Annotated in this window: 60 protein-coding genes (1 of these 60 running past the window's edge); 45 read left to right on the forward strand and 15 right to left on the reverse strand. The window is 37.2% G+C overall.

The window, feature by feature from the left end:
- The 11 genes from EXE10_RS01530 to EXE10_RS01575 form a co-directional block, all read left to right on the forward strand.
- On the forward strand, window positions 1-1,019 hold a 1,019-nt coding region (locus EXE10_RS01530), incomplete at its 5' end, for a phage minor head protein (protein WP_130112120.1).
- Window positions 1,020-1,364 (forward strand): hypothetical protein, encoded by a 345-nt coding sequence (locus EXE10_RS01535; protein ID WP_130112121.1) that lies wholly within the window; start codon window positions 1,020-1,022, stop codon window positions 1,362-1,364.
- Window positions 1,365-1,429: 65 nt separating this feature from the next.
- Window positions 1,430-2,389: a hypothetical protein gene (locus EXE10_RS01540; protein ID WP_130112122.1), complete on the forward strand. Its 960-nt coding sequence runs from the start codon at window positions 1,430-1,432 to the stop codon at window positions 2,387-2,389.
- On the forward strand, window positions 2,389-2,772 hold the full coding sequence (locus EXE10_RS01545) for a hypothetical protein (RefSeq protein ID WP_228256761.1): 384 nt from the start codon (window positions 2,389-2,391) through the stop codon (window positions 2,770-2,772). The genes EXE10_RS01540 and EXE10_RS01545 overlap by 1 nt, the downstream gene beginning before the upstream one ends.
- A 3-nt stretch (window positions 2,773-2,775) precedes the next feature.
- A complete protein-coding gene (locus EXE10_RS01550) occupies window positions 2,776-3,849 on the forward strand; it encodes a major capsid protein (RefSeq protein WP_130112124.1) in 1,074 nt (357 codons plus the stop codon).
- A 10-nt stretch (window positions 3,850-3,859) separates the two neighbouring features.
- The gene (locus tag EXE10_RS01555) at window positions 3,860-4,249 is read left to right on the forward strand and encodes a hypothetical protein (protein WP_130112125.1); all 390 of its coding nucleotides are present in this window, start codon (window positions 3,860-3,862) and stop codon (window positions 4,247-4,249) included.
- A 7-nt stretch (window positions 4,250-4,256) separates the two neighbouring features.
- Entirely contained in the window at window positions 4,257-4,694 is a 438-nt protein-coding gene (locus EXE10_RS01560) for a gp436 family protein (RefSeq protein WP_130112126.1), read from the forward strand.
- A 7-nt stretch (window positions 4,695-4,701) separates the two neighbouring features.
- Window positions 4,702-5,172, forward strand: a complete 471-nt coding sequence (locus tag EXE10_RS01565; protein WP_130112127.1) for a phage virion morphogenesis protein — start codon at window positions 4,702-4,704, stop codon at window positions 5,170-5,172.
- Window positions 5,165-5,587 carry a hypothetical protein gene (locus tag EXE10_RS01570; RefSeq protein WP_130112128.1) on the forward strand — a complete coding sequence of 141 codons (423 nt, stop codon included), beginning with the start codon at window positions 5,165-5,167 and terminating at the stop codon, window positions 5,585-5,587. Before EXE10_RS01565 ends, EXE10_RS01570 begins: the two co-directional genes overlap by 8 nt.
- Before the next feature lie 9 nt (window positions 5,588-5,596).
- Window positions 5,597-5,767 carry a hypothetical protein gene (locus EXE10_RS21400; RefSeq protein WP_165382975.1) on the forward strand — a complete coding sequence of 57 codons (171 nt, stop codon included), beginning with the start codon at window positions 5,597-5,599 and terminating at the stop codon, window positions 5,765-5,767.
- Window positions 5,760-6,503 carry a hypothetical protein gene (locus tag EXE10_RS01575; protein WP_130112129.1) on the forward strand — a complete coding sequence of 248 codons (744 nt, stop codon included), beginning with the start codon at window positions 5,760-5,762 and terminating at the stop codon, window positions 6,501-6,503. Before EXE10_RS21400 ends, EXE10_RS01575 begins: the two co-directional genes overlap by 8 nt.
- Before the next feature lie 48 nt (window positions 6,504-6,551).
- On the opposite strand, the gene EXE10_RS01580 is transcribed toward EXE10_RS01575, so the two are convergent.
- On the reverse strand, window positions 6,552-6,749 hold the full coding sequence (locus EXE10_RS01580) for a hypothetical protein (RefSeq protein WP_130112130.1): 198 nt from the start codon (window positions 6,747-6,749) through the stop codon (window positions 6,552-6,554).
- Window positions 6,750-6,781: 32 nt separating this feature from the next.
- On the opposite strand from EXE10_RS01580, the gene EXE10_RS01585 reads away from it, so the two are divergent.
- Window positions 6,782-7,342, forward strand: a complete 561-nt coding sequence (locus EXE10_RS01585; protein ID WP_130112131.1) for a hypothetical protein — start codon at window positions 6,782-6,784, stop codon at window positions 7,340-7,342.
- A gap of 59 nt (window positions 7,343-7,401) precedes the next feature.
- Window positions 7,402-7,689, forward strand: coding sequence for a hypothetical protein (locus EXE10_RS01590; protein WP_130112132.1), 288 nt, complete (start codon window positions 7,402-7,404; stop codon window positions 7,687-7,689).
- 427 nt (window positions 7,690-8,116) lie between these two features.
- Here the strand turns inward: EXE10_RS01590 and EXE10_RS01600 are convergent, their stop codons facing one another.
- Window positions 8,117-8,332, reverse strand: a complete 216-nt coding sequence (locus tag EXE10_RS01600; RefSeq protein ID WP_068974372.1) for a hypothetical protein — start codon at window positions 8,330-8,332, stop codon at window positions 8,117-8,119.
- A gap of 215 nt (window positions 8,333-8,547) precedes the next feature.
- Here EXE10_RS01600 and EXE10_RS01605 point away from each other — a divergent pair, with 215 nt between their 5' ends.
- The 15 genes from EXE10_RS01605 to EXE10_RS01665 all read left to right on the forward strand — a co-directional run bounded on the left by EXE10_RS01605 (window position 8,548) and on the right by EXE10_RS01665 (window position 23,455).
- Window positions 8,548-8,754 (forward strand): hypothetical protein, encoded by a 207-nt coding sequence (locus EXE10_RS01605; protein ID WP_068974371.1) that lies wholly within the window; start codon window positions 8,548-8,550, stop codon window positions 8,752-8,754.
- Window positions 8,755-8,986: 232 nt separating this feature from the next.
- A complete protein-coding gene (locus EXE10_RS21405) occupies window positions 8,987-9,145 on the forward strand; it encodes a hypothetical protein (protein WP_165382976.1) in 159 nt (52 codons plus the stop codon).
- A 67-nt stretch (window positions 9,146-9,212) separates the two neighbouring features.
- Window positions 9,213-13,298 (forward strand): tape measure protein, encoded by a 4,086-nt coding sequence (locus tag EXE10_RS01610; protein ID WP_068974370.1) that lies wholly within the window; start codon window positions 9,213-9,215, stop codon window positions 13,296-13,298.
- Window positions 13,298-13,711, forward strand: a complete 414-nt coding sequence (locus EXE10_RS01615) for a hypothetical protein (protein WP_130112133.1) — start codon at window positions 13,298-13,300, stop codon at window positions 13,709-13,711. Before EXE10_RS01610 ends, EXE10_RS01615 begins: the two co-directional genes overlap by 1 nt.
- Entirely contained in the window at window positions 13,701-15,662 is a 1,962-nt protein-coding gene (locus EXE10_RS01620) for a hypothetical protein (protein WP_130112134.1), read from the forward strand. Before EXE10_RS01615 ends, EXE10_RS01620 begins: the two co-directional genes overlap by 11 nt.
- Before the next feature lie 9 nt (window positions 15,663-15,671).
- Complete coding sequence (locus EXE10_RS01625) at window positions 15,672-17,291, forward strand: hypothetical protein (protein WP_130112135.1); 1,620 nt, start codon at window positions 15,672-15,674, stop codon at window positions 17,289-17,291.
- Between the two features lie 50 nt (window positions 17,292-17,341).
- Window positions 17,342-18,595, forward strand: coding sequence for a hypothetical protein (locus EXE10_RS01630; RefSeq protein WP_130112136.1), 1,254 nt, complete (start codon window positions 17,342-17,344; stop codon window positions 18,593-18,595).
- Complete coding sequence (locus EXE10_RS01635; protein ID WP_087554501.1) at window positions 18,595-18,861, forward strand: hypothetical protein; 267 nt, start codon at window positions 18,595-18,597, stop codon at window positions 18,859-18,861. The genes EXE10_RS01630 and EXE10_RS01635 overlap by 1 nt, the downstream gene beginning before the upstream one ends.
- The gene (locus EXE10_RS01640) at window positions 18,858-19,250 is read left to right on the forward strand and encodes a hypothetical protein (protein ID WP_130112137.1); all 393 of its coding nucleotides are present in this window, start codon (window positions 18,858-18,860) and stop codon (window positions 19,248-19,250) included. The genes EXE10_RS01635 and EXE10_RS01640 overlap by 4 nt, the downstream gene beginning before the upstream one ends.
- 15 nt (window positions 19,251-19,265) lie before the next feature.
- The gene (locus EXE10_RS01645) at window positions 19,266-21,149 is read left to right on the forward strand and encodes a hypothetical protein (protein ID WP_130112138.1); all 1,884 of its coding nucleotides are present in this window, start codon (window positions 19,266-19,268) and stop codon (window positions 21,147-21,149) included.
- A complete protein-coding gene (locus tag EXE10_RS01650; protein ID WP_130112139.1) occupies window positions 21,142-21,372 on the forward strand; it encodes a hypothetical protein in 231 nt (76 codons plus the stop codon). The genes EXE10_RS01645 and EXE10_RS01650 overlap by 8 nt, the downstream gene beginning before the upstream one ends.
- Window positions 21,373-21,494: 122 nt before the next feature.
- Window positions 21,495-21,668, forward strand: coding sequence for a hypothetical protein (locus EXE10_RS21410; RefSeq protein WP_162994925.1), 174 nt, complete (start codon window positions 21,495-21,497; stop codon window positions 21,666-21,668).
- 49 nt (window positions 21,669-21,717) lie between these two features.
- Entirely contained in the window at window positions 21,718-21,999 is a 282-nt protein-coding gene (locus EXE10_RS01655) for a phage holin family protein (RefSeq protein ID WP_068974361.1), read from the forward strand.
- Between the two features lie 191 nt (window positions 22,000-22,190).
- On the forward strand, window positions 22,191-22,697 hold the full coding sequence (locus EXE10_RS01660) for a lysozyme (RefSeq protein WP_117276797.1): 507 nt from the start codon (window positions 22,191-22,193) through the stop codon (window positions 22,695-22,697).
- A 260-nt stretch (window positions 22,698-22,957) separates the two neighbouring features.
- The gene (locus EXE10_RS01665; RefSeq protein ID WP_416346093.1) at window positions 22,958-23,455 is read left to right on the forward strand and encodes a lipocalin family protein; all 498 of its coding nucleotides are present in this window, start codon (window positions 22,958-22,960) and stop codon (window positions 23,453-23,455) included.
- 131 nt (window positions 23,456-23,586) lie between these two features.
- Here EXE10_RS01665 and EXE10_RS01670 read toward each other — a convergent pair whose 3' ends face one another.
- Both EXE10_RS01670 and EXE10_RS01675 read right to left on the reverse strand, forming a co-directional pair.
- On the reverse strand, window positions 23,587-23,820 hold the full coding sequence (locus EXE10_RS01670; RefSeq protein WP_087514236.1) for a DUF2171 domain-containing protein: 234 nt from the start codon (window positions 23,818-23,820) through the stop codon (window positions 23,587-23,589).
- Window positions 23,821-23,993: 173 nt separating this feature from the next.
- Window positions 23,994-24,218, reverse strand: coding sequence for an excalibur calcium-binding domain-containing protein (locus tag EXE10_RS01675; protein ID WP_087554495.1), 225 nt, complete (start codon window positions 24,216-24,218; stop codon window positions 23,994-23,996).
- Between the two features lie 391 nt (window positions 24,219-24,609).
- Here EXE10_RS01675 and EXE10_RS01680 point away from each other — a divergent pair, with 391 nt between their 5' ends.
- The 3 genes from EXE10_RS01680 (at window position 24,610) to EXE10_RS01690 (ending at window position 28,336) form a co-directional block, all read left to right on the forward strand.
- Entirely contained in the window at window positions 24,610-25,971 is a 1,362-nt protein-coding gene (locus EXE10_RS01680) for a DUF4041 domain-containing protein (protein ID WP_130112141.1), read from the forward strand.
- Window positions 25,972-25,981: 10 nt separating this feature from the next.
- Window positions 25,982-26,428, forward strand: coding sequence for a DUF4236 domain-containing protein (locus EXE10_RS22115; RefSeq protein WP_130112142.1), 447 nt, complete (start codon window positions 25,982-25,984; stop codon window positions 26,426-26,428).
- Window positions 26,429-26,491: 63 nt separating this feature from the next.
- Window positions 26,492-28,336, forward strand: coding sequence for a P-loop NTPase fold protein (locus tag EXE10_RS01690; RefSeq protein WP_165382977.1), 1,845 nt, complete (start codon window positions 26,492-26,494; stop codon window positions 28,334-28,336).
- A gap of 34 nt (window positions 28,337-28,370) precedes the next feature.
- Here the strand turns inward: EXE10_RS01690 and EXE10_RS01695 are convergent, their stop codons facing one another.
- Entirely contained in the window at window positions 28,371-28,727 is a 357-nt protein-coding gene (locus EXE10_RS01695; protein WP_130112144.1) for an Arc family DNA-binding protein, read from the reverse strand.
- 200 nt (window positions 28,728-28,927) lie between these two features.
- Here EXE10_RS01695 and EXE10_RS01700 point away from each other — a divergent pair, with 200 nt between their 5' ends.
- Window positions 28,928-29,722, forward strand: coding sequence for a Bro-N domain-containing protein (locus EXE10_RS01700; RefSeq protein ID WP_130112145.1), 795 nt, complete (start codon window positions 28,928-28,930; stop codon window positions 29,720-29,722).
- 405 nt (window positions 29,723-30,127) lie between these two features.
- On the opposite strand, the gene EXE10_RS01705 is transcribed toward EXE10_RS01700, so the two are convergent.
- Complete coding sequence (locus EXE10_RS01705; RefSeq protein WP_087551848.1) at window positions 30,128-30,409, reverse strand: hypothetical protein; 282 nt, start codon at window positions 30,407-30,409, stop codon at window positions 30,128-30,130.
- A gap of 317 nt (window positions 30,410-30,726) precedes the next feature.
- Between EXE10_RS01705 and EXE10_RS01710 the strand changes: the two genes are divergently transcribed.
- From EXE10_RS01710 to EXE10_RS01725, 4 genes are all read left to right on the forward strand, one after another.
- Window positions 30,727-30,942 (forward strand): hypothetical protein, encoded by a 216-nt coding sequence (locus EXE10_RS01710; RefSeq protein WP_068974310.1) that lies wholly within the window; start codon window positions 30,727-30,729, stop codon window positions 30,940-30,942.
- A gap of 205 nt (window positions 30,943-31,147) precedes the next feature.
- Complete coding sequence (locus EXE10_RS01715) at window positions 31,148-31,372, forward strand: hypothetical protein (RefSeq protein WP_068974309.1); 225 nt, start codon at window positions 31,148-31,150, stop codon at window positions 31,370-31,372.
- Window positions 31,373-32,272: 900 nt separating this feature from the next.
- The gene (locus EXE10_RS01720; protein ID WP_087551850.1) at window positions 32,273-32,617 is read left to right on the forward strand and encodes a DMT family transporter; all 345 of its coding nucleotides are present in this window, start codon (window positions 32,273-32,275) and stop codon (window positions 32,615-32,617) included.
- A gap of 1 nt (window position 32,618) precedes the next feature.
- Window positions 32,619-33,188 carry a TetR/AcrR family transcriptional regulator gene (locus EXE10_RS01725; RefSeq protein ID WP_228255456.1) on the forward strand — a complete coding sequence of 190 codons (570 nt, stop codon included), beginning with the start codon at window positions 32,619-32,621 and terminating at the stop codon, window positions 33,186-33,188.
- A 112-nt stretch (window positions 33,189-33,300) separates the two neighbouring features.
- Here EXE10_RS01725 and putA read toward each other — a convergent pair whose 3' ends face one another.
- A complete protein-coding gene (gene putA, locus EXE10_RS01730; protein WP_416346092.1) occupies window positions 33,301-37,086 on the reverse strand; it encodes a trifunctional transcriptional regulator/proline dehydrogenase/L-glutamate gamma-semialdehyde dehydrogenase in 3,786 nt (1,261 codons plus the stop codon).
- Window positions 37,087-37,204: 118 nt separating this feature from the next.
- On the opposite strand from putA, the gene EXE10_RS01735 reads away from it, so the two are divergent.
- On the forward strand, window positions 37,205-37,702 hold the full coding sequence (locus EXE10_RS01735; protein ID WP_068974307.1) for an Lrp/AsnC ligand binding domain-containing protein: 498 nt from the start codon (window positions 37,205-37,207) through the stop codon (window positions 37,700-37,702).
- 103 nt (window positions 37,703-37,805) lie between these two features.
- Here EXE10_RS01735 and putP read toward each other — a convergent pair whose 3' ends face one another.
- Window positions 37,806-39,311 carry a sodium/proline symporter PutP gene (gene putP / locus EXE10_RS01740; protein WP_130112147.1) on the reverse strand — a complete coding sequence of 502 codons (1,506 nt, stop codon included), beginning with the start codon at window positions 39,309-39,311 and terminating at the stop codon, window positions 37,806-37,808.
- A 382-nt stretch (window positions 39,312-39,693) separates the two neighbouring features.
- On the opposite strand from putP, the gene aspA reads away from it, so the two are divergent.
- Together aspA and EXE10_RS01750 are read left to right on the forward strand one after the other, a co-directional pair.
- Entirely contained in the window at window positions 39,694-41,145 is a 1,452-nt protein-coding gene (aspA, locus tag EXE10_RS01745; RefSeq protein WP_130112148.1) for an aspartate ammonia-lyase, read from the forward strand.
- 152 nt (window positions 41,146-41,297) lie between these two features.
- Window positions 41,298-42,305: a DUF4349 domain-containing protein gene (locus EXE10_RS01750; RefSeq protein WP_130112149.1), complete on the forward strand. Its 1,008-nt coding sequence runs from the start codon at window positions 41,298-41,300 to the stop codon at window positions 42,303-42,305.
- Between the two features lie 84 nt (window positions 42,306-42,389).
- Here the strand turns inward: EXE10_RS01750 and EXE10_RS01755 are convergent, their stop codons facing one another.
- A complete protein-coding gene (locus EXE10_RS01755; RefSeq protein WP_130112150.1) occupies window positions 42,390-43,091 on the reverse strand; it encodes an SIR2 family NAD-dependent protein deacylase in 702 nt (233 codons plus the stop codon).
- Between the two features lie 183 nt (window positions 43,092-43,274).
- On the opposite strand from EXE10_RS01755, the gene EXE10_RS01760 reads away from it, so the two are divergent.
- Together EXE10_RS01760 and EXE10_RS01765 are read left to right on the forward strand one after the other, a co-directional pair.
- Window positions 43,275-45,275, forward strand: coding sequence for a DUF1266 domain-containing protein (locus tag EXE10_RS01760; RefSeq protein WP_130112151.1), 2,001 nt, complete (start codon window positions 43,275-43,277; stop codon window positions 45,273-45,275).
- Window positions 45,272-47,299 (forward strand): DUF4034 domain-containing protein, encoded by a 2,028-nt coding sequence (locus EXE10_RS01765; RefSeq protein WP_130112152.1) that lies wholly within the window; start codon window positions 45,272-45,274, stop codon window positions 47,297-47,299. The genes EXE10_RS01760 and EXE10_RS01765 overlap by 4 nt, the downstream gene beginning before the upstream one ends.
- Window positions 47,300-47,346: 47 nt before the next feature.
- On the opposite strand, the gene EXE10_RS01770 is transcribed toward EXE10_RS01765, so the two are convergent.
- The 5 genes from EXE10_RS01770 to EXE10_RS01790 form a co-directional block, all read right to left on the reverse strand.
- Window positions 47,347-47,829, reverse strand: a complete 483-nt coding sequence (locus EXE10_RS01770) for a DUF3828 domain-containing protein (RefSeq protein ID WP_130112153.1) — start codon at window positions 47,827-47,829, stop codon at window positions 47,347-47,349.
- 240 nt (window positions 47,830-48,069) lie between these two features.
- The gene (locus EXE10_RS01775) at window positions 48,070-48,405 is read right to left on the reverse strand and encodes a hypothetical protein (protein ID WP_130112154.1); all 336 of its coding nucleotides are present in this window, start codon (window positions 48,403-48,405) and stop codon (window positions 48,070-48,072) included.
- 142 nt (window positions 48,406-48,547) lie between these two features.
- Window positions 48,548-49,846: an MFS transporter gene (locus EXE10_RS01780; RefSeq protein ID WP_130112155.1), complete on the reverse strand. Its 1,299-nt coding sequence runs from the start codon at window positions 49,844-49,846 to the stop codon at window positions 48,548-48,550.
- 342 nt (window positions 49,847-50,188) lie between these two features.
- Complete coding sequence (locus EXE10_RS01785) at window positions 50,189-51,100, reverse strand: alpha/beta fold hydrolase (protein WP_068974299.1); 912 nt, start codon at window positions 51,098-51,100, stop codon at window positions 50,189-50,191.
- A 15-nt stretch (window positions 51,101-51,115) separates the two neighbouring features.
- Entirely contained in the window at window positions 51,116-51,658 is a 543-nt protein-coding gene (locus EXE10_RS01790) for a PadR family transcriptional regulator (RefSeq protein WP_068974298.1), read from the reverse strand.
- Between the two features lie 161 nt (window positions 51,659-51,819).
- On the opposite strand from EXE10_RS01790, the gene EXE10_RS01795 reads away from it, so the two are divergent.
- The 3 genes from EXE10_RS01795 (at window position 51,820) to EXE10_RS01805 (ending at window position 55,701) form a co-directional block, all read left to right on the forward strand.
- Complete coding sequence (locus tag EXE10_RS01795; RefSeq protein WP_130112156.1) at window positions 51,820-53,844, forward strand: NADPH-dependent 2,4-dienoyl-CoA reductase; 2,025 nt, start codon at window positions 51,820-51,822, stop codon at window positions 53,842-53,844.
- Between the two features lie 165 nt (window positions 53,845-54,009).
- On the forward strand, window positions 54,010-54,417 hold the full coding sequence (locus EXE10_RS01800) for a nuclear transport factor 2 family protein (RefSeq protein WP_130112157.1): 408 nt from the start codon (window positions 54,010-54,012) through the stop codon (window positions 54,415-54,417).
- Window positions 54,418-54,609: 192 nt separating this feature from the next.
- Window positions 54,610-55,701, forward strand: a complete 1,092-nt coding sequence (locus EXE10_RS01805) for a YheT family hydrolase (RefSeq protein ID WP_130112158.1) — start codon at window positions 54,610-54,612, stop codon at window positions 55,699-55,701.
- Window positions 55,702-55,816: 115 nt separating this feature from the next.
- Here EXE10_RS01805 and EXE10_RS01810 read toward each other — a convergent pair whose 3' ends face one another.
- Window positions 55,817-56,293, reverse strand: coding sequence for an internalin (locus EXE10_RS01810; RefSeq protein WP_130112159.1), 477 nt, complete (start codon window positions 56,291-56,293; stop codon window positions 55,817-55,819).
- 229 nt (window positions 56,294-56,522) lie between these two features.
- Between EXE10_RS01810 and EXE10_RS01815 the strand changes: the two genes are divergently transcribed.
- Window positions 56,523-57,671, forward strand: the 5' portion of a protein-coding gene (locus EXE10_RS01815) for a CTP synthase (RefSeq protein ID WP_130112160.1). The gene runs 492 nt beyond the window's last position; only the first 1,149 of its 1,641 coding nucleotides appear in the window; its start codon is at window positions 56,523-56,525; its stop codon lies beyond the right edge, outside the window.

A 57,671-nucleotide genomic window follows, 5' to 3' on the forward strand; every position in this document is an offset into this window, starting at 1 on the left:
CTTACAACGACTTTAAAAAATTGGTTGCTGAGAATGAAATTGTACTTAGTGATCGATATCTAAAGAACGTATATCGAACCAATATTCAGACAGCTTATGGACATGGTCGTTGGCAACAGCAACAGAGAAATAAAGATAAGCGACCTTATCTCATGTACTCCGCTATCAATGATTCTCGTGTCCGTCCAAGCCACTTGGATTTGAACCGTATCATTCGACACATAGATGACCCATTTTGGCTGTTGTATTACCCGCCGTGGGGGTTTATGTGCCGATGCACTGTGATTGCTCTAACAGAAGCACAGGCGAAGAAATACGGTATTACCACGGATGAAGATCTGCCTGTAATTGCTGAGGAGTCTGGGTGGTCTACAAGCCCTTTAACTTTTGGTGAAATGGAATCAGTGGTCGATCAGAAGATTGCGGACTCGATTTTAAATCAAGAATATTTGCTTGATCAGAAACAAGGGATTAAGGCGGAATGGACCGCAAGTAAGGAGTTAACAAACTTGCTTGCGCCAATGACTGATTCAAGTCGCGATCTATTTGACACGATTGCTAATACAGTGATTCCGCTTGATCCAAGTATTAGACCAAGTGCAATTAAGACACTGATTGATTACGTGCAGGGCAATGATGCTCAATTGACTGCTTATATTCAAAAGCCTGCAATCAACCTTGCCAAGGATGTTTTAAAGCAGTGGATTGTGAGTGATATGAAAGCAATTCAATCTATTGCAAGTAATTCAGCTTCGACGGTGACAGGAGTCGCAACACTTCAACAGGTAGCTTCATATCAAGTGGGCCAAGCAATTCAGCTTAATGCGCCATTGATCATGCGTGGATCTGACTCAAACATCATTATTCAGATTAAAAATGCAAGGGGCTTAGGTATTGATCTTGAAAAGCTCGATGCGGGGCAAGGTGTATTGTTTGAGATAGGTTTGTCGTTTGAAGTGGTTTCTATTACTACAAATGGTGGTCAGTTGGTCTATACATTAAAAGCACTGGTGAATTAAATGAAAAAGAAATGTGAATCATGTCGCCGTGGTTTGAATGGACTCAATGGCAATGGTTATAGTCCGTGTGGATGTGCTGTATATGCAAAACCCTTGAGCGAAGCTGAAATAGCTAAAGCTAAAGTTGATTTTAGAAAAGCAATGAATCAAGACTTAATAGACAATCCACTGTATTCAAAAAGAATTCAAATAGAGCCTAAGCCTGAATTTGTGCCACCACCACCTTTAATTCTAAGTGAGTTAGAAAGCAATGATTTTGAGATCATCCCGCCGATTTATAACCGTGTGTGGTTTTACTTTATGACTGGTTTGGTGATTGGGGTTTTGATTGGTCAGTCATTATGATCAGTTAGGATTCAAATATTTAAGTTAAAGCCACCTTCGGGTGGTTTTTTATTGGAGCATGAAAAATGCCTGAAACTGAAAAGCCTAACCAGTATTGTTTTCAACTCGGGCAACTGAGTGTTGATAATGCTGAGGAAGGCAAAAAGAAACGAACATTCTCTGGTGTCGCATATAGCGGTGAAGTGATTACTGACCACTGGTATTGGAGCCGAGTCATTTTTGATTTGGATTCTATGCAACTAAAAGGACGTATCCCCGCACTACTTGAGCATCGATCAAGCCAACGAGCAGGGGCTATCAATACACATTCAATTGATCATCAGACTGGTTTAACTGTTTCGGGTGATCTAATGAGTAATGAATTTGGTACTCAGGTTGCTCAAGACTCAGATGACGGTTTCCCTTGGCAGATGTCGGTACGAATTGAGCCGTCTAGCATTGAAGAAATCCAAGCGGATGCATCTGTGACGGTAAACGGAAAGTTATTACAAGGACCTATCACGGTATTTCGTGGCGGTCGAATCCGTGAAGTTTCATTCTGCGCCTTAGGTGCAGATGACAATACCAACGCCGTGGCAGCAAGCCACGATCCAAAACAATTTAGCAAAGAGGACACAAACGTGACCGAATTAGAACAAGCGAAAGCAGATAAAGCAAAGGCTGAGCAGGAACGTGATACAGCTCAAGCTGAGTTAAAACAGTTCAAAGCAAATAAACGTGAAGAAGATATTAAATCTTTAGAAACCGCTTTGAATAAACAATTTAGCGCAGAAGAAAAGACATCTTATACAAATATGGATGACACTTCTTTTGCATTCATGTCGCAACAAATGAAGCAGTTTACAAGTAATCAACCAGCACCCGCAGGTCAACAGCAAAATAACACTGTGCCACCGCATTTAGCACACCTATTTCAGCATCAGGCAACTGGTGGTCAAGGTGGTCAACAAGGGCAAGGTGGCAATCAGGGTTCGGCACTTGATCAAGCATTCAATAAGTTCGCCGCCTCTCAGGAGAATAAATAATGGGAACAATCACTCAAACGATTACCACTAAGCAATTAGTAATTGGTAATGGGGTTCGTACTGAAAATGCGAAACCAAAAACAGGGACAGTGTTTAAACGTGGTGATTTGTTAAGTGTGGACGCAGCAAATGTGGCGGATCACCCAGCCGTAGCAAGCGGTGTTGTTGGTGACTGGAATGCAATTGCTTTAGAAGATTTTACAGCTGAGCAATCAACATACCATTCAGCAAATGGGCTTGAAATGCCTATTTATGTACAAGGTTCATTTGATATTAGCGTTGTTACAGTAAATGGTGTGGCGCTTACTACTGCTCAATATGATGCAGTTCGAGCACAAGCATTAACAAATAAAATTGAACTTCGAAAAGTAGTGGGGAGTTAATAAATGGGTCAGATTTTTACATTCAATAATGCACCAGTGGAACTTCTTGATATTCCTCAGTTAGTGCTATTAACTGACAAAATGAAAAAAGTGGACACTTGGATTGTTGATCGCTTTTTCCCGCAACGTGTGGCGTACAACAAAGATGTAGTGCCAGTTGGTGAATTAAATACTGCGACACCTCTAGCGCCTTTTGTAAATCCGAATGTGGGTGCGCGAGCAATCAGTGTGGCTGAATCAGGTCAAGTTGATTTTGTAAAACCCGCTTATTTAAAGCCAATGATGACAGTGACTCCTGCGGATATTCAAAATTCATCTTTGGTGAGTCAACTTCGTCAGTTTGGTGTGATTGCTACAGGTTCAAATCAATTAAGTAATGCAGATTTACTTTTGATTGACCAAGCTCAAAAAGCCTTGTATCTACGACAATCAATCGAAAATCGAACACTATTGATCGCTCGTGATGTTCTGCTTTATGGCAAAACCACATTCGCCTCAGCAGATTTCGCGAAATATGAAGTGGATTATCGTCGCGATCCAGCATGTAAGTTCTCACCATTGGTGAAGTGGGGGCAAAGTGGTGCAAAAATCATGGATGATTGGCAAGCCATGATTGACCTATCAATTGAACATAGTGGTAGTTCACCACATATGGTTGTAACAAGTTCTAAAATCTTCAACATAATTCGTCAAGATCCTGAGTTTAAGGAGAAATTCATCGCACCATTTGCGGGAATTAGTGTTCCTCTCACTCCAACTTTTGATCACAAAGACAAGCCACAATTCCGTGGTGCTGTAGATAATATTGAAATCTGGACATATGATGTTCAACACAATATGGATGGAGCTGCGGGACGATTCATTCCTGAAGATTTCTTTGGAATGATTAATGATGCAAATGGCTGGATTGCACATTGCGCTATTCAGAACCTAGAAGCATTTGGTCAGGCACTTGAGTTTTTCTTAACTCAAGATCAGAAAAAGAATCCATCAAGTATTGAATTACTTGCGGAGTCGTCACCGCTTGCTATTCCTAACAATAAGAATGGTCTTGTTGGTGGTCTTGGATTTGTATAAGGGGAAATAAATGCCAAAGTACATCGCAAAACAATCCATCGGTCACTATCGACCTGGTGATGAAATCAAAGGGCTTGAAGATAAACAACTTCAAGCCCTTTTAACATCTGGCGCTATTGCAGAGCATGTTGAAACTAAGCAGGCTCAAGCAGAAAACTCAGAAATTGGTACTCTAAAAGCAGAAATCACTGATCTGAAAGCGAAAAACAAAACGCTTGAAGATGAAAAAGTAATCTCGGCTAAAGAAATCACTGATCTGAAAGCGAAAAACAAAACGCTTGAAGATGAAAAAGTAATCTCGGCTAAAGAAATCACTGATCTGAAAGCGAAAGTGGCTGATCTTGAAAAATCAATTGCTGCAGAAAAGAAACCTACTGCCAAGCCTACTGCTGAAAAATAGGTGATCTATGTACGCAACTGAGGGTGATTTGATTAAACGCTTTGGTGTTGAAATTGAGAACCTGAAAGCCATGCTTCCAGAAGACGCCATTGTGGATGCAATTCAGGACGCAACTGAAGAGATTAACGGCCACATCGGTGGTCGTTATAATCTTCCATTGCCTGATGTTCCAAGCAACTTAAAGCGAATGGCGTGTGATATTGCACGCTATCGTCTTTACTTTCAGCAACCAACGGAAGAAGTCAGAAAACGCTATGAGGATGCAATTGCATTCTTAAAGCGTGTTGCTGATAGCAAGGCTCATTTGCAGATTCAAGACTCATCAACGAGCGAAGTGGTGGATGATGAACCTGTAAACAAGCCAAGCACAATGCCAATCGGTACAACGTACCGTGGTGGTGTGTTTGGTGATGATGTTTTGAATATGATGCCAAGCTTAAAGTGAGGTGTTTATGGCTGTAGCAATCAAAGTTACAAGTGAAGAAAGCTCAGTTATTGAAGCTCTACAGCAGATCATTAATCTTGATACATCGAAAATGTATGATGAGATTGGTGCTTATGGGGTTTCATCGACTCAGATGCGCTTTGTTGATCAACATGACTCAGATGGTAATCCATGGAAACAATCATGGAGAGCAAAGGAGCAAAATGGGCAAACATTAAGAGACACTAATCGATTAATGAATAGCTTAACTCACAATGTATTACCGAATGGTGTTGAGTGGGGAACAAATGTTGAGTATGCGCCAAGTATGCACTTTGGATTTAAAGCTACAGCGCGATCAGGTTATTTGCTTTTTAACGTTGTTGGTCAGTGGCGAAAAGTCAAAAGTGTGGAGTCAGAGCCCAGACCTTACCTTGGGATTAATTCCGATGACGAAAAAGAGATTTTGGACATTATAGGAAATCATATACATGGCTGATTTTTTTGCTGTACGCCGTGAGATTGCCGAAAAGCTAAAAGAGATTTCAGCATTTAGGCAAATTTACACACCATTGAATTCGGTGAAAGTAACTGAAATGTCGCAAATTACACCATCCGCTCATGTGAATTTTCAACGTATTGCTAAGTCAGATAACTCTAGTGACTCTAGAGTGAATTTGCTTGGTTTGCGTTGGGCTGTAACTGTTGCATGTCGTAATGCTCAATCTCAAATGGTCGATGGCTCTGAGGTAACAGATGAAGCAGGTAATTTGCTTGAAGAAGTCATTACTCTACTTAGCGGTTGGCAGCCTATGTCGAGTTGTAGACCACTGTCACTTGTCGATGTGAAAGAGGGCTTTTCACCTGGATTCGCATATTTAACAGTTTTCTTTGAATCGAAACGATTTATTTAGGACAAACACATGCAAAAACAATATACCGCCCTGCAACCTATAGGGCGTTTTGCTGTTGGTGAGGTCGTTGGAGGCTTATCTGACCAGCAAATCAAACAATTATTAGCAGATAAGATCATTGAGGAAGTGAAGCCATCTGCTCCAACTAAACAAGCAAAAGAGGTCAAAACAGATGGCTAAACAGTATATCTCGCTCCAAGGTGAGTTGATTTTGGCTAAAATTATCAATGGTGTGGCTGGTAATTTATTTAGTGTTGGCAACGTGCCAGAAGCTACAATCTCAATTACTTCTGATCAGGTCCCGCATTACGAAGCAACAACTGGTCAACGTGCCAAAGATGCTCAGTTATTTAAACAAACTGGCGTGTCACTTAAGGCGACACTTGAAGAAGTTAAAAAAGAAAACTTGTCAATTGTGCTCAGCGGTAAAACTATTGAAGTTGCTGAAAAGACTATTGCTGATGAAAGCATCGGTTCGGTGACAGCAGGTGCTACAGTAGATTTAGGTTTGCGTAATTTATCTGAAGTTGTATTTAAAAGCGCACCCGACACAACAATCACAGAAGATAAATATGTCCTTGATGCTGCCTTTGGCACTGTAACCTTTATTGAAGCCATTGTTGGTGATGTGAAGTGGTCGGGCAAATCAGGTGCTGTGACACGTACTGCGATTGCAAATGACATTGGTAAAAATACTTATCGCTTGTTGTTTAAAGGTATCGACACATTCACTGGTGATAAAATTGCATTAACTTTGTGGAATCTTGAATTCTCACCTGAAACCGAGTTTTCATTAATTCATGAAGATTTCGGCAGTTTTGAATTGGAAGGTGATGCGCTTGCTGACACATCAAAAGCAAATGATACAGAGTTGAGTATCTTTGGTCATGTGGATCGCTTTAAAGTCGCTGCATAAACAACACAACAGGCACATGGGGCGCATAAGCGTCTTTTTTTGTGCCTGTTATTTAAGAATTTCCCACGACTCAACTGGTTTTCCAACAAAACTATTGAAATAATCATTAATTTCTGGTGGTGCTGAATCAAGAATTAGCACTCGATCAATTACGTCTGTATTGCTTGGTTTTGAGAAAGCAGGGCCATCGACATGAGCAACTGCTTTAAATCCTTGATGTATTTTTTCTGATAGCCATTTTGACATTTCAATCTCACACAATCTTAAGTATTAATATTATGAATGAATTCTTTCTCGCATCAAACAGAACTATTCAAAAAGACGATATTGAAATCAATCAATTCACAGTTAAAGACTTGGATCAGTGGTCTCAATTCGCCGAACCAATTAGAAAAGAACTAAAACAAGATTATTCGGATGAAAAAGTTGAGTCGGTTATAAAGCAAAATAAAACCTCCGCTTTAATGCTTTGTTCGCTCGCTACCAATTTCAACACTAATGTTTTTCTCAGCATCTTGAATACAGATGCAGATAAATTTATCTCGATATTCTCAGAAGTATTGGCAGTAAATAGAGCCTACTTCGATCAAGAAGATACTAAAAAATCAAAAGAAAAATCAGAAACAACGTGGTTTGACTCATTCCAGTTCTTGATCAGCAAAGGCCATAAACACAAAGATATTTTAGATTATAGCTTCGGCACATTTTTAGAATACTTAAAAGCAGCTCAACGCAATGAGCGTAATTCACTTCTAAGCTTTGGTAGTGCTATGCGTGTTTCATATCATGCTGATAGTAAAGCGTATTCAAAATACACTGAAGAAGTGAAGAAAGGTTAATTTTCACATTGATTATTCAGTGGGCGATAGATATTCTTTGATTAAAACGTGGGGGTTTTATGAAAAAGATATTATTTATTAGCTTGTTGCTTGGATTTACTACGGTAAGCGCTTATGCGGTAGATGCGAGAAGCATTCGCACCTCAACAGAATTGGTTACTTATGATGATTCGGTTGGATCAATGCTTTCAAAGCTTGGAAGACCCGAATCTAAGAATGAATACACTTCGCGTGATTCGCGCGGAAAGCTAATGTTTTTAACTGATTATTACTACACGATCGACAAATTAAAATACACCGTAACCATTTGGGAAGGTAAAGTATTTAGAATCCAGTGGGAGCGTTGATTCTGAGTCATACAGTTGAGTGTCAAGTTTGTGGGCATGTTGGGGCAACCAAAAGCAAAGGGAGTGTTTTGGTGTTGATCGTCTTACTCTTGCTTTTCTTTCCAGTGGGTATTTTGTATTGGCTTCTTAATCGAAAGACTAAAGTTTGTAGCTCTTGTAGTAGTAGCAATGTAAGGCTATATCGACCACAGCAAGCTAATAATCGATTGCATCAAAGCAATAGTGTTCAATTGCTTCAGTGTCCAGATTGTCGTGAGGAAATTCGTTTTGATGCTAGAAAGTGTAAGCATTGTGGGAGTGTGGTGGAATAATGAATTTTAAAGCTTTGACTGGATAACTGGAAATTATCAGCAAAAGTTACCGATTTAGATCATAATTTAATTAGACCTCCCGAGGGAGGTCTAATTAAATACACTTAAACTTCAAATTACTCAGATGAAGATTTTTCTGTATTTGGCACAGTAGTAACTTGTTTATGCTCGTTCGTTACTTTTTGCTTTTGACTAGGCATATAGTCTGGTTCACTAGACATGGCTAAATATAAAAAAGTGAAAAAGACTGATGTTAAAACCGCAACGATGGCTATAAATTTCCAGCCCAAGGTAGTTGATTCTGAATCATTTGATGTGTGATTGTTTTTCATATAAAACCCAAAAGGAAAATGTAAAAAAGTGCAACATTTATATCATAAAACTCTCAATTAATTTCTCATAACCAGAGTTATGGTTTTGAAATATTTCTAAGATTAATACTTTTAGGGTATATTGTCTGTATTCAGTGAGCAGTACAAATTTAATAATCATTGAATTTTTTGTTTACAGCCTTGGCTGTTTTTTTATTTGTTTTTAAGGTGTTTTTATGAATAAGCTAGCAATTAATGTAAAAGATCAATTTGGATCGCAATATGAGGTCGAAGCGACTCTAGATGATATTGTTGTAAATGAAGCCAAAACCCACGAACGAATTAAGCATATTGTTTTTGAAGGTGAAGTGCTTCGTCCTAATTTTGAGATGCTTTTTGAAAGTTCAAATACAGGGAAAGTTTTAAAAATTGTGAAATCTTAATTTGCTTATTTTAGAGGACCTCCTACGGGAGGTTTTTAATATCTAGAATTTAGAAAAAGTTGTAAACCGCACCACTACAACTTGAATTGATATCAAGCACAACTCACAAGTTTTACTTTGAAAGCCGAGCTATTTAGTTCGGCTTTTTTATTACCTAAAGAAAAACCCCAATGCGGAAACATCGGGGTTTTGGATTCCACTCAACCGAGAAGTAAAGAGGAAATAGATCTATATGCAAAAGCATACAACAAATTCACAATTAAAGGTAGATGGAAAAATGACATCAAAAGGTGCTGATCGTGTCGGTTTGTTACAAGGGGTAGCGCTTCTAGTCTTAGCATTAAGCGCTTTAGGACTTTCTGTGGCGGCAATTTTATATGCCTTAAAATAAAGCTACTACTTAATCATCGTACCACCTCCTATATGGAGGTTTTTATTGCCTAAATTTTGAGGTTCTCATGTCAAAAAATCTAACATTTAAACTCATTTTAGATGGTGATAACAAGGGTTTAATTAGCGCAGCAAAACAATCTGAAACAACCGTTAAATCTGTTTTGGAGACCATTAAAACAGAAGCTGAAAAAATAAAGATAGATGCCTTGGTTGGTGAGCTGGCAAAAGCAACAACGGAAATATCATCACTTGGTGATAAAAGTGCGATTAGTGCAACACAGTTGCGCGATATGTCAACCCAAAGTCAGCAAATGATCAGCGGATTAAAATCAGAGCTGATAGGGGCGCAAGCTGAACTGGTACGACTATCTCAAACAAATGCTTCACCAGCTGATATACAAAATGCAATAAATCGTGTTGAAGACCTAAAGTCGTCAATTCAAACTGTTGAAACAGCATTTGGCGCTTACGAATCTGTAGCAACAAATGCAATGACTGGTGTTGATAGAGCCGCAAGCAAGACAATTGCCGAGGTTCAAAAATTCACATCAGTGGATTTGAATAATGTGGTTTCTGAGGCACAGAATGCAACCCGTGCTATTGAAAGTATGGGTGATGGTGCTGTTGTTTCATCCCAAGAGATTGAACGAATTAGTCAATTGGGTGCAAACTCGATAAGTACGCTTGAGAAAGAATTACAGCAAGCTACAACTGAACTAAAGAACCTGAGTCAAAGTACCAGTGCAGTACCTTTAGAAAAGTTTAATGAGGCGAGCAATCGAGTTGTAGCGCTTGAGGATGCACTATCCTTAACCCAAATAGCCTTTAAAGATTTTCAAACAAAAGCATCATCTGCAATGCATGAAGTCTCAGATAGCACAAATAAGGCGGCAGATAGTGCAAAGAAAGCTGGAAACGATATCTACAGTGCATTAGGTATTCGACCACCAACTGTAATTAATGATGCAATTACAGACCTAACTAAAAAACTTGAAGACTTTAAAAAAAATAGCAAACTTCCAGCGGAAGAAATTGCTCGTGTTACCAAAATTACTGAGCAAGAAATTTCACGTTTAAAAAATGAATTAAGTGGAGTTGATTCCGCGGCAGAAAAAGCCAACTCAGGTGTATCAACTTTATCTAAAGGAATGGGTGGTGCAAGATTTGCCGCAAACGCATTAGTCGGTGCAATGGCTGCTCTCGGTGTTGGTTTTGGTGTTAAGGAATTAGCCCAAACAGCCGATTCTTATACCAACTTATCAGCACGCATCAATATCGCCACCCAAGATGGCGGTAACTTTGCTCAAGCGATGGCTGGTGTACATCAGGTTGCCCTTGCAACGAATAGCTCACTTGAAGCCACAGGTACGCTATTCACAAAGATTAATGACACTGGTAAGCAAATGGGGCTTACACAACAACAGTCATTAGATTTAACGAAAACGATTAACCAAGCAATTCAAACTGGCGGTGGGTCAGCACAGGCAAGTGAAGCGGCAATCACACAATTAGCTCAGGCGTTACAGTCTGGTGTGTTGCGTGGGGATGAATTCAACTCGATCATGGAGCAAGCGCCAGGTTTAACTAAGGCTTTGGCATCAGGATTGAATGTCACTACTGGTGAACTCCGTAAAATGGCTGAAAATGGAGAGCTCTCAGCCGAGCGTGTTGTTAAGGCAATTCAAAGTCAGTCAGCGGCAGTACAAGCAGATTACGATAAATTCCCAACAACAATCGGAAACGCATTACAACGCATTTCAACTAGTTGGGAAATCCTGATTGGCAAGATGGATCAAGCAAGTGGAACATCTTCACAGGTTGCTCAGTGGTTAGCAATGCTTGCGGATAACATCCAAAACCTCAAAATATTTATTGATGATATTGGTGAAGGTTTTGTTTGGATTGGAGATAAACTACAAAGCATTGATCCATCGACAATTAATGTACTTAAATCAACATTAAGTGATGCATATGATACTGTAAAATCATTAATTTCAAACGTTGCTACACTCGGGGAGACAATTTGGAGTGCGTTTACCACAGCTCTTGATAGTGTCTCTCCGCTTTTTGCTGCATTATTGAGCGGAAAAGAGGAGGTTAGTGGGCTTGAGGTTGCGCTGAATACATTAAGAATGGCATTTGCAGCCATTAGCGATATAGCAACTGGTTTTAATATCGGTCTAAAACTACTCTTATCTGGAATTCAGTTTTTATCAGGTGGTTTGTATGCGCTTAGTTCACAAGTCTTAGGTTTCTTGGGTTTTGATACTTTAGCGCAACAAGCTTTGAATGCATCCGATCGGATGTTTGCTCAGGCTGAAAAAAATGGTAGCGAAGCCGCTAAACTTGCTGAGAATCACAAGTGGGCTGTAATTGAAACCTACAAGGATATTAGTGAAACAGAGGAGCAAGGGAATCAAGAGTCTATCGCTCTATCAAAAGAAAAGCTAAACCAACTATTAGCGGATCAAAAAACAGAAGCTGAAGGGAAAAAAGTTACTGAGGATGAAAAACTAAAAGCCGTCCAAGCCTATGCTGAGGCATCCATTAAAGCCAATGGTGGCGTAATGGATGGCGTGATGCAAGCTGATCTATTAACCAAGGGCTATATCGTCACAATTGATGAAGCGGGTAAGGTTTCTGTTCAGGCAGGTGAAAGCGCAGCGCAGGCAGCCGAAAATGCCAAGGTTAAAGAAGAGGCTCTTAAAGTTGCTAAAGATAACGTCAAAAAGGCAGATGAAGAGCTTCTTGCATACCAAAAGCAGGCTACAGTAGAGCGCGTATTACTGGATAAGCAGATTGAGGAAGCCAAGCGAACAGGTGATTTAAATGCATTGGTTTCTGCTCAAAACTCCGTTAATGCTATAGATGCTAAAGAAAATGAGCTTCGCAATAATCGTAATACTCGTATTACAGAGCTTAATAATGCAACTACAGGATCAGGTAAGGTTGCTGAGTCTGCTTACTCCAGAGCCTCCGCTGCTGCAAAGATATTTGATGTAGATCTTGATGCATCACTGAACAAAGTATCCAAGTCTTTTTCTGCTACTGGTGGGGAATTGGATGGTTTTAAAAACAAGTTAAGCGAAGCTGGGGTGACTGGCAAACAAGCAGGGGATGTAACTTACCAAGCGTGGCTTAAATGGCTAGAAACCGCGAAATCACAAGCTGAGATAGATGCGGCAAAAGCCAAGCTCAAAGAATTTGGTGATCAAGGGGTAATTTCAACATCACAGGTAGATCAAGGGCTATTTGCAATAAAAATGCAGGCACAGAAGTTACCCGATGATATTGATCCTGTAACAGCTTCTTTTAAGCGACTTGGAATTGAAACTAAAGAAAACTTAGCACTTGCTGCTAAACAAGCAATGATGGATTTCATTAATATCAGAGATAGTGGAAAGGCTACAGCTGAAGGAATTCAACAAGCTTACACAAAAGCAATGCAAGCCGCTGAGTTGTCGGGTGATGCAGGACAAATCGCCGTAGCAAAGTCTATAGCTGCAACAGCTGGAATGATTACCACAGTTGATGAGGCTGGAAAAACCGTCGTCAAATCTTATGCAGAAATGGACAGAGCAGCAAAAGCCCACGCCTCAACAGTTTCAAATGGTGTAACAAGTGCTTATCGCCGCATGGGTGAGGTTGCTCGCGAAGAAGCTCTTTCATCTACCGAAGCTTGGAATAAAGCACTGGAAGCGCAACAAGGCGGTATCCATGCGACAAGAAAAGGCGAGAAGACTCGACTCGCATTTGACCAAAGCGGTGTCGAAGCAGAGCTCAAAGCAATGGGTTATGACGATAAAAGAGCGACTGAAATTGCAAAAAGCATTTTAAGTAGCTCTAAGTCGGGCGATGGGTATAAAAATGCTTCCACATCTTGGCTTGCTAAAAATGGCTACGACATCATTGGTTCGTTTGCTGGCGGTGGTGGTGGTACTTCAAATGCGAACTATGTGCGAGAGCAATTAGAGCGTTATTCGCAGTATTCAGGCAGTAAGTCATCATCAAGTCTCAATACTGACTCTAAAACAGTGAAATACGAGATCAACACAGGTAAATCAAGTGCCACTGTTTACGGAAATCAAAAAACTGAATCTGATTTTGATTCAGTCTTAAGAGATCTTGAAGCTATCAAGAAGAGTTCATAATGAAATTAATACGTGTAGCAACATCAGAAGCCGTCTCATTGTCAGACGGCTTTTTATGGTCTGATGAATTTGATTGGCAACCCATTGAGCAATCTCAAGAACGAGCAGTAAACGGTTCTTTGATCATTCAAGAAGGCAAAAAGAAGTCGGGACGACCAATCACACTCACTGCTGACAAAAACATGGCATGGGTTAAGCGTCACATAGTTTCAAAGCTAAAAGATTGGTCAGTACTGCAAGAAAAATTCACGCTTCAGTTTGAATATTTTCATGATAAGCGAACTTTTAATGTCGCTTTTAATCATCAAGAAAAAGCAATTGAGGCAAGCCCTGTGCTTGATCACCCAAGCGTTTCAGAAGATGACGAATATAACGTAACACTAAGATTTTTGGAGTTAGAAGATGCCGATTGAAACTAAAGATTTAGTCATTTATGAGTCTGAACGTCTGACTGACAACGATGATGGTGGTGGAAAATACAACGGTCAAATCATTCAAGATGGGCTTAGCAATAACCTGTTTGATGATATTTCTGAATTAGATCGCACGATGGGTAATGTGTCTATTTGCAAGATTTTTCCTGCAGTTATCACAAATGACACTGATAAATTAATGGGTGCAACTGTATTTATTTCAGAGTTGCCTAAAGACCCGAATGTCTCAGCACTTCTATTTAGCACAAAAAGTTGGACTGATCAGCGCAAAGCAGCCCAAAACCGTATTGAAAACTACTTAGCGAAAGGTGGTCAGACTGCGGGTTATCCGCAGGATACACACTATCAAGGCATGAAAACCTTACAAGCCATCATGTTTCCCGAAGAAACAGAAGCATCCGTAGGTAGTACGATTGTTTTAGCGTCAAATGAGGGTAAAGCGCTTCAACATGATCAGTATGTACGCATTACTAAAGTTGAAACACGCACTGCAATTTTAATGGTCGATGGAACGAAAGTTGAATATAAGGTTGCGACATATTCACTTAACGATCCGCTTGATCAAGACTATGTAGGGCTTTCAGCAAAGCAGTGGTACAACGGAGAGAAAAGCCAAACTATTCTTCGTGACACGCTTGTTGCTGACACAGGGCTTTATTACTCATCTGTGAAGCTAAAAAGCGCAGCGACTGTTGGTGAATACACTGTAAATGCAAAAGATATTTTTGCTCAGCTTATTCCATCTGCACAGACAGAATCACCAATTGTTGATGTAAACGCTGCGGGTGAGAGTGTTGTTTTAGTGCCTGGGAACTCAGGTTCTATTTCAGCAAACTTCTCAACAACAGTGGGTACGAGTCAAAACCTATACATCGGCTCAAGTGTAATGCCTTCAAGTGTTTCATTTAGCTTATTTGGTCAGCAAATTACAGACCAAGGCGGATTGCTTAAAAATAGCCAAGGTACACAAGTAGGCGTGATCGACTATCAGCGCGGGTTAATTCAATGGACCACTGCAGCAGGCTCAGGAGCAACTACACTCGCAATTACTTTTACACCTGCTGCATCACCAAGTCAGTACTTTCAAAGTTACTCAGTGCCAGTAACACAGAATAATCAAAGTTCGAACTGGACAGGGGTTTTAGTCCCGATTCCTGCACCTGGTTGTTTATCGATTTCTTATATGGCGCAGGGGAAGTTTTACGAACTTAAAGACGATGGCTCAGGGCAATTAAAAGGCTCTAGCACGTCTTTTGGTTCGGGTCGAATTAACTATGAAACAGGATCTTGGACATTCACAGCGGGTGTGTTACCAGATGTGGGTACACCGATCTTGCTTTTATGGGGTACACCGATCATCACTTTTGTGCGCTCTGGTTTACCTGTAAACAAAGCAAAATTTGCATTCAAGTTAAATCAGGGTGCTGTAGCAACAGGCGTAACAATTGATTGGTTACTTGAGGGAGTGCCGAAAAAAGCAGTGAGCAATGCGCAGGGTAAATTCACTGGTGATGCAACAGGCTTTATAAATTACAGCACAGGCGAGGGTGAAATAATTCCGCTTAAGCTGCCGCAGAAAAATACTGAATTCAAAATTACATACAATTTTGGATCAAAACAAACTCAGACAAAATTTAACGTTATACTCGATTCAGCCCAAAAATTAACATTTGTAGTTGGGACGGGGTCGCCGTTACAGCCAAACAGTATCGGTTTGCGTATCCCACTCAGTTCAGTAGGTGGAAATTTCGGACATCTTGATTTGATCGATGTACCTATATCATCAAGCATGGGGAATCTTGTGAATAACCAAGACCAAGTTCAGGGCACAATCAACTATACAACTGGTGAAGCGGAAGTTACACCGACGATGATTAAGAAAGTGTTTGATTATATTTACACGCCATCCAATGTCTACGCATCAGCATAAGGGGGATTTATGGCTTCATTTTTTTCACCGCAAGTTTCCCAAATTGGGGGGCGTGATGTTGAGTTGCGAGCATACAATCCTGTTGATATTGAAGTAACTTATCGTGACACATCAGGCTTAAATTCAGCTAATCAAACTATTCTCGCAGAGAAAATAAAACTTGATTTGTCGTCAGGTTATGCTGAGCAAATCTTAACTGGATCTGTTCGTTTTAAAATTGGAAATGATACATTTTTAGATCGCACAGGCACGCTTTATCGCAATGTAGATCCTGCAACAAATAGTGGTATTGCATCGGGTGTTGTGCAATACGGAAACGGGTTGATTGAGCTTGATACTTGGACACCAAATATTGACAACTCAGTTTTATTGCAATCACTCACAACCACAACCGACTTACCACCAGTAAATAAATTAAGTTTCAGAACTCCAATCATTCCAATTCGCCCACAATCTTTAACTGTCGTTGTTTCAACCTTAGATTTTGGTCAATTGACTTTGATTGCTGATGAAAACGGTGCAATTGAAACAAGTCGAGCACATGGGAAAATCAACTACATCACTGGATTGATTGAGCTGTTTTTCTACACTAAGACTGAAATCACAGCGACGAATAGACCTGAAATTGAGGCGAAGCCTTGGTATGACATTCTTTTAGAATATGAAGAAGGAGGTAAGCAGTACATAAATACCCCAGTTTGGGTTGATGCATCATCTGCTCGATACAACGCCATTGCTTACACTTATATACCGCTGGATGCTGAAATCCTCGGCTTATCAGCTACGCGCTTACCGCTTGATGGGCGTGTACCAATTTTCCGTGTCGGTGGCATGTGTGTTGTAAGTTCATCTAAAGAATATGTGATGCTTGATCATGTGGCGGGTAAAACCTATGAATTGGCTGATGCGCGTATTTCGTGGTGTGAACTCGAAGATAGTAAAGGTGTGAAAGTACCTTACGATCAGTACATTGTGGACTACGATTACGGAAAATTCACATTAAGTGGCGACTTTGCTGTAAATGCACTTACACCGCCTTTTACTGCTAAATATCGCTATCAAGACATGGGTTTGATTCGAGATGTGCAAATCAGTGGTCAAATCACTTTCACAAAGCCTGTGACACATAACTATGATACGGAAAATACAATCGTTGGTTCTGCACTTGTGATTGATGATATGCAAGCGCGTTACACACGTAAGTTTGTGCAACAAACTTGGGGAAATGTTTGGACTGATGAAGCGTCAGGTGGTGCAATTTCAGCAAACTATAATGATGCAATCTACCCAATCCAAATGACAAATAAAGGTGCTATTCAAGAACGTTGGGCGCTTGTGTTTACAAGCGGTACAGGTTTTAAGTGTGTTGGTGAGTATTCTGGTGAAGTCGGCACAGGCACGGTAAATGAAGACTTTTCCCCAATTAATCCAACCACTAAAGTGCCGTATTTTGTAGTTAAAAAAGAGGGTTGGGGTGCAGGTTGGGCGAACAGTAATGTATTGCGCTTTAACTCAATCTCAGCAATGTACCCAGTCTGGGCGATTCGCACAGTGAAGCAATCAGAACCAACACAGATTTCAGATCAATTCCAAATCATGTTGCGTGGTGATATTGATCGTGTTGTTTAAAATTTAAATCAAATATGGCCGCTTTGTGCGGTCTTTTTTATGAGTAAAAAATGTCAAATCTTATTAAACACTATCAAAACGATATGAAAAACATCCCCCAGCTCACGAACAACTGGGGGAGTATGATTAAGCTTTTGGATAAAGTTCTGGTTGAGGGTTTTAACTTTGTGCCAATTTTATCTATAACAAAATCATCAATAGAAGCAATCACGGCAACTATAACTTTGGGCGCAGGGCATGGCTTTATTGATCGTCAAGTTGTCAGAATTGGCGGATCAACAAATGGGTGGGATGGTGATTTCAAGGTGCTGTCAGCGAATACGGATAGTGTTGTTATTGAATGTTTATCTTCACATCCACAAGCTATTACAGGAACTGCAAGTTGTTCAACCGCACCTCTTGATTTTGAAATTGTATTTAGTACACCAAGTGACAGTACAGAACCAAAAAGGGCATACAGATCAACAAGTCCTGAATCACTGGGCTTAATATTGCTTGTGCATGATTTTTGTGTAAGTGGTGCTGCGGTTAATGGTGCTAAGTTCGCAAAAGTTGGTGTAGTTTCAGCTATGAGTGATATTGATAATATCACTGGTGTGCAAATGCCATTTGATGCTCAAAACTCAAATGCTAATTGGGGGTGGGATGGCACATATCATGGTTGGACAAAGTGGTATTACAGAACTTACAACAACGGTAACGGAGGTTCTAGTCCTGATTCTACGAGCGCTCTAGCGGGAAACTCAACGTACAATATTGTTGGTGACGGCAAAAGTATTGTTCTCGATACTATGCATTCAAGTTTCGGTGCACATGCAGTTTATGGATTTTGTGAGTTTTATGATCAAAAATTAAAAAGTGTTAATTTAGCTCTTTTGGCATCAGGTTCCCAGTTAAAGGTGCCTCAAGCTTATCAATACTTTTATTCTTGGGCGCGAGGTAGCTATCATTTGTGTAACGAAGCCGGCTCTGAATCGGTTTCGGGAGCGGGATTAAAATTAAATGCATTGATTTGGTTTGATGAGAATGGAGTAGCCAAATGGAGTCGAGCAGGTAGAAATTTCACATTCGGAACTTTAGATGAGTCACAGCAATTTGCACTTGTTAATTTTGATTTCATTTCTACATTGCCTATTTTAGATGTAAATAATTCACCGCGGGGGGTTCTGCCTTTTTTGCGTATCTCAGCAAATCAAAAAACTGAAATCTCATATTCCGCAGGTGTGGGGAAATATGTGAATAAATATACTGCTGGCGAAGCACGAAAATTTGTTAAGTATACGGTTCTTCTGGAGTCATTGTGATGCTTGATTGCAAGATATATGTATTGATCGCAACACAATTAAAACAAACAGTTGTTGCGGGCAAGACTTTGGAAATAGGAACCCCTGTTTCAAGACAAGTTCGAGCGTATGGCAGATCAAATGGTGCTTTACTAGGATCAGTTCAAAGTGATAAGAATGGGGTGTATAAGATGTATTTGCCACTTGATGTTGCTTATACAATTGTTTCATTAGATCCTCATAAAACATATAACGCAGTCATTCAAGACAACGTGGTGCCACAATGAGTAAGCCATCTTTAAAAACAAGCTTGGCAATGCTACGAGCGACAGCTAATTTCTTAGATCAAGGTAGCGCAAATGCTACCCTTATTTTTTATGATGACTCAAAACCTGTTTCAATTGATGTTGATGCAAAAAGCTCAGCAAAGGTTTTAGTTCTTGATTTGCAAAAGCCATGCACCAAAGCAATTCATGAAAACAATATAGAGTTATTCTCAACAAATGCAGGCGTTGCAATTAAATCTGGCACAGTAAAATGGGCGAGATTGATTAATGGTGAGGGTGTAGCTGTTGCTGATATTAATGTTGGGACTGACATTGTTTTAGATAATTACGATATTGTACTTGGATCAAGCGTAAAACTTGATGTGATTTATTTAAGCCCACAGCTCTAAAAAATGAGGTGGTAAATGTCTGACTACACGCCACCAGATGCTTTGAATGTAATTTTGAATTTTACCAAAGAATTAAAGCCAGTTGATTCACAAAATTTAGTTTTAAATTTTGGTGCTGAAGATGGGTTTAATTACGCAAATATCAGCATTGATACGTCATTTAGATTTAGCGCAACGGGCACGGTAGAGCTACCGATTGATGTGCATGGCTCAGCCAATATCCTCATTGATACTGCGTTTGCTTTTGAGGCAGTGGGTACATTTGATATTAATCACATTGTCGGTGTTTCGTTAAATAATTCTTTGATTTATCAAAAAGCTTTGCCGAGCCTAAGCGCTGTGCGAACACCTTGGTCAAAGCCAATTTTAAGAGCCCTGAATAGGGCTTCTTTTTATGATACAGGCTTAACCCAACTCAATGTTGTTGATATTAAAAATGAGGAGGGGAAGTCACTTGCTCAAAACATCCGAACTATTTTTGAAGAAACCACAGGATTAAATTCCGACTTAGATTTAAGTTGGCAAGAAAATATTAGGCTTAAGAAACAATATGGGTTTGATTACAAAGTAGCTGAGAGAAAATGTATTGAGCGTCAATTTGATTGGGTTGAGTTGGTTCGCAAACGAAAGCAGTTTACTTACTCGCACGAAGTCGCAAAGATATTTGAAAATACATATCAATTTGAATGGGATAAAGGGCTTGAGATAGTCACTGCGAATGAATTTGTCTGGCAAATAGCACGACCTATTTACTATAGAAAACACCCTATTCAGCCTTGGCAAAAACCTGAACCTCTAAAATATGTCGGCAGTACAAATCTAGAATTCAATTGTTTATGTACAGAAGTTGATTCACATAATGTGATTTTAAATTTCGGTGTAGATGACTGCATTCCCGCAATTAAGAATCAAAATTGGTGGTATATCATGAATGAAGTATCAATCATAAATACACGTACAAATGAAGAAATCATCGTATTAAATGGCAAATATGGTTCAGACCGTAGCCGTTGGTGTTGGTCTTACAGCTTGACTGTTGCTGAACCTGAAATGAGCAAGCTGCAAAAGTTTGATGTTCTAAAGATCACAGTGAATGGCAATATTCACATGATGATGTATGAAGATTATTCAAAGTCCCAAGTGTTTGCTAAAACGATTTACACGTTGTCAGGTCGAAGTCAATCAGCGTTGCTAGAATCTCAATATTCACCTGTACGCTCATATCTACAAGAAAATGAGCGAACATCAGTACAGCTTGTTCAGGCTGAACTTGATCGAGTAAATAGCAATACTCAGCTGAATTGGCAGCTTATTGATGAACTTGGGTGGATTGTTGAATCGGAGAGCTTAAGTTATACAAATCAAGCGCCAATCGATGCGATTAAGATGATTGCTGAAGCAGGTGGTGGCTTTGTTTATAGTGAAAAAGATTGCAACACACTCTCAATAAAACCACTTTATAAAAAGACTTATTGGGATGCGATGGAAGTTAGTGACTATGATTCATTGATACCCGAAAGTCTAGTTACGCAACACTCTGAAAACTACCAAGAATTATTGAATTACAATGCAATTACACTAACAAACCCAAGAAACGGCAATACAGGGCTGATTAAACGCAGAGATACTGCAGGTGATATTTTACTAGAACCAGTTGCAAATCCACTTTTTAATGCTGTCAGCATGGGTAGTTTTGGTCGAGCTGAATTGGCGAAATCAGGTCGTGTTGAAGATCATGTTTTCAATATGCCAATTTCACAAAAATCACCTGAACAGGTTTTGGGTGATGTTTTTGCATTCGATGGGAAGTGGCAGGGTATTGTTGATGCTGTTGATGTGTCATTTACATATTCAAAAGTAGAGCAAACTGTAAAAGTGGAGCGTATTGTAAATGAGTAATCCGCTTGAAAGACTAATGGCTTTGATGCCTAAAGCACCTGAATTTGTTGGCACAATTACAAGTGTTAATCACCCAAATTACAAAGTCTTGGTTTCTGATAATTCAGGTTTGGTGATGTGCACTAGTTCGGTCGAATACAAAACAGGTGATCGAGTTTTTATCTCAAATAATGAAATTAAAAGATCTGCACTGCAGGGCACTGTGGTTCAGATAGAAGTGTGAAGTTATCAAATACAGCACCCAATCGGGTGCTTTTTTATTGCCAAAAATAAAACCCCGAGAGTTCACAGCTCTTGGGGTTTTTATTTCCAACCCATAACGAAGACTTGAGGATCAGAACATAAATGAATTTTAACTTAAATTTTAAGGTTGATAAAGCGATGAATAAATTATCAGAAAGCAAACCATTAAGAATTTGGACTTATTTAATTGTGTTATCAGTCATTATTGGAATACTTGCATGGCAAACTGCTCCAATAATTCTAGCCACTGTGGAATTAATCAAAGCACTCAAGTAAAGCCGAACAAGATAGTTCGTTTTTTTATTGCCAAAAATAAGGGGGATTCATGCAAGAGCATGAAAAAAATCTATTACTCATTGTTGTAATGGGAGCCTGTATTGGCTTTGCGAAATTGCTTGTGTCAGATGAGAAGCTAACATGGCGATTGGCTCTTGGCAGAACAATTTTAGGTGCGGCAACGTCAACGATCGCAGGTGCAATTGTTTTACAGGTTCCAGATATTAGTCCGCTTGCGTTGATTGCAATTGCATCGGCACTCGGCATTTTAGGAAGTACATTTATTGAATCTTGGCTTAAACGCCAAGCAAACACGTGGAGTATTAAATGAAATTAATTGGTAACTGGCAACAGGCTTGGAAACTCAAGTCGGTACAAGTAGGCGCATTAAGCGCCATTTTTTTTGTCTTGAGTTTATTCTCTGAGCACTTTTTAACATTCTGGAATTTGATTCCTCAGGATGTGAAAAATTCAATTCCTGAGCAATGGAAAGAATACGTTGGTGCATTTGTTGGTGTGGCTATGATCTTAGCTCGCTTAAAAGCACAACCTGAATTTCATATTCAACAGTTTGCTAAAATTCAACAAGTGACAAGCAAGGCTGGTATTGATCGAATCTGTGGGTATGAGGGCTTTGAAAATGAAGCTTATCCCGATAGCGGAGGCGTTTGGACGATCGGTTTTGGAACAATCAAATACCCGAATGGGGTGCGGGTTAAAAAAGGTGATAAATGTACGCTTGAGCAAGCCAAAGCATATATGGCATATGATTTAAAATCATTTGAAAATGCTGTCAATAAAGTCAAAGTTCAGCTTAATCAAAATCAGTTCGATGCATTGGTTTCATTGACTTACAACATCGGTGTAAGTGCTTTTCTAAATTCTACATTGCTTAAAAAACTGAATGCAGGCGATTATAAAGGTGCAGCTGAACAATTCCCGCGCTGGAATAAAGTGAAAGGTAAAGTAGTGAATGGTTTAACAAATCGTCGCTTAAGTGAAAAGAAATTGTTTGAAAAAGCCCTCTAAGGAGGGTTCTTTAATGAACTTCTACACTTTATAGCTCGTTGTACATAAAATAGTAATTACAATTCAAATACTATTGAAACAAGAATTAATGAAGAAATATTAATTTATGTTCTAAGATTGAATACGTTAAATTTATTGAAAAGACACAATGTGTTGAGTTAATCAATGATTTGAACTTTTTTTAGATTTAAATAGATAAGGCGGATTTCAAAATGAAAAAAATCATATTAATTGGTTTAGCTCTTGTTTCAGTTGCTTCGATGGTCAAAGCTGCAGAAAGTCCAGTCAGTCATGTGAAAACTGTTGATAATATTGATATTACCAAATATATGGGTAAGTGGTATGAAATAGCTCACCTACCTAATTATTTTCAAAGAAAATGTTCAGTTAATACAACAGCGGAGTACTCACTTAATCAAGACAAAACAGTTAAAGTTCTAAATTCATGTCAAAATAAAGATGGTAATCTGCAAAGTTCTGAAGGTTTAGCTAAGAGTATTAATTCTGGCAACAGTAAGTTAAAAGTTAGCTTCATGCCAAAGGCGTTGCGATGGGTACCATTTACAAAAGGCGATTATTGGATTCTTAGAATTGATCCTGAATATAAAGTTGTATTAGTAGGTGGTCCAACCAAGAAATACTTATGGATTTTGTCTAGATCTCCTCAAATTGATGAGGCTACATATACCTCTTATTTAGAGACTGCTAAAAACTTTGGTTACGACACAAGTAGTCTGATCAAAACGACTCAAAATTAATAACGAAAGTTTTTGTAAATGCATAGATCTACTTAAGCTAAATTTAGTATTTGATAATTTTTTGAATTAAATATTCCATTTTATAAAGAAGCCCTCAAGTGAGGGCTTCTTTATTTAAGCTCAGCAGGTCTTTAAATTTGTACCCAGGTATCTTTAACTTCCTGTGAGTCTTTGTTGAGTACAATTTTACTGTCAGTGATTTCACCAACCCATGAAACAGGGATCAGGTGGTGATGTCCATCCCCATGCTTTGTCAGCTTAATCTGATCTGTACCTTGCATGTGGTCGACTTCACCGACTTTAGTACCACAGGAAGCGATAACATCTGCATGGCTTTTAATATTTTCAACATTAATAGTAGTCATTGGATTACTGTCCTATTTAAATGTGATTGAATATTCAGCCTATAGGAAAACATCACTGATATCAGGGATTGCAATAGAAGGGCTACAAAGACGATAGAATACTTACGCTCTCACACAGTTTTATTACATTGTAGTATTTAGACATAAGACGAAAGGACTGAGCTACTCTGATACTATTTCCTCTTTTTCTTCGGACACTTTTTCCCATTCCCACCTGGCAGGCAATCACATGCCTGACCATCGCCATCACGGTCTAAACTTTTCCAACCTGTTTGTCCTGATTTTTTGCGTTGTTCATACCAAGCTTGGGCTTCCTTTTGTGTTTTAAAGTCAGCGCATTTTTTGGCATAAGCTTGGATAGAGGTGAACCCCAAAACTAAAATAAGTAAAAATTTCATAAATTATTTTAAAGTCAGATAATTAGCCGAAGTCTAACAACTCTTAACTTACTTGCTCAATGAATCTAATCAAAAAGTCGTATAAAAGTCAGTTTGGTTGACAAATTTTAATTTTAGTCTTAAATATTGGTTGACAAAATAGATAATTAGTCCTGTTAGACAGATTTACTTAAGCTAAATTTAGTAATTGATTATTTCTTGAATTAAATATTCCAATTTATATAAAAGTCCTCAGCTCAGGGCTTCTCTTATGATTAATTTCCTTTCATTCCCTGCTTGGTTTCTTCATCTAAGATCAAGCATATACTTTTATTATTAATAAATTTATCATATGACAAAAAGTATAAGTTTTGTTAAATTACGTTAAAATGCTATATTTTAAGGATTTAAAGTGGACTTTTTTACAATTATTTTACTTATATGTATAGCACTTTTAGGTGGTGCCATTTATTTTATATATGGTAAATTTAAATTAAAAGAAGTGGAAAATAATGATAATTTAGTAAAATTAAAAAAATATGAATCTAAATATTCGAGAATTATAAATATAGATAATGAAGTAGAAAACTCTTTAAACCGTAAGAATCAGCTTAATAGTGATATTCATGCCCTACAGCTGGATTATCAAAAAAAATATGGTCTTTTTCAAATTTTAACCCGAAAAATCGCTGTATATGATGAAGATCTTGAGTTGGCTGAAACAGGTTTTTATAAACCTCATTTTGATTTCGGCACATCTGAAGAATATAAACAAAGAATTGCACTCATCAGGGAAAAGCAAAAAGCAATGCTGAAAGCCAAAACAGCAGTTACATGTTCTACAGAGTGGACTGTAGGAGAAAGTAAGGCTGAAGGTAAAAAGATGGTTACTCGTGCAATAAAGCTGACAACGAGAGCTTTCAATAATGAATGTGAAGCTGCTATCGCAAATGTTCGCTGGAACAATATAGAAAAAATGCAAGAGCGTATTCGCAAAGCTGCCGAAGATATAAATAAGATGAACGAGTCAAACCATGTCTACATTGACCGAAAATATGTAGATATGAAAATGCAGGAGTTATGGCTGGCTTATGAATATCAGGAAAAAGTAAAAGAAGAGAAAGAGGAGCAAGCTGAAATTCGCCGTCAAATGCGTGAAGAAGCGAAGCTTGAGCAGGAAATGGTAGCGGCTAAGAAAGAAGAGGAAAAATTCCAAAAATTATTATTAAAAGCGCAAGCCGAAGCTGCAAAAGCCATCGGTGGTAACTTAGATAAATTGAATGCAGAAATTGCTGAGTTGTCAGTAAAGTTGGAAGAAGCTCATCAGAAAAATGAGCGCGCGATATCAATGGCACAGCAGACCAAAGCAGGACATGTTTATATTATTTCTAACATTGGGTCATTTGGCGAGAATGTATACAAGATTGGTATGACGCGACGTTTGGAGCCTATGGATCGTGTTCATGAATTAGGTGATGCTAGTGTCCCGTTCTATTTTGATGTGCATGCAATGATTTATAGCGACAATGCTCCAGCTATGGAAAATGCGCTCCACAAGTCATTTGCAGAACGTCGTTTAAATTTAGTCAATCTGCGTAAAGAATTTTTCCATGTAACTTTAGATGAAATCCAAAGTGAAGTTCATAAAATTTCAAGCGATGCTGAATTTACGATTACAGCCGAAGCCGAACAGTATAGACAAAGCCAAACTATACGACATGAAAAAACTCAGGCAGAGAAAAAGCTTGAGGAAGAAATTCCAGCTTTAATATAAGGGGTTAATCGTGGGTTTTAATTTTAGAAAAAGTCTAAAGATCGCGCCAGGGGTACGATTAAATATTACCAAGAAAGGTATTTCGAGTGTTTCACTAGGTGGTAAGGGAGCGCGTGTGAACCTTGGCAAAAAGGGGACAAGAACAACAGTTGGTTTACCAGGTACTGGTCTTTCATATAGTAGCTTTAGCCCCAAGCAGCTAAAGAAGAAAACTGCTAAAAGTGAGCCTGTAAAGCCGAGCATGCAAATGAATATGTCTCAAGTTAATTCATCTGTACCTTTACCAGTTATACCTGGGACAGAGAGAAAGGTTTCAATACTTTTGGGTATTGGAATTTTGATTATGCCGTATATTTTTGCTTGGTTTACTTTGCGTGATGGTTATTCAAAGCTAGCAAGGTTTATAAGTTTTGGGTGGCTTTTCTTTTTAGTATTTGTAAACCTACAAAGAAATTAAAATATGTTTGAGATCTTTAAGAAATTGTATTTTTTTAATAAACCAGAATTCAGAGAGTTACTAGTGTCAGATTTTATTTCAGAACCAAATAAGCATATTGAAGAATATTTAGATTACTATTGTGACGATAGTTTAAATGATTATGCCGTATTGATTAATGGAAGTTGGGGATCTGGGAAGACGTGGTTTATTAGAAGAGTAGAAGAAAAACTAAAACAAAAAGGATTTAAAAGAGTAGTTTATATAAGTTTAAATGGTATTTCAAAAAAAGATGCGATAGATGATGAAATATTTTGTGCTCTTCACCCTATATTAAGTCATAGAGCAACAAAATTTTTTGGAAAAATTGCAGCAGGATTAGTAAAAGCATCAACAAAAATTGATCTAACGGATGGTGGTGAGAAAAATACATCACTTTCAATTTCAATCCCTAACCTTGATGTCAATTCGGCTTTAAAAGATGGAGAAAAATTAATACTAATATTTGATGATCTTGAAAGATGCCAAATGCCTATAGCAGAAATACTTGGTTATATTAATTATTTTGTTGAACATACTAATTCTAAAGCTATAATTCTTGGAAACGAAAATGAAATCAAAAAAAATGATAACTACAACAAATATGATAATGAGAAAGAAAAATTAGTTGGTACAACCTTTGCTTTCCATGGTGATGCAACGAATGCTTTAATAAGCTTTATAGAAGAACTTCCTAGGCTAGATGTGAAGCATATACTTAAGAAAAAGGTAGATTTAATTATTGAAATTTATAACTTATCTGATTATAGAAATATAAGAACACTTAAACAAACAATTAGAGAATTTGTTAGATTCTACAAGCCTGAATTTTTTAAAGATGAAAGTGATATTTTTGAATTAATATTAAAATACTTTTTAATATTATCCCTTGAATATAGAAATTCAGGTTTCTCGGATGGGTTTTTAAAATTTAAGGATAAAAGTTCTGAAGATGATGTCACTAATAATAAATTAACATTTGAAAAATTTCTATCTAAATATAGTTTAGATAAAAATGATAGTTATATTTTAAAAACAAATACATGGAATAATATTATTGTTAATAATATTATTGATGAATTATTAATAAATAGTGAGCTCGATGAAAACTATTATAGAGCGAAAGTTGAGAAACCAATCTGGTATCAACTAATGGATTTTTATGATATGAATGAGTTAGAGTTTGATATTTTAATTGAACAAGCTAAATCAAAATTAGAAAAAGAGGATTTTGAAAATTGGGAGGATGTTATACATACTTTTAGTATGTTAGTTTATTTTGAGGATATATCAGTTATAAAAGATGATCTAGATATTTTTAAAAAATATGCTCTAAGTTCATTTTATAAAACGATTCCAGTCAAAGAAAGTATTAAAAGTTTGAAATATATAAATTTTAGAGAACATGCTTCTGGCTACGCATTTTATGCTAATGGTGTTGATTATTTTAATAAGTTTTTAGATGAAGTTAGTATTGAGTATGAGAGAAAATATGAGCATAACTTGAATACTAAGGCTGTAGAATTATTGGATTTAATGAGGGAGGATCCTGATTTATTTTATCAAAGAATAAATTTAACAAATCAAAGTGATAATTTATTTTATGATCAGCCAATATTCAATAAAGTTAATCCTGTTAAGTTTTCTAATAATTTATGTGATTTATCTAAATCAGATCTAGTTATTATTTTAAGTGCATTGAGAAAGCGCTATAAACTTATAATTCAAAACCCTGTTTATCCGAAAGAAAAGCAATGGATTGATAAAGTTGTTGAAAATATAGAAAATAAGATATTACCTACTTCTAACCGATTAAAAAAAGCTAAAATTGAGCAGAGAATTTTACCTATATTTAAAGAAATTCATGATACTGCATATGTTGGAAATTAATTCCAAAGTTAAAAAAGCACCTCACGGTGCTTTTTTAATCCCTAAAACTTTCACTTCTAGGAATAGAGTACCAATAGCGTATCTTCTTTCCATCATTCAAGGTTTCAATATTAATAAGTTGATATTGTGGATTTCTGTAAAAAACCTCTGAAATCGTGCTTTCAACACGTGCAGTTCGCTCATGAAGAGGTTCTTTCGGATAGTCTTCAATGCAATTTATATCATTGAAGTAAATAGAACGCCCAGAGTTGGCTTTGGACTTTAATAAAGCTTGTTCCAAGATATTTACTATTTCACCATTCATTGTTCTGTTATTTGATTTAGATCTATCTTCCAAAATAGATTTCAACTCTTGTGATAATCGAATTTTGAGTTGTGCGTCTTCAGTCATTTAAAAAAACTCCATTTGTCGATTGGAAGTAATTTAACAGATTGACATGTGAACCACAATGGTTTAATTTTGGTTTAAATTTGAACCAAAACATCCATAACCTCAGATTGAGGGTATGGAAGATTAAAAAGTTCAAAAAAAGCCCCTACAACTTGGCGGAAGGAGGGGCTTTCTATCTAAACCCTGCAAGGAGATTAGACATGAACAGTCTATCATTTAATGACATGAATTTTAATCCAGTTAATCAGAATGATGATCAAATTTGGATAACATCATCTGAACTGGCTCGAATGCTTGGATATTCACGATTAGATAAAGTAACTCAGATCTTTAATCGTAAAGCTGATGAATTTACTTCTAAAATGACTAAAGTTATTGATAATCCTCATACGCCCAATTTGGGCGTGCGGATATTTAGTTTGCGCGGTTGTCACCTTGTAGCTATGTTTGCCCGCACACCAGTCGCCAAAGCATTCCGCAAATGGGTACTTGATATTTTGGATAAGGAGGCTGGTGCACATGTAGCCAAAACGCACAAGTCTGAACGAGAGCCATTAACCAACGCTGTGAATATGCTTGTGGCTAAAACGAAGCATTTAAACTATAGCGATGCTTATAAGCTAGTACATCAGCGTTTCAATGTAGAACATATCGAAGACATCCCTTACGATGTGATACCTGTCGCCGTGGAATATGTTCACCATTTGATTGCTTTATACAGTAATGCTGAAAAGAAACAATTTAGTGAAGCTGAATTACAAAACTTACATGCGTTGGCAACTCATATGATTTGGGTGCGCGAATGGTGGAGAGAGTTTGGTGATTCGATCAAGAAACTAAACCCGACGATGTATTATAGAGTCAACGACAATTTTAAAGATGGTGCGTTTGTGGCATGGTGGTTTGTAAAGCCCACCAAGAAACAAGCATTAGAAGAATGCGTGAAGAGTTTTGATTGGTTGGCAGGAACTTATCAGAAAAATTTATCGATATAATTTCTACTATTTATTGGTTTCACGGAATATCTATGAATTATAAATTTCATTAGATATTCCGAAGAATCAAAAAAGAAAAAGAATTGTTTTTGGAGGCAGTTTATGCATAACATCAAACTGCTAAAATTAGTTTTAGATGATAGTCAAAAACATCAATCAAACTAATCGTTTATGCTTGAGTTTTGTTTTTATTTTGCAGGAATTTTGCAGGTAGAATTTTTTCAATGAACAAAAACAATTAATTTCAATGATTTATATCATTCTTGGAATTGAAACTCTCAGTAGTATGCTGAGTGTTTAATACATTCATAAAACTGATTAGCTAATATGAAATTGATAAGCTACTTCTATAAACGGAGTAGCTTTTTATTTGCTTTTACCAATTGTTTTGAATGAATTATCAATTTAAGGACTTAATACAGTTTTCTGTTCCATTTCCTCCATCCAATCATTTAAATCTAATTCATTGGCAAAAGAGTGTTCATGATCAACTTTAAAAACAAGGAGTGAATCATTTATTCCTAAAATATTGGATAAATGTTGACGAATGATTTTAGCATCATAGATTGTATTCACTAGCCAAGTTGAGGTATTTACGCGGATAGATGAATCATAATTTTGGATGATTTTATGAACTTCATCAAAATGGTAATCGTGTGAAGAGTTTAAAATAATCAAATAATTCATAGAGAAAGCCTCCATAAAATAAAGCATAATAAATCATTAGAAAATAATTTTGTGATTTGTATCACGCTATTAATTTAGCATCGATATGTTGGAAAAAGAGAGCAAATTGTCAAACAATAAAATTGAGTTATGTTTTTTAAAGATATTGTAAAAAAAGCATAGATTGGGGGGATGTCGTAGATAAAAAACAATCAAAAAAAATCAATTTTAGCTAAATTAATGTACAATACGGTTTAAATTATTTAAACAATAAGCTCATCATCCTGTGATGGGCTTTTTTGTTTTAACTTCCTGTGTGATCAGTTCGAGGTTGTAAAATGTTGGTTAAAATAGAAGATGGTTTTTACCTAAATTCAATTCATATCATTGCTGTACATGTTTCTAAAAACATGATTACACAAAATTTTTCTATAGATATTGAATATACTCCGCATAATTATAAAGCTAATGGTACGTATCACAAGAAATGTGAAACTAAAGCAGAGGCTGATATCTTTTTACAAAGTTTACATCAGCAAATTGCGAAGGTTTAATTATTAGCTTTATTTTGGAGTAGATCGAAAGGGATTTCATCATAAGGTAAAATGTTCATCTGAATAATTTATTTGAATTCTCTTAATAAATATTTACTAATTATTAGATTGATGTAATAAAAATTCGAAAGTCAAATTACTGTGTTATTTAAATATAAATGTCATAAAACAATGTTATAAAAAAAAGAGATTTATGGAGGCTGTGATGGAAATTAGTGTCAAGAAAATCAATAAGCGTATTGAAGATTACCAACTTGAGGGTAAGGAACCTTCTGTATTAGAAATCGGTTATAAGACTTATGCACAATTGATGCATGAAGATAAATTCGCTGATGCGCTCAAGAAAGACCCAAATGATCCATTACTCCGCTTTTATAAAAATATCAAAATTAAAGTAGTGACAGAAAAACATTATTTTGAAGTTCGATAGTTTTGTTTAAAAAATAAACAATTGATTTTTTTATTAAAATTAATCTCAGGGAAGAGAGTCTAAATTTTTTATGAAAAAAATAATAAAATATTGATAAGAGTTATCCATCAAATTATTTAATTTTAATTTAAAATCTTTTGTTTAAATAAACAAAATGGAGATACATATCGAAAAAAATGAGTTCAAATTGTTAAGTTGAATTTATCTCGGTTTATACGAGATTGTGCACATTTTTACCAATAATTAAATTATGATTTGAATTTAAAGAAAGCGGATACTTCTTTATTTACGAATAAAATTATTTGTTAAGAATAATTAATAAATATAAAACAGTTGGCATACTTTTTGTTTGATTCTATTTTTATTAGATTATTATGATTTTTGAAAAATAAGTAAATATAATCAATATTATGATAATATTTATCATTTGATAATGATAATTCTTTACTGTGATTTTCAGTTTTTTATCAGCAGATTTTGATACAAAAAGTCACTCTTAAAAATGTTTTATAAATTTAATTTAACTTAATGTTCTTACAAAGTTGGACAAATTATATTATTATAATGTCTGGTTTTTTTGTGAAAAATAAAAAATGGAAATTTTAAATTTTTTAAAAAGTTTCAATACGTTAAATACTTATTTGGTTCTCGCTGTATTTGTATTGATTGCTATCATTTCTTTCTTTTACATTGTAAGTCCAGCTTGATGGCAAAGTAAAAGCAGGATCTATAAAAGTGAAATATTGAAAAATATTTCACTTTTTTGTTTTCAAAAAATATAATTATCATAGATTTACATTTATTATTAAGAAATATTTATATCATATCGAAATTAATTTTAAATTTTAGCTAGAATATATTAACATACCACTTGGTTGGTATCTTTATTTTGAGTTATTCATGAATCCTATTTTAACTGCATATCTACTCTTAGCATTTGCTATTGTTTCAGAGGTGATTGGTTCTACATTTATTGTAAAATCAGAAGGTTTTACTAAATTAGTGCCGTCTTTAACCGTTTTGGTGTTATATAGCATCGCCTTTTACTTGTTATCACAAGTGGTGAAAGTCATTCCATTGGGAATTACTTATGCAATTTGGGCGGGTGTTGGTATTGTATTGACAGCATTTTTAGGATTTATTGTATTTAAACAAAGTCTTGATCTTGCTGCGATGATGGGTATTGCTTTGATTATTTCAGGTGTTATCGTAATTAATTTATTTTCAACTACCGCAGGGCATTAATTTGACTCAGATCAGCAACGCGCATCAACGTAAAAAAGAGCCGGAAAAAGTTCGACAACTTATCTTGCAAAATACCATGCGACTTGCCGCAGAAAGTGGTATGCAAGGTGTATCTATTCAGGCTGTAGCAGATTTATCAAATGTGACAAAGGGGGGCGTGTTTCATCATTTCCCCAATAAACAAAGCTTAATTACGGCAATGATCAGCAGTGCAATGCATACTTTAGATGATGAAGTTGAAAAATATCTAGCAACGAAAACGATTGAATATGGTTGTTTTACACGTGCTTATATTGAGCTGACATTAACAAGTGAGAATTTTGGGATCGGTTCAGTGTGGTCAGCTTTGTGTCTAACGTTTATTTCAGATCAGGCTTTTTGTGCAGAATGGAACCAGTGGTTGGCGCAACGTTTGGTACGACATCAAGCGACTGATCAGGATATGAATTTACAATTGTTACGCTATGCTGCCGATGGTGCATGGTTGATGGAAGGTTTTAAATCTGAAAATCAGCAAAAATTGATAGACATAAAAAATGAGTTAATTCAAAGAAGTTTTATAAAAAATTGAATAATATTTGTGGATTGCAAGGGCATTAAAAATACCCAAGCTTCTCATTCAAAAAGCTTGGGTAATACGGTGTAAATGTGATGTTTTTTTACTTTAGAACGTCAATGAACTCTTAACTATCTAGTGTCATCAAACTTGCATTACCACCGGCAGCAGCTGTATTGATGCTGATTGCACGTTCAATCAATAGTGGTTCAAGTGGAATTTGCCCATTTACATCATGACAATGGGTAATTCCTACAATAGCACCTTGGCGTTGTGCAACCATTGCTTGAGTATTTTGCAAACTTTGTTGAGAGCCTTGGTGTAAGACTGCATCAAATTCACCAGTGATTAAATCATTGATCATCGTGAATTTTTGTTTTAAAGCTTGAGGCATAGACTGAATCATTTTCAAGGCAAGTGAATTGTCACTCAAAATGATGGCTTGCGCATTTAAACTTAAGATTGCATTGAATTGATCGAGTAGCGAAGTTTCATTGTCTGCAATCGCCAAGATACGTTGACGTGCCACAATTTGATATTGGTTAGATTCACCTGTAGGTCCAGGTAACTCATACAATGCGATCGGGGATGGATATGGCTGTAATTGAATTTGAGCATGGTTTTGCTGCACCCATTTTTCAAATAATTCATAAATTTCAGAATTTTTTGTATTTCGTGTGGAAAGCGTTTTTACAGTGCCAAAAGGTTGTAGTGGCAATGTGGTATGTTGCATCAATTTATATAGATAAATTGGACCACCTGCTTTAGGGCCTGTGCCTGATAAACCTTCACCACCAAACGGTTGTACCCCTACGACTGCACCGACAATATTGCGATTAATATAGAGATTTCCAACTTCCGCATGCTCAATCGTGGTTTGAATGGTTTCATCAATACGGGTATGTAAACCCATCGTTAAACCATAACCTTTAGAATTGATATGCTCTAAAAGTTGTTTTAACTCACCATATTTATAGGTGATCACATGCAAGACTGGACCGAAGACTTCACGCTTTAAATCATTTAAATTCGGTAGTTCAATCAGGGTTGGAACAATAAATGTACCCGCATTCAAGTCAGATGTCGGGGTATTATCTGCAAGTTGATGGACTGGATAACCTTTGCTACGCATCATTTCAATATGTTTTTGAATATTTTGCTGTGCTTCTTGATCAATCACAGGACCAATATCGGTTTTTAATAAAATCGGATTGCCGATTTTCAACTGTTGCATTGCACCTTTGAGCATTTTAATTAATGTCGCTGCATTGTCTTCTTGCACACAGAGTACACGCAGGGCAGAACAACGTTGACCCGCACTATCAAAGGCTGAATTCACCGCATCAATCACGACTTGTTCAGTCAATGCTGATGAATCCACAATCATGGCATTCTGACCACCTGTTTCGGCAATCAATGGAATTGGCTGTCCTGATGGGCTCAGTCTTTGGGCAACAGTTTTCTGTAAAATTTTGGCAACTTCGGTAGAACCTGTGAACATAATGCCTTGGATACGTTCATCTTGGCTGAGTTTGGCGCCAACAGTTTCACCACGACCAGGTAAAAGTTGAACGACTGATTTAGGAATGCCAGCTTCCCATAAAATTTGAATGGCTTGTGCTGCAATCAATGGCGTTTGTTCCGCAGGTTTTGCAATCACGGTATTTCCAGCAACCAAAGCTGCCGAAATTTGTCCCGAAAAAATTGCCAATGGGAAGTTCCAAGGACTAATACATAAAATAGTTCCTAATGGTTCTATGACAGTATTATGATCAATCGCTTTTGCTTGGGCTGCATAATAACGTAGGAAATCCACAGCTTCACGGACTTCTGCAATGGCATTGCTATAGGTTTTACCACTTTCACGGTTTAATAAAACCATCAACTCATGAATACGTGCTTCCATCAAATCCGCAGCTTTCAACAGTAAGTCTGCACGAACGTCTTTCGAGGTATTTTTCCAATCCTCTAATGCTTGATGTGCATTTTCTAAAGCCAAGTCAACTTGTGCGGTTTCTGCTTCGATGACATACCCAACGAGGTCTTTATGATTCGATGGATTACGGATTTCAACTGCATTACTTTCTGATAAATCTTGAATATCAAGATGATCAACGAGGCTAGCACTGTTCCATTGATGAGAAGAATACTGTTGAGCGATACGGTTTAATTCAGTCAATTCGCTATCATCAGCAAGATCTAAACCTTTAGAGTTTTGTCGAATGCCTTGATACAAATCTTGAGGCAAAGGGATCGCAGGATGTTTTAAACCTACGGCTTGTTCTTTTTGTGCAGTTTGCATGATTTCATGAATTGGATCTTCAATGAGATCATCAATTTGAATACTTTTATCTGCAATACGATTAACAAAAGAGGTATTTGCGCCATTTTCCAATAAACGGCGTACTAAATAAGCGAGGAGGGTTTCGTGATTACCGACTGGGGCATAAATTCGGCAAGGGATTCCAAGTTTATTATCAGCAACATTTCCTACGACTTGTTCATAAAGCGGTTCGCCCATGCCGTGTAAGCATTGGAACTCATATTGACCTGTATAATATTTTTGTGGATCTGCCAATTGGTAAATCGTGGCAAGGGTTTGCGCATTATGTGTCGCAAATTGAGGATAGATTTGATCAGGTGCAGCCAATAGTTTTTTTGCACAAGCAATATAAGACAAATCGGTATGCACTTTACGTGTGAAAACAGGGTAGTCACTCATACCATCAATTTGTGCTTTTTTAATTTCGCTGTCCCAGTAAGCACCTTTCACCAAACGAATCATTAAACGTTTTTGGCTACGTTTTGCAAGGTCAATTATATAATCAACCACATAGAAACAACGTTTTTGATAAGCTTGAATGACGAAGCCGATGCCTTTCCAATCCGCCAATTGCGGTTCAAAGCACAAACGTTCAAGTAGCTCTAAAGAGAGTTCTAAGCGATCTGCTTCTTCAGCATCAATATTTAAACCGATGTCATAGGTTTTGGCTAAAAGTGCAAGATTTAAAATACGCGGATAGAGTTCATCGTGAACACGGGCGATTTGTGAACGTTGATAGCGTGGATGTAATGCAGAAAGCTTAATCGAGATACCAGGTCCAGAATATACATCTTTGCCTGCTGAAGCCTTACCAATGGCATGAATGGCTTGGGTGTAATCTTCAAAATAACGATCTGCATCATGTTCAGTTAAAGCAGCTTCACCCAACATATCATAAGAATAACGGAAGCCTTTATCTTCAAGCACTTTGGCATTATCCAAAGCTTCTTCGATGGTTTCACCTGTGACAAACTGTTCACCCATCATACGCATCGCCACATCGACAGCCTTACGGATGACGCCTTTACCTGTACGTGCGAGAAGAGAGGTCAAAATACCAGAAAGGCTATTCTGTTTTGGGGTTTCCATGAGCTTGCCTGTCAGCATTAAACCCCACGCTGCAGCATTCACGAACATCAAATTACTTTGACCTAAATGATCTTTCCAGTTGCCTTGGTTAATTTTATCTTTGATTAATAAATCACGGGTTGCACTGTCAGGAATACGCAGTAAGGCTTCTGCCAAACACATCAAGGCAATGCCTTCTTGTGATGATAAGGAAAACTCTTGCAACAAGCCTTGCACAATACCTGCTTTGCCTGATGAACTTTTACGGTCACGTAAGCTATGCGCTAGATTAAAAGCAATGTCATAAATTTTTTGATTCAGCTCTTCGGACATTTGGCTGTGATCAAGTAAATTCTCCACGCATTCAGGTTCAGAGCGACGCCAAGCCGTATTGATTGCATCTTCTAAATCAGACTTATCTTTAAACTCAGTGATGTAATCTAAGCTTGGTGCAAAATCTTGAATAGATTCCGTATTCAAATTTGTATGGGAGTCTAAATTTTGTGGTGAATTCATATTCATTGCCAACATCCTGTGACTTGAAAATTTTTGTTGAGCATTTCGCCTTATATAATTTATGATTACAGAATATTTGGTGAATAACTCACTATAATTTGAATAATATTTAGAGAATTATGCTATGGAAGGTGCGTATTTAAACCTAGATCGAATAGATATTCGGATTTTAGAAATACTGCAAAAAGATGCCAAAATTTCCAATATTAAATTGGCTGAAGAAGTGAACTTATCGGCAACGGCTGCGCTTGCACGTGTGCAAAAGCTCACAGCAGAAGGTTATATTCTTGGCTATGAGGCGAAGCTTAATCCTAAAATGTTAGGGGCAAATTTTGTCGTTTTTGTTGAAATACTTTTGGATAAAACTACGCCAAATGCTTTGGATGAATTCTCGGATGCTGTGGTGCAATACCCTGAAATCATGGCTTGTCACATGATTAGTGGTGGCTTTGACTTTCTAGTGAAAATTCGTTGTGCAGATATGGAGGAGTTTCGCCGTATTTCTGGGCAAGTACTATGGCAGTTGCCTGGTGTGAAAGAAACCCGAAGTTATCCTGTGATGGAAGTGATTAAAGACAGTGGACAGTTGCATTTAAATTTTAAGGCAAAAGCAAAAAAGTAGAATATTTTTTAACATTCAAAATATTAAAAAACCTCTCTTGATTGGCTCAGGAGAGGTTTTTTAATGGTAACTATAAAATTAAAGATTTAATTTATTACCGATATTAAAGATTTTTCATCTCATGATCATACACTTGTTCAGCGTGGTCAAAACGATCAATGACTTCTTGTTCAGGTGCTTTACCCATTAAACTTACGATTATGATACTGATGAAAGATAGGATAAAGCCTGGTACAATTTCATATAGTCCTGTATGCGCCATGGTGTTTTTCCAAAGAATAACGGTCACTGCACCGACAATAATCCCAATGATCGCACCATTCAACGTCATACGTTTCCAGAAAATTGACAAGATAATCAATGGTCCAAAAGCTGCACCAAAACCAGCCCATGCATAAGCCACTAAACCGAGTACTTTACTTTCAGGGTTGAATGCTAAAAGGATTGCCAATACTGAAATTGCCAATACCATTAAACGACCCACCCATACCAACTCATTTTGTGATGCAGTTTTACGGATAAATGATTTATAAATATCTTCAGTCAATGTACTTGAACATACGAGTAATTGACAGCTCAAGGTACTCATTACTGCCGCTAAAATCGCAGCCAGAACAACACCTGCAATCCATGGATTAAAGAGGATTTTGGTTAATTCCATAAATACGGTTTCTGGATTTTTTGCCACGATGGCAGCAGCAGGAATATCTGGGTTTGCTGCAAAGTAAGCGATACCCACATAACCAATTGCAACAGCACCACCTAAGCATAGAATCATCCAAGCCATACCGATACGGCGGGCATTCGGAATAGACTTAACTGAATCTGCTGCCATAAAACGCACAAGAATATGTGGTTGACCAAAATAGCCTAAGCCCCAAGCCATGGATGAAATAATGGCGATAGCACTAACACCTTGGAACATATTTGCTGCATGAGGGCGAACAGATTCGATTAAGTGATTCACAGTAGTTAAATCACCTACCGCAAGGAAAGTCATAATTGGTGCGAGAAGCAAAGCAAAAATCATCAAGCCAGCTTGGAAAGTATCTGTCCAGCTGATTGCAAGGAAACCGCCGATACAGACATAGCTCATCGTTGCAATTGCACTTACCCATAAAGCCGTCGAGTAATCCATTGCGAAAATACTCTCAAATAGACGAGCACCCGCCACCATGCCAGAAGCACAGTAGATCCCGAAGAAAATGAGAATTACCAAAGCCGAGATAATACGAAGCACTTTCTTTTTATCTGCAAAACGACTGGTGAAATAATCGGGTAATGTCAAAGCGTTATTTTGAATTTCTGTATGGACACGTAAGCGTCCAGCGACCAAATACCAATTTAACCATGCACCGATAATCAAGCCAATCGCAATCCAAGATTCAGATAGCCCCGTGATATAGATTGCACCAGGTAGCCCCATCAGGAGCCAACCACTCATGTCAGAGGCACCTGCGGATAGTGCAGTAACAAAACTTCCTAAGCTTCGTCCACCTAAAATATAATCTGAAAAATTCGTGGTTCGTCTATACGCATATAAGCCTATACAGACCATAGCAATAATATAAAAAATAAATGTCACTACTGTGGGGTTGATTGAGTCCATATCCAATTCATTCCTTTAAGGAGATAAAGCTCCAAGTTTTATTTTTTTAGCGTTAATTTCACTTGCTGATTCTTTACAGAAATAAAAAAAATCGCTGTTTGGGTTCTAATGTAAATAATGGTGGTTTATGTATCCAATTGTACATTTAGATACAATCGAAAAAATACATAATTTTATAAGAAAAACTAAAAATTAAAATAAAAGAAAAGTGCTCAAATAATCCCTAAAATGATTATTTACACGATGTTACATTGTTAACATTAGACTATATTTAAATAAGAATAATCTATCCAAATGATGTCTTTTGCTAATAGAGAAATGAATTAAAAAGAATAATATGGATATAGCACAAATATAGTGCATATAAAAAAGAGTAAAGCAAATGGAAACGGTTCAATTAGAAACAATGCGAGTCGAAAAGGATTTATTGGGCAGTAAAGAAGTTCCAATAAATAGTTATTATGGTATTCATACGGTTCGCGCTTTGGAAAACTTCAATATTTCCAAACATACGGTGGGAGAACAAAGCCATTTTATTCGTGCTTTGGCTCAGGTCAAAAAAGCATCCGCTAAAACCAATTTACAATTCAATAAAATTTCTGAAGAAATCAGTTTATCCATCCAAAATGCTTGTAATCAATTAATAGAAAATCCACAGGATTGGAAAGATTCTTTTCCAACTGATATTTACCAAGGTGGAGCAGGCACTTCTATCAATATGAATACCAATGAGGTGATTGCTAATATTGCTTTAGAAGCATTAGGTTATGCAAAAGGGCGTTATGACATTATTCATCCAAATGATCATGTCAATAAATCACAATCGACCAATGATGTGTATCCTACAGCTTTGCGTTTAGCGACTTATTATTCCTTTGATGTATTATTTGAAAAAATAAATAACTTAATTAGTTCACTGATTTTAAAGTCGACAGAGTTCCAATATGTTTTAAAAATGGGTAGAACCCAGTTACAAGATGCTGTTCCGATGACTTTGGGACAAGAGTTTCATGCTTTTGCGACGCTTTTAAAAGAAGATGTACGTCTGATTAAAAAAACTCGAGCATTGCTATTGGAAATTAACTTAGGTGCAACTGCAATTGGTACTGGGGTAAATACGCCTCATGGTTATGCAGCGCAAGTGAGTGATAATTTAAAAGAAATTACAGGTCTAGATTTAACTGGTGCAGAGGATTATGTTGAAGCAACCAGTGATTGTGGTGTATTCATTATTCTTTCAAGTACGTTAAAGCGTTTAGCTGTTAAGCTTTCTAAAATCTGTAATGATTTACGCTTACTCAGTTCTGGACCTCGAACCGGTTTGTGGGAGATTCGCTTACCCGAATTACAAGCGGGTTCATCGATCATGCCTGCAAAAGTGAATCCCGTGATTCCTGAGGTGGTCAATCAAATTGCATTTAAAGTGATAGGTAATGATCTCACCATTACTTTTGCAGCTGAAGCAGGGCAATTACAGCTGAATGTGATGGAGCCAGTCATTGCTTTATCTATGAATGAATCCATTGAACTTCTAACGCATGGTATTCAAACTTTAGATGAGAAATGTATTCAAGGCATTGTTGCCAATGAACAAACTTGTTTTGATGCTGTGATGCGCAGTGTTGGGATTATTACTTTACTTGATCCGATTCTAGGTCATGCAAAATGTGATGAAATTGGTAAACAATGTATTGCTGAGAATAAAACCATTCAAGAGGTGGTACTTGAGCAAGGTTTAATGACCCAAGAACAATTGGATGAAATATTCTCTTTTGAAAATATGATTTCAAAAATTGATATTCAACCTTATGAGGAAATGGATCGGGTGAGTTAAGTGAATTCTCGTAGACATTCTTTGTAAATACAGATGAGTTTGAGCAATACAGCATTTCGATGCTGTATTTTTTTGCATAGCGACATGATTAGAATTTCTATATAATCGAGAAAAATTTATAACGTATAAACTCAAACGAAAGAAATATGATGATGAATAATAAACATTTAATACTTGTTTTAAGCTTAATCCTTATTTCAGGATGCTCAAAAAAAGCAGAAGAAGCGAGTGCGGATAGTGCGACAAATTCAAGCGTTGAAGTTGCTTCACAAGATGTACAAAATGCGAAACAAGCAGCGGATCAGGCTGTCGCAGATGCTGCTTCACCAAGTAATCCCAATACAACACCTGTAACAGAGCAGAAGCCTGAAACAATTCTGACCACAGACGTGAGTGATGCAGAAAAAGCACGCCGAATGGTACGTGAAGCGCAAGTTGATTTCACGGCAAAAGATGTCGTTAAAACAGCTTTGGAAATCGACAAGTTAACCTTTCAAGCAGGTGGATTTATCGAGCAAAAGAATATTAATTTTGATGTGATGGACACTCAGACGCAAAAAATTGGTGATGGAAAAATCCGAGTTTTTGAAAAAGTAAATCCGCATGCTGAAATTATTGTTCGTGTTCCAAGTGATAAAGCAGCAGTTTATGTGAATCAACTTTTGCCTTTAATGTTCTTTTTAAATCAACAACAATATTCAGCAAAACGTTTTGAATTAAAGCTTTTAGAAGAAAAAATGGCACAAACACAGACCGTGCCAAGCGATACTAGACGTACCGAACTCAATGAAATTGCCCGTTTAACTCAACTTGAAGTTCAAGACCGTGTGCGTTTTAGTACCATTAGTATCAGTATTAAACAGCCTGCGATGGTGCGTGAAAGTTTAGATGTCGATGTAGATGCAGTGGCGCGTTTAAATGGAGATAGTTTCTGGAAACGTGCTTGGGATGGTGTGCAATATGGTTGGCACTTTATTTTAGATTTGTTGGTGATTCTCATTACAATTTGGCCACTGTATTTAATCATTTTGGTCTTAATTATTCTGTATCGCTTATTCAAGCCGTTATTGAATAAATTATTTAATGATTCTTTGAAATCTGATTATCCTAAAGACCATCAATCAGATCAAAATAACAAATCAAACCCTTCAGGTGAATAAAGTTTGATGGATTGAAAGCGCATTGATTTCATCTAAATATGAGATAGCAACCTTACTGATCAAGTGAATCGGTAAGGTTGGGTTTTATTTTGCAATAAAACGTTCAAACAGTTGTTGCATGCCCTCAGTCGCATTCATTTTTAAGCATTGATATTGCTGTGGGACACGGTCATAACTGGCGTGTGGGTCGATATAATAGGCTTCACATGTTGAAGGTATTTCATGAATCAAACCTGCAACAGGATATACTGTCAGAGTTGAGCCGATCACGATAAAAATATCAGCATCTTGAATGGTTTGAACAGCATCCTCATAGGCGGGAACAGCTTCGCCAAACCAAACCACATGAGGGCGTAAAGCATAGCCATCAGGGCATTTATCATTTTCTAAATTGAGTTCCCAGCCTTTTATTGGATAAAATTCAGTACTGTATTGTGCATTTGCTTTTGAACTTTTTGCCAAACGAATATTGCCATGTAAATGAATCACATGTTCGCTTCCTGCACGTTCATGTAGGTCATCAATGTTTTGGGTAATTACAGTTACATTAAAATATTGTTCTAAATCAGCAATGATTTGATGCGCTTTGTTCGGTTGGGCTTCTAAAATATTCTTTCGTCGTTCATTATAAAAACGTTGAACGAGCTCAGGATTACGATGCCAAGCTTCAGGTGTAGCAACATCTTGGATATCGTAATTTTCCCAAAGACCATTACTGTCACGAAAAGTGCTGATGCCACTTTCAGCACTCATACCTGCACCTGAAAAGACCACGATTTTTTTCATAATGAACGATATTTTGAATTTTATAAAATCATATCATAGCGAAATTATAAACACGTTAAATTCTAGTTTATTGGGTAGATTTTGTTATAGAATAAGTCAATTAAACATCCAGCAAGTTTGAATGTTTTTATCAATAATATTTATAAAAACAGTCATAAATATATAATTTTAAAATGGAATACAATGGAAACACGTGATATTGTCAATGCGCCAGAAGTTAAAAAAACCATTGTTGAGCGTAGCCAAAAACGAAATGATGACCCTGAAATTACGCAATGGTTAGAAAAAAAATTCTTTGAATTTGTGATTAAACAATTCAATCCAGTCTTTCATGTCAACTCAGTGTCTGCATGGAAAATTTGCCAATTACCCCAGCCAATCCCTACTTGGTTTCTAAAAAAATTAGAACAACAGCCCGAAAGTCAGATGCTCTATGTTGACCCATTACACGAGCAAATTTTGGCTTTAGAGAAACCGATTCTTGAATTTTTTAATTCACGTTTAAAGAGTAATTTAAAAGGGAAATTCATGAAAATGACCTATGACCAAGTCTTAGAGGCTTGGCATAAAGATCATGAACTTATGAAAAAGCGTTTGGAAAAAGGCAAATGGGACAGTAATGAAAATGCACTCACAGATATTTTAACTGTGAGTACGGGGCGTTTTGTTGAAATTAATGCCATGGGGCAATTGCTTCGTCAAGAGTTGGCATTTGAATCACGCTATATGCAGCATTGCTTAGGGCAATTTGATCATCTTAAAGATTTAACTGGTGGGTATGCAGAGTTTTATGTGACCCAAAAAGAACAAGGAATATTTCGCTATTTCAGCTTGCGAGATAAGCTAAACAAACCTCATGTCACCATCAGTTTAGAGTGGGATGGTGAGGATTGGTGCATTGAACAAATTAAAGGGAAACAGAACGAAGTTCCTGTCAAAAAATATGCAGACGATGTTTTATTGTTCCTGAACTTGATTCAACCGAAGAATAATCAAAACTCAGACTGTGCGCGTATGGGGATTCTTTATCAGCCTGAGTTGGTTGCGGAAAGTGAGCCGAATGACGAATCGAATGAAATCAAAGTTAAAGTTGAAGCTAAAATAAAAACGGCTTCAACTGAAAAGCCTTATTTTTATTTCTATGAACTGGATAATGAGGTACAAGTTGAAGGGATTGTGATGCATGATCCGAACCTTATGGAATTGTGTGATAAGCAATCTAAAGTTTTGCAATGGATGATGATTGCAACCAAGCGTGAAGAATTTATTCTCGAACCACAAAGTCAATTGATTGAGCAAGTCAAAGCCTTTACTGATGTCGCATTTGATCAACGGAAATTAAATATTCCACTCGAATTTGCTGAAAAGAAAAGTATGCATATTTTGATTCATTTAATTCTTTTACCTTTTTACTTGGTCTTTCTTGCACTTGCAGTACTCAGTCAAATTCCGTTAGTGGGTTGGATTTTTAAAATTTTAATGGTGATCTTTGCGATTCCTGCCATGCCTTTCCTTAAAAGTAATGCTGATCCGAGAAAAAGATGGGCATTGGCGACTGGGGACTTGATCTATGCGAGAAATAAAATCTCGCATGATGATGTAGACAGCTTACAACTTGATGATTTTAAAAATGATGAAGCAAAGTTTAAGAAACATTTAGATCAGTTATTAAAACTGGAAAATGATAGCCAAATTGAGCGTCTGACCAGTATTGAATACTTCTTTAAAGATTATTTCTATGTGGGGGATTTTCATGGATGGTACGACTTAAATAAACATGAGCGTCCTTATTATCGGGATGTATTGGTCTATGCGCATATTCAGAAAATTGTCACCATGCGCTTACTCCATCAGTTTGATTACATCAAAGAAGATGAAGCTTGGCAGTATATTTTAGCCTCTGCACAGATTATTCAAGATTGCTGTGAGAGTTGGAAAGAAATGGGGCAGTATTATGCACAAGGGCGTGAAATTGATTTGATTATCAAGCACTCTGATCATCAGAGTTATGATAAATCAGCACGTTATGAAGTGGATCGCTATTTAGAAAGTTCAAGTTGTAATTGGAAATCACTGGATTGGCATTTAGAATTATTCCCTGAATTAAAACGATCACGACTTCAAAATGATTTAATGACACAACAAAATCATTCTAATGCAGTAGTTGTAGGAGCGTCATCATGATCAAAGCAGAATATGTGCATGAGGCTTTTCGTAAAGATCAAAAATATCCTTTTGGTTTACTTGAAAATAGACAATTTGCTGAATTAGAAAAATATTTTACTGAGCTTTGGCATGATCGTAGCGGTAAAACAGCCTTACAATGGGAACATGATTGGTTCAATTTTGCCTATCGTATGTTTCATGAAATGTTTCTAAATCAAGGGCCTTTGGCGCTGAAACATATCGAGGATTGGTCGAAAGCATATCCTGAAAGTATTTATCCTTATTTGATGAAAGTACGTTACTGGGGATTTTGGTCTGCCGAGTATCGTGGTGGAACTTGGGCAAATCAAGTCACTGAAGATATGTGGGACTGTGCAAGAGAGGCACAGAAGCAAGTGTATGTTACTGCGATGCAAGCTTTAACTTTTTCAAGTGATTGCTGGTCTGTCGCAATTCATTTATTAAATACAGCAGCACGATTGGACGAGCCGCAGTGGTTTGAAAAATGGTTCACCAAACAAAAAACGCCACAAAATTTAAGACATATTATCAAACCTTCTTATAAAGAGTTGGCTGCTTTAAGTGGTTTACACGCAGACTTAGCATTGCAATTGCCTGAGCAAATTCCTGAATTGCTCGTACCGTATATTGAGCTTAGAGATTCGCTGGATTTACCACAAAAAGCATCTGCGCTTTGGCTAAAAGTTTTTATAGATCAATCAAAGTTTGGATTGGTTGCAGCAATTGACTATTGTTTCTATCTATTGCCACGATGGGGCTATAGCTATGAAGCCATTACTCGATTTATTCAATCAGATTGGTGTCAGCATTTTTCAGAAATTGAAAAGAATGAACTCAATTTTGTGATGTGGTATGACTCGGTAGAAGATAGTTATTCGAGTGAGCAAACCGGTGAAATCAAAAAGCATATTCAAATCGCGCAAGACTTATTGAAACGTCCACTCAGTGATGCTAATCGTGCCAAAATCTATTTGCGTTTGGCATATTTTTATTGGCTTCTGAATGAGTCTGATCCTAAGATTTTAGAATGTTATTTACATACCGTTGATGAAGATATTTTTGATGAATATGAATTACGCCGTGCAATCGAGTATTGGTATAAACATGCTCGATCTAATGATTTTTTAGGAAAAATTGCGATTTCAAATCGAAAAATTCTAGCCAGTGCTTCTGTTTTATATGGCTTACTCGCACAGCATGGTTGGTCTGGAATAGAAAAAAATCCTTTGGTATCACAATCATGGTATGAGTTTGCAATGACTCTGGAAAAGCCGAAGAAATTTCCTGAAGGTGATGATTGTTGTTTTTATCGGGTTTTTAAGCCTTTTGATGCACCAGAGGATTATCCACTGGTGATTGATATGTTGCATCGTGCATCAGATTTGGGCTATGTCAATCCGAGTTTTACCTGTGGTTATATTCATTCACGTGAAGATTCTAGTTTATACGATGTTGATATTGCAAAAAAATATTCAACCAAAGCAGCAGAGCAAGGTCATTATATTGCCATGTATAACGTGGGCGTGAATTACCTCAATCGAGGCATTAAAGAGAGTGAAACTCAACCCTATCCTTTACTGAAACAGAGTTTAGAATATTTTGAAAAAACCAGAATCGGTTTGGAAAAGTCGCGTAAAGACGGTACTTATGAATATGAAGAGTTAGAAAGCGATATTATAGATTTATACGCTGACCGTATGTTTTATTACAGTTTTTACCCCGATCTTGGCGATACGATCATTCCTTTATTGATCGAGCATGGATGGAACAGGCATATTAAGGCAATGACCGCTTTGGCACGTTTGTATGCAGACCAAGCAGATCGACCACATTATTTTAATTATCCTGAAGCGGTTAAGTGGTGTGAAGCCGCAAGATTGCAAGAACCTGAAAATCAAGATGTGATTGATGCAATCAGCGTGGTTGAACAGGACTCGATGAAGAATATTTTAAAATATCAGTTTGCTGTTGGTAAAATTGCAGCAGATCAAATGCCGGGTCGACAAGATGTATTGTTCTAAAACAATACGTCTATTTAAAGTTGCTCTGTTAAAGTTAAATCATTTTTTTATTTTAAAAGATGATTTAATGACTGATGCGTAGGATAAAGAATATCTGAAATTTTGCTACAACCATTTTCTTGTGCAAATTTTAGTGTAATTTTCTTTTTATAATCTACACCTGAAATCATGACATTTACTTGAGTATTGGAAACTTGGGTGATGTTATAGCGTGGTTTTTCTGGTGAATCTTGTGCATCGGTTAAAATATCAAATTCTAAATTACACAGCATTTGGGTTTTAGTTTGGCATTTATTGTCATTATCAATTTTTTTAGCCAGCGGTTTTGTCAGGTATTTTTCTAAGTTTTGTATACTTGTTGAAGCCAGTGGCTTTACATCATCATTGCGCCCACTGAAATGTTTTTTATACATTTGCTCAGTCAGTTTTTGTGGTGATAAGCATTGCTCTGCAAAGCTGATTGAGCTTGAAAATAAAATGGTCGTCGTTAGAAATATTTTCTTAAATGTGTTTTTAGAATGATAGATCATGTTGAATATTGTTGAGCTAATGATGATTCTATTTTATATCAATGCATTAAAAAATTGCATTTTATAAACTTTTCTTAAGGGAAATGGGTAGTGATATTTTGTAAGTAGATCATGTTTAAGTATGTTATTTCTAGTGGTGAAAATTGACTACATCCGAGAATTATTAAGTCATTTGGACTCAATACACCTTATTGATCTATAAGGTGTATTTATAAATTCTAACTTGAATGAATTGAAAAATTATTTTATCAATTTGATGTTTTTAATGAAACTTAGTCTTTCATTTGCTCCAGGACCAACTATGCGATCTCTGTTGTTTTCAACTTTTATTTCAGCTTGAACTTTTTTCCCAATAATTTTTTTCTTAATGTGCTCACCACCTGACTCTTCATCAGGATCAAACCAATCACCACATTTCTGATCACAGTAGGCGTGAACTTCTTTATTTTTACTATCTTTAAGGATCAATCCAAGATCATCAACACCGCCACCATTTAAAATGGTATAAGTTTGAGATTTTGCATTTGAGAATGCACTTATCGATAAAATCATAAGACTCAATATTATTTTTTTCATATTTCCTCTAAATGTCGTGGGATGCATGTTTTAGTTGTCTTATCATAAATTAATCGAATGATTAAAATAAGAAAAGATCTGTAAAACAGATCTTTTCTTTAACATATACGGACTTTACTCAATAATTTCTAGATCAATGTACTTAATGGTCATGGTGTAAATATTCAGGTTGTTTTGGCAACTGTAAACTACAAATCAAACAAATGATCAGCATCACAATCACATAAAGAAAGAAGCTATTTTCATGTCCCATATCTTTGAGCTTAAGTGCAACTGCAGGTGCAGAACCACCAAATATTGCATTACCTACGGCATAGGCGAAGCCAACACCGAGGGCGCGAATATGCGCAGGGAACATTTCAGCTTTAACAAGTCCACTGATTGAAGTGTAGAAACTCAGCATAAACATGAGGAAGATCAGTAACAACGTAACGATCACTGCTGAATTATGGAAATAAGGCATTGCAATCACCATCACAGGATAGATAAAGATTGCACAACTCACACTAAACAAAATCATGGAGGCGCGCCGACCAATTCGATCAGAAAGCATTCCAAATAGTGGTTGAGCACACATAAATACAAACAGTGCAATGGTCATCATATAGCCGACAGTTTTATCAGCAAAACCGAGACTGGTGATATATGTTTTTGAATATACAGTAATAATATAAAAACACAGTGAACCCGCAGAAGTATAACCAACAACCAATAGGAAGGTTTTCCAATTATGCTTAAATAGCTCAGTTAAGCTACCTGACCCCTCTTTTTTCCCTTCATCCTCTTTTAGCGTTTCTTTTAAATGACGACGGGCAAAGAATGAAAGAATTGCAACAACACCACCAATAATGAAAGGAATACGCCATCCACCATTCATTAATTCCTCTTTGGACATCAGTGCGAGCATGATGACGCCAAGTAAACTTGCTAAAAGTTGTCCGCCAGATAGTGTTACATATTGAAATGATGAATAGAAACCACGTTGCCCTTTAAGTGCAACTTCACTCATATAGGTGGCAACGGTACCGTACTCACCACCGACAGAAAGCCCTTGAAGCAATCGTACTGCGAGCAGTAAAAAGGGAGCTAGCATCCCAACGTCTTCATAAGTAGGAAGTGCTGCGAATAAAAAAGAACTAATTGCCATGAGGGTGATCGAAATGATCATGGATTTTTTACGACCATAAGTATCACCAATCCAACCAAATAGCCAACTGCCGATTGGACGCATGAAGAAACTTGCGGCGAATACACCCCAAACGTAAATGGCTTTGGTTGAGTCATTCATATCAGGTGCGGTAAGCGCATGGGTAAAATAGGTGGCAAAAGCAGCGTAAATATAAAAGTCAAACCATTCGACTAAGTTACCCGAAGCAGCACCCACAATCGCCATAACACGATCGCGTTTTTCATGTGGGTGATAGGTGTGTGTTTCACTCATACAATATCCTTATTATGACGTTGAATTTTTTGTTTTGAAAATAGAACATGATTTTCACAAACTATTTTTTATTCTAGGATTAAAAGATGGATCTATTTTTATTCGGTACAAAAAACACACAGCTAAATACAAGTTTGCCAAAAAATGACGCATTACTTATATTGTGTTTATTTACATGATGTGAGAATTTAGAGTAACTTTACAGATTTTTTTTAGTTATTTTATTTATAAAAAATCGGTCAATATTGTTTTTTAGTTCTGGGTTATTGAATGATTTATCAAAAAAATAAAAAAATTTAAGATGGAATAATATGTCTTATCCCACCCTAAATTTACATGGATTCAACTCACTTTCTTTAAAAATGCTGAAATTTCACGACTGAATTTTACGGGTTCAGTAATCAGTGGCGTATGTCCTGATTTTTTAAAAATAATATTTTGTGAATTACTGAGAGAGTTTGACACTCTGAGCTGGCCTTCGATTGGATAAAGTGTAGACAATTGTCCAATAAAGAAGGTGGTTGGGCAGGCAAGTGTTGAAATTGATTGGCGATAATCTTCATTATGATTCAGGTAGTTATCGATATACCATGTTAGATAATCCATCCGACGTATCGGCAACAAATGACGTTGAAGCGTAGGATGTTTGAGTGCCAAATTAAACATGATTGGGCTAAGTTTATTACTGCCTTGAATTTTAATGAAATTCAGCCAAATTTGAATAAGCTCAGTACGTGGTTCAAGTGGTAATTCATCAACAAAACGATAGTTTGAGTATTGATGTAAAAATTCAGAAAAATCTTTAAGTAAGCGTTTTATTTTAAAATATTTTTTGCCAAATAAACCAAACTCCCAGTTTAAGTCACTTGGAATCTTTGGTGTTTGATCGATATGCAAATAGGCTTTTAATTTGCTTTGTAGGTCGCCATATTGCATACCGTGCATTGCCGTAGATGCGCCCATGGAATAGCCCATCAAGATAAAATTATCTAAATCTAAATGTTGAATTAGACAATCTAGGTCACGCCAATGGTTGGGAATTGCAGCAATATCTTGTGGAATTTCACAGGCTTTTGAGCCACCAAATCCACGCCAATCAGGAATATAAAATTTATACTGCTTAATATTTGGCAATAAAAAAGGCAGCCACTGCCAACTATGCATACCTAAGCCAGAGAGCACCATTACAGGTTCGCCTTGACCAATTTCACGAACAAATAATTTTTCACCATCAGGCATTGTATAAAACGGCATAGTTGTACCTATATTTTAATTTTGCGAAAATTTCTTCAATTGAGGGATGATGGTTTCAAGCCAATCAATCCAACCCATCTCAAGGTTAATACCCAATTGTAAAATCATTTTATGAATAAATAATGTTCTGTCAGTGTCATCTTCGTGTTGGAAATCTTTTGCGAAGATTGATTGATAGACTTTCAATTTTTCTTGATGTAATTCTAAATGACGTTCGAGTTCAGGTAAAACGGTATTTCCACCAAATTGTGCTTCGGCACGTAACCGTACCATGAGTTCTTCACGCAGTTGCGCAGGTGGGCTTTGTTTGACCATCCAATCTGCCAGTTCAGTACGCCCAAGTTGTTCAACTTGATAGGTTTTTTTGCGACTATTTTCAGATTCTTCCTCAATGGTAGAAATCCAACCTTTTTGTAACATGCCATTGAGTTCTCTATAGATTTGCTGATGTGTTGCATTCCAAAAGAACCCCATTGATCGGTCAAAACGCCGCCCCAAATCGATACCTGTGCTTGGTTTTTCGATCAAACTGGTGAGGAGTACATGGGCTAAGGACATTTTGTTACAAATCTCAGAAAAATAGCTGTCGAGTCATTATGCAACATGTTGCATAAAAATCAATTCTCGCTTATAAATAAAACATAAATTTTTGCAACAAGTTGCACTAAATTAAAAAATTGCAAATATCACAAGCCAGCGAAAGCAGCCAAGGAGTATTCATGTCTAATTATCCGCATTTACTTGCGCCTTTAGATTTAGGCTTTACAACATTAAAAAACAGAGTGTTAATGGGTTCTATGCATGTAGGGCTTGAAGAAGTCGATGGTGGTTATGACCGTATGGCTGCTTTCTATGCAGAACGTGCAGCAGGCGGTGTAGGTTTAATTGTGACAGGTGGTATTTCACCGAATGATCATGGGGTGACATTCTTTGGCGGTTCTAAACTCGATACTGTAGAAGAAGCAGAAAAACATAAAGTCATTACCCAAGCCGTGCATGATGCAGGTGGAAAAATCGCATTACAGATTCTACATACAGGGCGTTATTCTTATCAGCATGAAAATGTTGCGCCATCAGCGATTCAAGCACCGATTAACCCAACTAAACCACATGCGTTAACGTCTGCGGAAGTGAATCAAACTATTGCTGACTTTGCCAATTGCGCAAAAATGTCGCAGATTGCAGGCTATGATGGCGTGGAAATCATGGGTTCAGAAGGCTATCTGATTAATGAATTTATCGCAGCACGTACCAACCATCGTGATGATGAGTGGGGCGGTAGCTACGAAAACCGTATTCGTTTCCCGATTGAAATTGTGCGCCGTACCCGTGAAGAAGTCGGTGAGAACTTCATCATTATCTATCGTTTATCAATGCTTGATTTGGTTGAGGGTGGTTCAACCCTTGAAGAAGTGATTCAACTTGCCAAAGAAATCGAAAAAGCAGGCGCAACGATTATCAATACAGGTATCGGCTGGCATGAAGCACGTATTCCGACGATTGCCACCAAAGTTCCTCGTGCAGCATTTACATGGGTGACGAAGAAGTTAAAAGGTTCGGTCAATGTGCCTTTAATTACCTCAAACCGTATCAATACCCCTGAAATGGCTGAACATGTTCTCGCTCAGGGCGATGCGGATATGATCTCGATGGCACGTCCAATGCTTGCAGATTCGCACTTTGTCGCAAAAGCTGAACAAGGTCGTGCAGATGAAATTAATACCTGTATCGGCTGTAATCAGGCGTGCCTAGATCATATTTTCTCTATGAAAATCGCCACTTGTTTAGTGAATCCACGTGCATGTTATGAAACTGAATTAATCTTTAAAGATTCTGCCAATGTGAAAAATATTGCAGTGATTGGTGCAGGACCTGCGGGATTAAGTTTTGCAACTTATGCAGCAGATCGTGGTCATAAAGTTACGATTTTTGAAGCATCTAATCAAATTGGTGGTCAGTTCAATATTGCCAAAACCATTCCGGGCAAAGAAGAGTTTTATGAAACTTTACGTTATTTCAAACGTAAAATTGAACTGCAACCGAACATTAAATTGCTACTGAATCACACAGCAACGTATGAAGAGCTCAGTGCCGAAAACTTTGATGACATCGTGGTTGCAACAGGTGTAACACCACGCCATTTAAATATCGAAGGCATTGATCATCCAAAAGTATTGTCCTATATCGAAGTGTTACGTGACCGTAAGCCAGTCGGTAAAAAAGTTGCGATCATTGGCGCGGGTGGTATTGGTTTTGATACGGCTGAATATTTATCACATGAAGGCGAAAGTGGCAGTCTAAATCCTCAGAAATTCTATGATGAATGGGGTATTGATACCACTTATGAGCATGTTGGCGGTCTGAAAGCACCTGAAGTTGAACAGTCACCACGTGAAATTTATTTACTGCAACGCAAAACAAATTCTGTGGGTGCAGGTCTGGGTAAAACCACAGGTTGGATTCACCGTACAGGTTTAAAACATCGTCATGTCAATATGATTCCGGGTGCAAGCTACGACAAGATTGACGATCAAGGTTTACATATCACCGTGGGTGAAAAAACCATGATTTTAGATGTGGATAATGTGGTGATTTGTGCAGGGCAAGAGTCATTCACAGCGATGTTTGATCAGCTTCAGGCGGATGGTAAATCTGTGCATCTGATTGGTGGTGCGAAAGAAGCAGGTGAGTTGGATGCGAAACGTGCTATTCGTCAGGGTGCTGAATTGGCGATGGTGATTTAATTTTTTAATAGAATCTCCCCTAACCCTGAGCCATATATGGCGCAAGAAAAAAGAGGGGAAAAGCTTCGTTTTTATTACCGTTATAAAATTCGTGAAGCTCCTCCCTTTTTAAAGGGAGGTTGGGAGGGATTAATGTTTAAATGAGTTTTATATAAGGACATTAAAATGAACTACACAAATACCAAACCTGCTGTTCAAAAATGGCACGAAATGATCAAAACACGTGACATGAGCATTCTCAGTGAATTACTTGCTGATGATGTAGTGTTTCGCTCACCTGTGGCATTTAAGCCTTATGAAGGGAAACAGGTGGTTTACTTCATTTTGACCAATGTCATTCAGGTATTTGAAAACTTTACGTATCACCGTGAATTTTTTACTGAAGATGAGCAAAGCGTGGTGCTTGAGTTTTCAGCGATTGTATCTGAAAAGCAACTCAAAGGTATTGATATGATTCGCTTCAATGAACAAGGTCAAATTGTTGAATTTGAAGTGATGATTCGTCCAAAACAAGGTTTAGAGGCGTTGGCTGTGCAAATGGCCGAACGATTTGCTAAATATCAGCCTACATAATATTTCAGGCATTAATGAAATATTTTCGTACTTAACTTGTGACTTAAATATTTTCCACTTAAATCGTTTGTCACTTAAATTGTTTGAAATTCAGAATGTATTCGTACATTCTGAATCTATTCGGTAATTGATCTTTTTAAAATCATGCTGAACGCATAGGCATTTTAAAATGGTCAGCCAACGGGAATCAAAATGTCTATATTCAATGCTACGCTTAATAGAGCGACTCAACTGACGCAAACTGTTCTAGATCAAGTCACAGGGGCAGAACTGCCGAAATTGTATTATAAGCCAGACGGGCAAATGGCTGAGGTGCTCGAACAGTTGCCACAGTTGCATGATAAATATCGTCCAACACCTTGGCTGAGTAATACCCATGCACATTTGCTGTATTTTGATATCATTAAGAAAAAAACCATCAAGTTGGAATATGATCGACTCGATCAACTGAGCATGCAAGATGGTGGAATTACCGCGATTTCATGGTATGGCTATGATTTGCCTAAAGATACTCCAACTGTTGTCATCATGCATACCATTACAGGAACGCCTGCGAGTATGCGTGAATTGGTCAAAGATTTGCATGAATATACGGGTTGGCGGATCGCACTGTGTTTACGCCGTGGGCATGCAGGTTTACCAATGCCAGTGCCACAAATGTCGATCTTCGGTTCAACGTCTGATCTAAAAGAGCAATTGGTTTTTATTCAAGAGCAATTTCCACAATCTGAACTTTATGCGGTCGGTTCATCGGCAGGGACAGGCTTATTGGTACGCTATTTGGGTGAACAGGGTGAAGATACGCCGTTTAAAGCCGCGTTTGCAATGTGTCCAGGTTATGACACAGAGTTAGGTTTTGAAAATGTTCATCCTTTTTATACCAAAATTATGACTAAAAAATTATTTCAGTCATTCATCGAGCCTTATGAACAGACATGGCGTCAAATTGGTTCAGTGCAAAAGGTTCTACAAACCAAGACTTTGCAAGAATTTCAAAATGAATACTATGAAATGGCAGGTTATGCTGACTATCAAAGTTATTCTCAAGCCATTAACCCAATCTATGTATTTGAAAATGTGAAAATTCCACTCATGATTTTAAATGCTGAAGATGACCCAGTCTGTTCGATTAAAAATTTAGAGCCATTTAAGCAGACCATTCAAAGTATGGAAAATGTTGCTGTTGTTACCACGAAAAAGGGCAGTCATTGCGGTTTTTATGAGGGCTTAAATACGAAATCTTGGGCATCGCGTTTGATGGCAGATTTTTTAAAGCAGTTCTAATTTGTTTTTGAGCATGGCTTTTAATGTGAGTTCAGATCTTAAAAGGCGGTTCTCATTTAAAACTCAAATAAAAAACCAGTCGAAATGACTGGTTTTTTTATTGCTAAAACTAAAATTAGTTTTTAAGCGCAGGTGTCGCAGCGGCAATTGCAGCAGCAACAGCATCATCTTCAGTTTGCGCTGTACCAGAACTTGCTTTTGGAGCAGGTTGTGGTTTAGGCGCAGTTTGAGCAGTTTCAGTTTTTACTGACTCAGCTTTAGCCGGCTTAGGTTCTGGTTTCGGTTGAGCTTGTTCAGGCTGAGTATTTTGAGTCGTCGCATGTGCTTCATGCGTAGTTGTACGAATTTCAGTTGTAGTATTCGCTGTTTCAGTACGACTTACTTCTACATGTGCTGGAATTTCTTCTTGTTGGGTTTCCTGAGCTGTATTTTGCTCAACACTTGGAAGACTTTGGAATTCAGAAGCTTCAGAAGCAGATTGAGTATTCTCAACATTTTCTTGCTCAGTTTCTTTAGGCTCTTCTTTTTTTACACAAGCGGAAACAAGGAGTGCTGTCGCAATTGCGCCACAAATTAAAAATTTCTTATTCATAATTACTCAAAACAAAACATATTAGAGAGATGTTACCTAGTATAACAGCAAAATGATATTTAAAAATCACCTAATCAAGTGCTAAATTTTTATTGGAAATGCTGATAGAATAGCCAATTGTTTATTGTTCTATGAATTGATGTGAATTGACTTTGCTTTCTAGGTACAAGGTAAAGTAAAATCGCACAACATTGTAGGCCAATTTAGGCTCCATTGTACGAGAAACTTAATGACCCATTTTATATTCGTCACTGGTGGTGTTGTATCATCACTAGGTAAAGGTATTTCAGCTGCTTCAGTTGCTGCACTTTTAGAAGCCCGTGGTTTAAAAGTAACCATGGTCAAAATGGATCCATACATTAATGTCGATCCTGGGACTATGAGCCCATTTCAGCACGGTGAAGTATTTGTCACTGAAGATGGTGCTGAAACTGACTTAGATTTGGGTTATTACGAACGTTTCTTACGTCGTGCTAAAATGACCAAATTGAATAACTTTACTTCAGGTCGTGTTTACCAAGATGTTTTAAATAAAGAACGTCGTGGTGATTACCTTGGTGGTACTGTCCAAGTTATTCCACATATTACGGATAATATTAAAGAACGTGTTCTTCGCGCAGGCGAAGGCTATGACGTGGCTATCGTTGAAATCGGTGGTACAGTTGGTGACATTGAATCTCTCCCATTCATGGAGTCAGTACGTCAGTTAATGGTTGAACTTGGTCATAAACGTACCATGTTGATGCATTTAACATTATTGCCATATATCAAGTCTGCTGCAGAATTAAAAACTAAACCAACACAACATTCTGTTAAAGAATTATTGTCAATTGGTATTCAGCCAGACATCTTAATTTGTCGTACTGAACATGATGTCGATGCTGACACAACACGTAAAATCGCGTTATTCACTAACGTAGAAGCACGTGCGGTTGTGGTCTGTAAAGATGCACGCTCAATCTACCAAATTCCACGTACATTCTATGAGCAAAATGTTGACGATTTAATCTGTGAGCGTTTTGGTTATAACGATCTTCCTGAAGCTGATCTTTCAGATTGGGATCATGTTGTAGAAGCATTATTGAACCCTGAATACACAATCCGTGTTGCGATGGTCGGTAAATATGTTGAACTTCCAGATGCTTATAAATCTGTAAATGAAGCACTTTTACATGCGGGTATTCAAAATCGTGTAAAAGTTCAAATTGATTATGTCAATGCAGAAGAACTTGAAAGCCAAAATCCAGCAGAAGTATTGAAAGATGCTGATGCGATCCTTGTACCAGGTGGTTTTGGTGAACGTGGTACTGAAGGTAAAATGCAAGCGATTCAATTTGCACGTGAAAACAAAGTACCATTCTTAGGTATTTGTTTAGGT

It is taken from the genome of Acinetobacter sp. WCHAc060033, assembly GCF_004209125.1.
GTDB lineage: Bacteria > Pseudomonadota > Gammaproteobacteria > Pseudomonadales > Moraxellaceae > Acinetobacter > Acinetobacter wuhouensis.

What these genes read in the sequence shown, in the direction of transcription:
- EXE10_RS01535 (WP_130112121.1), top strand. Translation starts at nt 1,020, where the DNA reads ATGAAAAAGAAATGTGAATCATGTCGCCGTGGTTTGAATGGACTCAAT.
- EXE10_RS01540 (WP_130112122.1), top strand. Translation starts at nt 1,430, where the DNA reads ATGCCTGAAACTGAAAAGCCTAACCAGTATTGTTTTCAACTCGGGCAA.
- EXE10_RS01545 (WP_228256761.1), top strand. Translation starts at nt 2,389, where the DNA reads ATGGGAACAATCACTCAAACGATTACCACTAAGCAATTAGTAATTGGT.
- EXE10_RS01550 (WP_130112124.1), top strand. Translation starts at nt 2,776, where the DNA reads ATGGGTCAGATTTTTACATTCAATAATGCACCAGTGGAACTTCTTGAT.
- EXE10_RS01555 (WP_130112125.1), top strand. Translation starts at nt 3,860, where the DNA reads ATGCCAAAGTACATCGCAAAACAATCCATCGGTCACTATCGACCTGGT.
- EXE10_RS01560 (WP_130112126.1), top strand. Translation starts at nt 4,257, where the DNA reads ATGTACGCAACTGAGGGTGATTTGATTAAACGCTTTGGTGTTGAAATT.
- EXE10_RS01565 (WP_130112127.1), top strand. Translation starts at nt 4,702, where the DNA reads ATGGCTGTAGCAATCAAAGTTACAAGTGAAGAAAGCTCAGTTATTGAA.
- EXE10_RS01570 (WP_130112128.1), top strand. Translation starts at nt 5,165, where the DNA reads ATGGCTGATTTTTTTGCTGTACGCCGTGAGATTGCCGAAAAGCTAAAA.
- EXE10_RS21400 (WP_165382975.1), top strand. Translation starts at nt 5,597, where the DNA reads ATGCAAAAACAATATACCGCCCTGCAACCTATAGGGCGTTTTGCTGTT.
- EXE10_RS01575 (WP_130112129.1), top strand. Translation starts at nt 5,760, where the DNA reads ATGGCTAAACAGTATATCTCGCTCCAAGGTGAGTTGATTTTGGCTAAA.
- EXE10_RS01580 (WP_130112130.1), bottom strand. Translation starts at nt 6,749, where the DNA reads ATGTCAAAATGGCTATCAGAAAAAATACATCAAGGATTTAAAGCAGTT.
- EXE10_RS01585 (WP_130112131.1), top strand. Translation starts at nt 6,782, where the DNA reads ATGAATGAATTCTTTCTCGCATCAAACAGAACTATTCAAAAAGACGAT.
- EXE10_RS01590 (WP_130112132.1), top strand. Translation starts at nt 7,402, where the DNA reads ATGAAAAAGATATTATTTATTAGCTTGTTGCTTGGATTTACTACGGTA.
- EXE10_RS01600 (WP_068974372.1), bottom strand. Translation starts at nt 8,332, where the DNA reads ATGAAAAACAATCACACATCAAATGATTCAGAATCAACTACCTTGGGC.
- EXE10_RS01605 (WP_068974371.1), top strand. Translation starts at nt 8,548, where the DNA reads ATGAATAAGCTAGCAATTAATGTAAAAGATCAATTTGGATCGCAATAT.
- EXE10_RS21405 (WP_165382976.1), top strand. Translation starts at nt 8,987, where the DNA reads ATGCAAAAGCATACAACAAATTCACAATTAAAGGTAGATGGAAAAATG.
- EXE10_RS01610 (WP_068974370.1), top strand. Translation starts at nt 9,213, where the DNA reads ATGTCAAAAAATCTAACATTTAAACTCATTTTAGATGGTGATAACAAG.
- EXE10_RS01615 (WP_130112133.1), top strand. Translation starts at nt 13,298, where the DNA reads ATGAAATTAATACGTGTAGCAACATCAGAAGCCGTCTCATTGTCAGAC.
- EXE10_RS01620 (WP_130112134.1), top strand. Translation starts at nt 13,701, where the DNA reads ATGCCGATTGAAACTAAAGATTTAGTCATTTATGAGTCTGAACGTCTG.
- EXE10_RS01625 (WP_130112135.1), top strand. Translation starts at nt 15,672, where the DNA reads ATGGCTTCATTTTTTTCACCGCAAGTTTCCCAAATTGGGGGGCGTGAT.
- EXE10_RS01630 (WP_130112136.1), top strand. Translation starts at nt 17,342, where the DNA reads ATGTCAAATCTTATTAAACACTATCAAAACGATATGAAAAACATCCCC.
- EXE10_RS01635 (WP_087554501.1), top strand. Translation starts at nt 18,595, where the DNA reads ATGCTTGATTGCAAGATATATGTATTGATCGCAACACAATTAAAACAA.
- EXE10_RS01640 (WP_130112137.1), top strand. Translation starts at nt 18,858, where the DNA reads ATGAGTAAGCCATCTTTAAAAACAAGCTTGGCAATGCTACGAGCGACA.
- EXE10_RS01645 (WP_130112138.1), top strand. Translation starts at nt 19,266, where the DNA reads ATGTCTGACTACACGCCACCAGATGCTTTGAATGTAATTTTGAATTTT.
- EXE10_RS01650 (WP_130112139.1), top strand. Translation starts at nt 21,142, where the DNA reads ATGAGTAATCCGCTTGAAAGACTAATGGCTTTGATGCCTAAAGCACCT.
- EXE10_RS21410 (WP_162994925.1), top strand. Translation starts at nt 21,495, where the DNA reads ATGAATTTTAACTTAAATTTTAAGGTTGATAAAGCGATGAATAAATTA.
- EXE10_RS01655 (WP_068974361.1), top strand. Translation starts at nt 21,718, where the DNA reads ATGCAAGAGCATGAAAAAAATCTATTACTCATTGTTGTAATGGGAGCC.
- EXE10_RS01660 (WP_117276797.1), top strand. Translation starts at nt 22,191, where the DNA reads ATGATCTTAGCTCGCTTAAAAGCACAACCTGAATTTCATATTCAACAG.
- EXE10_RS01665 (WP_416346093.1), top strand. Translation starts at nt 22,958, where the DNA reads ATGGTCAAAGCTGCAGAAAGTCCAGTCAGTCATGTGAAAACTGTTGAT.
- EXE10_RS01670 (WP_087514236.1), bottom strand. Translation starts at nt 23,820, where the DNA reads ATGACTACTATTAATGTTGAAAATATTAAAAGCCATGCAGATGTTATC.
- EXE10_RS01675 (WP_087554495.1), bottom strand. Translation starts at nt 24,218, where the DNA reads ATGAAATTTTTACTTATTTTAGTTTTGGGGTTCACCTCTATCCAAGCT.
- EXE10_RS01695 (WP_130112144.1), bottom strand. Translation starts at nt 28,727, where the DNA reads ATGACTGAAGACGCACAACTCAAAATTCGATTATCACAAGAGTTGAAA.
- EXE10_RS01700 (WP_130112145.1), top strand. Translation starts at nt 28,928, where the DNA reads ATGAACAGTCTATCATTTAATGACATGAATTTTAATCCAGTTAATCAG.
- EXE10_RS01705 (WP_087551848.1), bottom strand. Translation starts at nt 30,409, where the DNA reads ATGAATTATTTGATTATTTTAAACTCTTCACACGATTACCATTTTGAT.
- EXE10_RS01710 (WP_068974310.1), top strand. Translation starts at nt 30,727, where the DNA reads ATGTTGGTTAAAATAGAAGATGGTTTTTACCTAAATTCAATTCATATC.
- EXE10_RS01715 (WP_068974309.1), top strand. Translation starts at nt 31,148, where the DNA reads ATGGAAATTAGTGTCAAGAAAATCAATAAGCGTATTGAAGATTACCAA.
- EXE10_RS01720 (WP_087551850.1), top strand. Translation starts at nt 32,273, where the DNA reads ATGAATCCTATTTTAACTGCATATCTACTCTTAGCATTTGCTATTGTT.
- putA (WP_416346092.1), bottom strand. Translation starts at nt 37,086, where the DNA reads ATGAATATGAATTCACCACAAAATTTAGACTCCCATACAAATTTGAAT.
- EXE10_RS01735 (WP_068974307.1), top strand. Translation starts at nt 37,205, where the DNA reads ATGGAAGGTGCGTATTTAAACCTAGATCGAATAGATATTCGGATTTTA.
- putP (WP_130112147.1), bottom strand. Translation starts at nt 39,311, where the DNA reads ATGGACTCAATCAACCCCACAGTAGTGACATTTATTTTTTATATTATT.
- aspA (WP_130112148.1), top strand. Translation starts at nt 39,694, where the DNA reads ATGGAAACGGTTCAATTAGAAACAATGCGAGTCGAAAAGGATTTATTG.
- EXE10_RS01750 (WP_130112149.1), top strand. Translation starts at nt 41,298, where the DNA reads ATGAATAATAAACATTTAATACTTGTTTTAAGCTTAATCCTTATTTCA.
- EXE10_RS01755 (WP_130112150.1), bottom strand. Translation starts at nt 43,091, where the DNA reads ATGAAAAAAATCGTGGTCTTTTCAGGTGCAGGTATGAGTGCTGAAAGT.
- EXE10_RS01760 (WP_130112151.1), top strand. Translation starts at nt 43,275, where the DNA reads ATGGAAACACGTGATATTGTCAATGCGCCAGAAGTTAAAAAAACCATT.
- EXE10_RS01765 (WP_130112152.1), top strand. Translation starts at nt 45,272, where the DNA reads ATGATCAAAGCAGAATATGTGCATGAGGCTTTTCGTAAAGATCAAAAA.
- EXE10_RS01770 (WP_130112153.1), bottom strand. Translation starts at nt 47,829, where the DNA reads ATGATCTATCATTCTAAAAACACATTTAAGAAAATATTTCTAACGACG.
- EXE10_RS01775 (WP_130112154.1), bottom strand. Translation starts at nt 48,405, where the DNA reads ATGAAAAAAATAATATTGAGTCTTATGATTTTATCGATAAGTGCATTC.
- EXE10_RS01780 (WP_130112155.1), bottom strand. Translation starts at nt 49,846, where the DNA reads ATGAGTGAAACACACACCTATCACCCACATGAAAAACGCGATCGTGTT.
- EXE10_RS01785 (WP_068974299.1), bottom strand. Translation starts at nt 51,100, where the DNA reads ATGCCGTTTTATACAATGCCTGATGGTGAAAAATTATTTGTTCGTGAA.
- EXE10_RS01790 (WP_068974298.1), bottom strand. Translation starts at nt 51,658, where the DNA reads ATGTCCTTAGCCCATGTACTCCTCACCAGTTTGATCGAAAAACCAAGC.
- EXE10_RS01795 (WP_130112156.1), top strand. Translation starts at nt 51,820, where the DNA reads ATGTCTAATTATCCGCATTTACTTGCGCCTTTAGATTTAGGCTTTACA.
- EXE10_RS01800 (WP_130112157.1), top strand. Translation starts at nt 54,010, where the DNA reads ATGAACTACACAAATACCAAACCTGCTGTTCAAAAATGGCACGAAATG.
- EXE10_RS01805 (WP_130112158.1), top strand. Translation starts at nt 54,610, where the DNA reads ATGTCTATATTCAATGCTACGCTTAATAGAGCGACTCAACTGACGCAA.
- EXE10_RS01810 (WP_130112159.1), bottom strand. Translation starts at nt 56,293, where the DNA reads ATGAATAAGAAATTTTTAATTTGTGGCGCAATTGCGACAGCACTCCTT.